We start from the raw sequence: 57,671 nt of genomic DNA, 5'->3' as shown, positions 1-57,671 counted from the left end.
GCGCCAGCCGCGCGAACGGCGCCCCGCCGTGCGCGGCTGGCGTGCGCGCAGGAGCGCAGGATAGGTCCATGAGCACCGTAGAAGTCCCGATGCAACAAGCCGCCTCGCCGGCGCCGCACAGCGATGCGCCACATGGCACGCGCGGAGCCGATCGAGCGTTCCGCGCCATCCTGACGATGTTCGGCCTCACGGTGCTCGCGGTGCCAGCGCTGATGGTGCTGGAGCTCATCCGATCGTCGCGGCTCGCCATCGACAAGTTCGGGCTGGGGTTCCTCGGCGGGAGCGTGTGGGACCCTGCGCGCGAGGAGTTCGGCGCGCTCCCGTTCGTCTACGGCACGGTCGTCACCTCGCTGATCGCCATCGTGCTCGCCGTCCCCGTCTCGCTCGGCCTCGCGATCTTCCTGTCGGATCTGGCCCCCCACCGGATCCGCAAGCCGCTCGGGTTCATGGTCGAGCTCCTCGCGGCGATCCCGAGCGTCGTGTACGGCTTCTGGGGCATCGCCGTGCTCCGCCCCTGGCTCCGGGACACCGTCGAGCCGGTCATCATCAAGTACTTCGGCTACATCCCCCTCTTCGAGGGGCCGCCGCTCGGATTCGGCATGTTCGCCGCGGGCGTCATCCTCGCCATCATGATCGTCCCGACGATCACGTCGGTGTCGCGGGAGGTGATGCAGGCGGTGCCCCAGCTGCACCGGGAGGCGGCGGTCGGCCTCGGCGCGTGCGCGTGGGACACGATCCGCTACGCGGTCCTCCCGTCGGCGCGCTCCGGCATCATCGGGGCCATCATCCTCGGGCTGAACCGGGCGCTCGGCGAGACGATGGCGGTCACGATGATGATCGGCAACGTCCCGAAGGTGAGCGCGTCGATCTTCCACCCCGGCTATTCGATGGCGAGCGTCATCGCCAACGAGTTCGTCGAGGCGACGAGCGACATGTACGTGTCGGCGCTGTCCAAGATCGCGCTGCTCCTCTTCGGGGTCGCCCTCCTCCTCAACCTCTTCGCCCGGTGGCTCGTGAGCTCGACCAAGAGCAAGCTGGAGAAGCGCGCATGAACAGCGACACCCCTGTCCCCGTGGCGAGCCCCACGAGCGCCCCCCGGCGCACGCTGCTCGAGCCCGCGCCCGGCGAGACGCTGCGCCGCGTACGCAGCTACTTCTTCGAAGGGCTCTGCGTGTCGAGCGCCGTCGTCGTCCTGGTCCCGCTGTTCCTGATCTTCATCTACGTCGTCAGCAAGGGCCTTGGCGGGCTGTCCCTCGACTTCTTCACCCAGCTGCCGAAGCCCGTGGGCGACGAGCGGAGCGGCATGGGCAACGCGGTCGTCGGCACGCTCATCCTCGTCGCCATCGGCTGCGGCATCGGGTTGCCGACGGGCATCCTCGCCGGCATCTACCTGGCCGAGATCGGGCGCGGCAAGCTCGCTGCCGCCATCCGGTTCATCGCCGACGTGCTCGGCGGCGTCCCCTCGATCACCATCGGCGTGTTCGTCTACGCCCTCGTGGTGGTCACGATGAAGCGCTTCTCGGCGCTCGCGGGCGGCATCGCGCTCGCGATCGTGATGCTCCCGACGGTGACCCGCACGACGGAGGAGCTGCTCAAGCTGGTGCCCGCCCACCTCCGCGAGGCGTCGCTCGCCCTCGGCGTGCCGGAGTGGCGCACGAGCCTCCTCGTCGTGCTCCGGACGGCCTCGCCCGGGATCGGCACCGGCGTGATGCTCGCCGTGGCCCGCATCGCCGGCGAGACCGCGCCGGTGCTCCTCACCGCGCTCGGCTCATCGTACTGGAGCTTCGCCATCGACCGCCCCATCGCCTCGCTGCCGGTGCAGATCTGGCGGAACGCCACTTCGCCCTACCCGAAGTGGCAGCAGGAGGCGTGGACAGGCGCCCTCGTGCTGATCGTCATCGTCTTCCTCCTCAACCTGCTCGCGCGCATCGTCACGTCGCGGAGCGTCAAGGCGCGCTAAAGGCACTCGATGAGCTCGTTTGACTCACTGCACCACAAAGTACGGTCCGGGGAACGCCGCAGCGGGCTCGACACCGATGGCATCGACAGCCGCTCCATGGAGCCTGAGGACGAGGCGCCGCCAGCCAAGATCAGCGTCACCCGGCTCAACGCCTATTTTCACAAGTTCCACGCCATCCACGACATCACGCTGAACATCCCCGACGGCCAGGTCACAGCGGTGATCGGCCCGTCCGGGTGCGGGAAGTCGACGTTCCTGCGCTGTCTCAACCGGATGCACGAGCAGGTGCCCGGGGCCTCGGCGAAGGGCTCCGTCATGATCGACGGCGTGAACATCTATGACAAAGCCGTCGACCCGGTAAGGCTGCGGCGCCGCGTCGGCATGGTGTTCCAGAAACCCAACCCGTTTCCAACCATGTCCATCCGCGAGAACGTCCTCGCCGGACACAAGCTGAACGGCATCTCCGTCAAGGATCCCACAGGCCTCGTCGAGAAGTGCCTGCGCCAGGTGGCGCTCTGGGACGAGGTGAAGGACAAGCTCGATCAGTCCGGGCTATCCCTCTCGGGCGGCCAGCAGCAGCGGCTCTGCATCGCCCGCGTCCTCGCGGTGGAGCCGGAGGTGATCCTGCTCGACGAGCCGTGCTCCGCGCTCGATCCCATCGCGACAGCGCGCGTCGAGGAGCTCATCGACGAGCTGAAAGAGCGATATACTTGCGTGCTCGTAACACACAACATGCAGCAGGCCGCGCGGTGCTCTGACTATACCGCCTTCTTCTACATGGGGGACTTGGTGGAGTTCGACAGGACCCAGACGATCTTCACCAACCCCAAGGAGAGCAAGACGGAAGACTACGTCACCGGGAAGTTCGGCTGATGGAAGCGGGGGATAGAGTCATGCCGACGTCGCACACGAGCAAGGTCTACGAGCACGAGCTACGCACGCTTCGCGAGAAGCTGCTGCTCATGGGCAGCCTCGTCGAGGAGATGATCCAGAAAGGCTCGACCGCGCTCGCGACGCGCGACACGGGCCTCGCCAAGGCGACGATCCGGCTCGATCGCCGGATCAACCGCCTCGAGTGCGAGGTCGACGAGCTCTGTATGAGGATCCTCGCGACGCGCCAGCCCGTCGCGTCCGACCTGCGCTTCGTCACCACGGCGCTCAAGATCGTCACCGATCTGGAGCGGGTCGGCGACCTCGTGGTGAACGTCTGCGAGCGCGTGCAGGAGCTCAACGAGGAGCCGCCGCTCGCGCCGGTGGCGGATCTGCAAGGCCTCGCGGACGAGGCGATCGAGGTGGTGCACGAGGCGCTGGACGCGCTGGTCGCCCGCGACTGCGAGCGAGCGAACCAGCTGCTCACGCGCGATGACGTGATCGACGAGCACTACGCCCGCATCTTCCAGGAGGTGCTCCTCGTCATGAGCCGCGACCCGAGCACGGTGTACAGGGCCACACGCATCCAGTCGATCGCCAAGTACCTGGAGCGCATCGCCGATCACGCGATGAACATCGCCGAGTCGGTCGTCTTCCTCGTCAAGGGGACGGACATCCGGCACCACAACCGCCTGAAGGAGAACGACCCGCTCTCCTCGCCTCCGCCCGCCGGGCTTCGCCTGCGCTAGGCGTCAGGGCCGCCCGGCCGGCGCCTGCGCTAGGCGCCAGCGCTGGCTGGAGGCGCCGTCCCACCGTGGCCGTGGGGCCCCTCGTCGCCGTGTGGGTGCCCGTGATGCGCCTCGTGCCCGTGCTCGCCGACGCAGCGGGCGTCCTCCCATCCGACCCAGTAGGGGCCGTCCGGCCCGTGCTCACGCTTCCAGATCGGCAGGCGCTCCTTGATGCGGTCGATGAGCAAGCGGCACCCGCGGAACGCCTCTCCCCGGTGCGGCGCGCTCGCGGCGCAGGCGACGGCGACATCGCCGACGTGGAGCGCGCCCACCCGGTGCGTCGCGGCGACGCGCACGCCAGGGATCTCTGCGGCGAGCTCCGACAGGATCCGCTCGAGCTCGGCCTCGGCCATCGTCCCGTAGGCCTCGTACTCCAGCAGCGTGACCGAACGGCCCTCGTTGACGTCGCGCACCACGCCCAGGAACGTGGCGATGCCGCCCGCGCCAGGGTGAGACACGGCGGCGATGAGCTCGTCGAGACCGAGCGGCTCGGCGCGGATCCGGCTCACGGCGCGCTCCGCTGGAAATGGCCGGAGCGGCCCCCGCTCTTCTCGAGGAGCTTGATGTCCGAGATGACCATCTCGCGATCGATTCCCTTGAGCATGTCGTAGATGGTCAAGCACGCGGCGCTCACCGCGACCATGGCTTCCATCTCGACCCCTGTGCGATCCACCGCCTCCGCGGCGGCGGTCACCCGGATCGTCGCGGAGGGCTCGTCCACGTCGAGCGAGACCGAGACGTGCGTGAGCGCGATGCCGTGGCAGAGCGGGATGAGCTCCGGCGTGCGCTTCGCCGCCATGATCCCGGCGATCCGCGCCGCGGCCAGCACGTCGCCCTTCGGGGCGTCGTCGCGCGCGACCCGGGCGATGGTCTCGGGGCGCATCATGACGGCGCCGGACGCGACAGCGCGTCGGTGCGTGACGGGCTTGCCTTCGACAGGCACCATGCGGGCCTCGCCGCTCGGAGAGAGGTGAGTCGAGAGCGCTTCGCCCTCGCCGGGTCGATCAGGGGTTCGCGGCATCGCCCCGGAATCTGACACGGCAGCCGTGAGGACCGGAAGCCGAACGTGATCCGGCCCCGCTCGGCTCCGCCCGCTCCGTCAGCCGCCGATCGCGCGGATCGACACCGTGGAGGCCGTCTCTTCGGTGCAGCCCTTCCAGACCTTGCCGTCCGGCTTGAGGCGCCACGCCTCGTCCAGGCGCAGGCGGATCGCCGCCCGATCGCCGCTCTTCGCCTCGCGCGAGGCGTCGACGCCATCGTCGGTGGCGAGGCACGGCCGGAGCACGCCCGTCGAGGAGACGCGCAGGCGATCACAGCTCTCGCAGAACGTGTCGCTGGTGCCCGTGATGAAGCCGACGCGGAGCGACGGGTCGCGGCGAGCGCGGACGTACCTGGCCGGGCCGAGGCCGGGCTCGCCGGCCGCCTCCTCCGGGAGGAGGTGATCGGCAAGGCGCGCCCTCATCTCGGCCGCGGTGACGAGGTGCTTGCCGACGAGCCGAGCGCCCTCGGCGATCGGCATCACCTCGAGGAAGCGCGGCACCATCCGGCGCTCCCAGGCCCACAGCGCGAGCCGCTCGATCTCGTCGTCGTTCACGCCGCGGAGGACCACCGTGTTCAGCTTGATCGGCGAGAAGCCCGCCGCGATCGCGGCGTCGATGCCGTCGAGCACCCGGGCGAGCTCGCCGCCCCGGGTCATCTCGCCGAAGCGCCCGGGATCGAGGGTGTCGATCGAGACGTTCAGCCGGTGCAGCCCGGCGGCGCGAAGCGCCCCGGCGAGCCGCGCGAGCTGCGACGCGTTCGTCGTGAGGGCCAGATCCTCGAAGCCGAGCGCGGCGAGGCACTCGATGATCGACACGATCTCGGGGTGGAGCAGCGGCTCGCCGCCGGTCAGGCGCACCCGCCGGACGCCGGCGTCGCGCAGCGCCTCGAACATGGTGCGCCAGGCGGCCGTCATGAGCTTGCCGTCGGCATAGCCGTCATGCCGCGACGGGCGGCAGTAGGTACACGCGAAGTCGCACCGATCCGTGACCGAGATGCGCACGCTCCGCGGCGCGGGCCCCGCGTGCTCGCCAGCTGCCTCGCCGGCGCCGTCGCGGTACGGGATCACGGCGGCGCGTCGGCCAGCGTCTCCGCCGCCGACGAGCGGCAGCGATCGCCGCCGCGGAGCCGATGCGTCGCCCGCGCTGCGCGCAGGATCGAGGCCGCCGATAGAAGAAGGCATGGCGCGTCCCTCTCGGGTCCTCTCGCTAGCCGCCCGCCACCGGCGGGATCAGCGCGACCTCGTCACCGAAACCTACAGGATCGCTCGGCGTCGCATAGACGCCGTTCACCGCCACCCGGATGGATCCCTTGTAGGGGCCGAGCCCGGGATAACGAGCACAGACGTGCTCCAGGAGCTCCGCTGCGGTGCAGGGGCCAGCCAGCGGCAGCGCCACTTCTCCGGTACCCAGCACATCCCTCGCGCCAGCGAATGCGAGCACGCGTACCGCTGCATCCATCACCGCAACCTAGCATCGCTCCGCGGACCCGACACGACGAACTGCCGCCAGGCGACCTCGGGCCGCCCTGGCGCCAGGCGCCTGGCGCCGCGCGCCTCGCGAGATTCGAGTCTACCGGGCCCGGCCGGCACGGCTATCATCGGGCGGCTCACCGTCATGTCGGAAGAAGGCTTTTTACCGGGCACGATCCTGGCCGGTCGCTATCAGGTCCGCCGAGAGCTGGGCCGCGGCGGCATGGGGGTCGTCTATCTCTGCCGCGATCTCGTGCTCGACGAGCGCGTGGCGGTGAAGCTGCTCGACCGGCCAGGCGCGGCAGCCCGCCCCGAGGACGCCTGGTGGTTCCAGGAAGAAGCCCGGGCGCTCGCCGGGCTCTCCCATCCGGCGCTCGTCAAGGCCCGCGACTTCGGGGCGCTCAGCAACGGGACGCCGTACCTCGTGATGGACGCCGTCCCGGGTCGATCGCTCCACGAGTGGCTCTACCTCGCGCGGCTCGAGGACCCCCTGCCCTGGCCGATCATCTGGAGCGTCATCGACCAGGTGCTCGGCGCGCTGGCGCACGCGCACGCGCGCGGCGTGATCCACGGGGACCTGAAGCCGTCCAACGTCCTCGTCGATCTGCAGCACGGGGGCGAGCCGCCGCTCGTGCACGTGCTCGACCTCGGGCTGGCCTGGCTCATCCAGGACCGGGTCGATCACCGGCTCGACGGCTCCAGGGAGAGCGAACCCACGGTGCGCTGGGGCGCGGGCACCCCGGGCTGGATGGCGCCCGAGCAGATCCGCTTCGCGGCGCCCCACGTCGGACCGCCGACGGACCTCTACGCGCTCGGCTGCATCCTCTACGCCCTGCTCGCCGGCGGCGAGGTCTACGACGGCAACAACGACGAGCTCCTCCAGCAGCACCGGAGCGCGTCGATCCCGGATCTGCCGCTCCCCCCGCCGGTGCCGGGCGACGTCGCGAAGTTCGCCAAGCGGCTGCTCGCGAAGCGGCCCTGGCACCGCTTCGACTTCGCGGGCGACGCGCGGCGGGTGTGGAAGCGGTTCGAGCCGCGCAACAACGCGAACGTGACCGCGACGCCGCTGCCGATCGCCCTCTTGACGAGCGGCCGTCTGCCCCCGAGCCGCAAGGAGCTGCTCACGCCCGAGCTCATCGAGCCCCCAGACGACGACCCGCCGCCGTCCGTGACGACCACCGGGCTGCTCGCGCTCCGGCCGAGCCCGTTCGTCGCGCGGACCGGGGAGCGGGCGCGGCTCATGGAGGTCGTGGCCGAGATGGTCGACGCGCCGAAGGCGATGCACCGGTTCGTCCTGCTCGCGGGCGAGGCCGGCGTCGGCAAGAGCCGGCTGGCCGAGTGGCTCTGCGAGGAGGTCCACGAGCGGGCGCTCATGGTGCCGCTCCGCGCGCGCTACCGGCGCATCGCGGCGCCGCTCGACGGCGTGCTCGGCGCGGTGACCCAGCACTACCGGCTGGAGCGGGCCGAGCGCGAGATCGTCGAGAAGGTGCTGATGAACCTCTGGGAGGTCCCGCCGGAGGACGAGGTCGGCAAGACGTGGGTCGCGGCGACCGCCGAGTGGATCAAGCCGTCGCCCCCGGGGAGCGAGGCGGTCGGCCCGACGGGGAAGCGCTTCCGCCTGGATCGCCCCGAGCTCCGCTGGCTGATCATCCGCAAGACGCTGGAGAGGATCGGCCGGGACAGGCCGGTGCTGCTCTGGCTCGACGACCTGCACTACGCCTCGTCGACGACGTTCGAGGGGCTCCTCACGCTCCACCGCGACGCGCCGAACCTGGGCCTGCTCGTCGTGGCGACCGTCAGGAGCGAGGCGGTCGAGTGCGATCCAGTGGCGGCGAGGCGCATCGAGGGGGCGCTCGCGGCCTACGTCGGGGAGCGGCTCGACGTCGCCCCGCTGAACCCCACGCAGACGCACGCGCTGCTCCGGGAGACGCTGCCGCTCGACGACGCGGCGGCCGAGGCGGCGACGGCCCGCAGCAAGGGGAACCCGCTCTTCGCGCTGCAGCTGCTGCACGCGTGGGCGGGCGGCGGGCACCTCCAGCTCCGCGCGGGCAAGTACTTCGTGCCGAGGGCGTCGATGGCCGTGCAGGCGGCCACGACCGCCGACCTCTGGGAAGAGCGCCTCGCGGCGCTGCCCGAGGAGCTCCGCACCGGCGCGCGCGCCGCCGCCGCGCTCGGCGGCGACATCCGGCGCGAGATCCTGCGCGCGCTGCTCACCTCGCTCGACATCTCGGCGGACAGGGCGATCGCGTCCATGCAGCGTGCCCAGATCCTCCTCGCCGTGGGCGATCGCCTGCGCTGGCCGCACGCGCTGCTCCAGGAGCACCTCCTCTCGCAGCTCTTCCTCGAGCCGGACGCGGCACGCGTGTTCCGCGCCGCCGCCGACGCGCTCGGGGCGCACCCGGCCGCGTCGAGCCGCCGCATCCTCCGGCACCGGGTCGTCAGCCTCCTGCGCGCCGGCGACACCGACGAGGCCGCGGCGCTCATGCACGCGCACGTGGCGGCGCACTGGCAGAGCTCGCGCGACATCGCGGCGACGCTCCGCGATCTCGCCGTGCTCGACGGCAAGCTGCCCGGGGGGAGCGACTCGCGCCCGGGCCTCCGGGGCGGCGTGGACGCGCGGCCCGTGCTGACGGGGACGCGCCTCGGGACGCAGCTGCGCTTCCGCGCCGAGGCGCTGCGGCTGGCGGGGAGGCTCGACGAGGCGCGGCGCGACGCGGAGGACGCGCGGCGCATCTTCGAGCAAGCCGGCGACCGCGAGAACCAGGCGCACTGCCTGCGCCTGCTCGGGCACATCGCGTCGGACCTCGGCGCGGAGGCGCAGGGCCGGCGGCTCGTGGCGCGGGCGCACGCGATCTTCGACGAGATCGGCCACGGCCACGGGCAGGCGCAGTGCGAGGTGCTGCTCGGCGAGATCGACTACCTGCTCGGCGAGCACGCGCGGGCGCGGGCGGTGCTCGCGTCCGGGGCGTCGCGGTTCATGGAGGTCGGCGATCGGCTCGGTCGGGCGCAGTGCCTGCTGCTGCAGAGCATGGTCGAGCAGGCCGGGGCGACCTCGGACGCGGCGCGCGCGCTGCTCACGACCGCGCACGCCGACTTCGACGCCATCGGCTACCGGCTCGGGCTGGCGCAGTGCGACCTCGCGCTGTCGCACGCGGACCACCGCGTCGGCAACTTCGAGGCGGCGCGCTCGGGCGCGCTCGCGGCGCGGCAGAGCTTCCGCGACGTCGCGAACCCGCGCGGCGAGGCCGGGTGCGAGCGCCTGCTCTCGATGGTGGCGCTCGACGCGGGCGCGCCGGAGCTCGCCGAGGAGCACGCGCTCGCCGCCGGCAGGCTCTTCGAGCGGCTCGGGGATCCGTGGGGCCTTGTGGAGGCGCGGCTGCTCTTCGCGCAGATCGCGCTCCACCGCGGGGAGGCGGAGCTCGCGCGCGAGCACCTGATGGCGTGCGAGGCGGTGGCGCTCGCGGAGGCGGAGCCCCGGCAGCACCGGCACCTGACGCTCGCCTGGCTCGCGTACCACGAGGGGCGCTTCCACGAGGCGGCGCGCGAGCTCGACGCGGCGCGCGCGGCCTTCAAGGACAGCCGCACCGGGGACCACACGCCGCAGCTCCTCGAGCGCTTCGCGCGGATGGGCTGGCCCAAGCCGGCGGGCGCGCGGATCAGCGGCTGGATGCGCACCCTCGAGAACACCTGAACCGGAGTCCGGAGACGGGGGGGCGCCCGCGCACGGCAACTCCCCTCCACGAGATCTCTCCAAGGGGATCAGAGGCCGTCGATAGCTGACGTTCTCACGAGCTGCGTCGCCGAGCGGGTCTCACCCGCACAGGAGACGGGTCCAGATCGGCGTTTTCGGCGCACAAGCGCACTCCCGTGCGCTGAGCACCGAAAACGCCGAGATGGGCCCGTATCCGAAGCGGGTGAGCCCCGCTCAAAGAGGGAGCCAGAAGTCCGGTCCGAAGAGGCGGCGCGCGTCCTCGATGGTGCGGAGGGCACGCGGCAGATCGAGCCTCGCCTGGTGCTCGGCCAGCTGCACGACGTAGGGGATCCAGAGCGGCCTGCAGACGACGAGCGCGGCGAGGTGGAACTCCGCCTCCTCGGTCTGGCCGAGATCCATCGCGACACGCGCAAGGAGGCTGTGCACCGGGACGGGCGACCCGAGCGGCGCGATGGCCGTGGCGCAGCGCCGCACGCTCTCCGCGGCCTCCTCGCTGGGGTGCCGCCGGAACTCCTGGAACGTCTCCTCGAGCTCGTGCTCGTCGCTCACCTGCTCCGGCAAGTGCTGCGCGACGAGCGCCTTCCAGTGATCGACGAACGGCAAACCGGCGAGGGCGCTCGAGCTGTCGGCGTGGGCAAGGAGCATATCGGCCTCCTTCCAGTCGCCAGCCTCTCGGGCGAACTCGAGCCCCGAGACGACCCGAGCCTCCTCGTGGAGCCCAGGCTCCTTCGTCAGGAGCCAGCGCTGCCAGTAGAGCGCGCCCCGGAAGGCCACGCGCGCGAGCGGCTCTTTGTCGTCCGCACGCATCTGCAGCGCCATGTCCAGGAGCGCCCCCTTGTGCCGCTGCACGTCGTCGACAACGAGGCTCGCTGGCCAAGCGCAGAGCCCGCACGCCTCCGAGATCATCGCACCCCCCTCGCACCGCGCGAGAGCTGCCTGCCGAAAGGCAGCGCAGAAGAAACCCCCCGCGATACAGGCCAACGCTACCACGGCGCCCGCAGCAGGCGAGAGGTCGTCGTCAGCGGGTGGCAGGCAGACAACATCGACGAAGGCGACAGCGCTCGAATGCCGCCGCGCGAGCGGCCTGCACCGGGACGGATCCCGGACCAGGGAGCGGACGAAGGGCGAAACCGACGAAACCGACGAAAGCGACGAAACCGACGAAAGCGAGCGGGACGACGAGGACGGCGAGGACGACGACGACAACCACCCGCGCCGAGCCGCGCGCGGGCTCATGGACCTCGATCTCCACCGAGGCTTCCTGCACAATGCGCCGCTGGCGGCAGCGGCAGAGAGGGGTGTCGGCGGCCGCTCGAGGTGCTGATTGGCGATCGAGATCGAGAGGACAACGCGGCGGCACGGCGCTCCTGACCCCCTGCGGCGCCCACGATGAGCCAGCCTGATCTCCACCGGGCCGCATTCGATGCGGCCGAAGACGCGATCCTCCTCCTGGAGAACGGCCGCGTGATCGACGCCAACCCGAGGGCGATCCAGCTGCTCGCCGGATCCGCGGACGGCCTCGTCGGACGGGAGCTCGCGGACCTCGCGCCGCTCCTGCAGCCCGACGGACAGGCCTCCGCCGAACGCCTCGCGCAGCGGCTCGACGCGGCGGGCCGGGGCGAGCCGCAGCGGTTTCGGTGGCTCTACCGGCGCCCGGGCGGGGACTTCGTCCAGGCCGACACGCAGATCGCGCGGCTCGCCCTCGCTGACCGCGCAGGGCCGATCCTCCGCGCGGTCTTGCGCGAGGAGGACAAGGAGCAGCGGCGGCTCTACGCGCTCGCCGTCGACATGCTCGGCGCCGCGACGCTCGACGGGCGGTTCAAGGAGCTGAGCCCCTCGTGGGAGCGCACGCTCGGGTTCAGCCGCCAGGAGCTGATGGCGCGGCCCTACCTCGAGTTCATCCACCCCGAGGACAAGGCGCGCACCCTCTCGGAGACAGACACGTTCTCGACCGGCGCGCAGACGATCACCTACGAGAACCGCTTCCTCTGCAACGACGGCTCGTACCGGTGGCTCGAGTGGAACGCGATGCTCGCGCTCGACGAGGGGCTCGTCTACTTCGTCGCCCGCGACGTCACCCGGCGCAAGACCGCCGAGATCTCGCTCCGTGAGTCCGAGGAGAAGCTGCGGGCGCTGTACGACGGCATCCCGCACTACCTGGTCGTCGTCGACAAAGACGCGCGCATCGTCTCGGTGAACCGGCCGTATCCCGGGGTCCGGGAGGAGAGCGTCGTCGGCCGGAGCCTCTACGATTTCACGTCGCCGGAGTACCACGCCACGGTGAGGGAGGCGCTCCAGACGGTGCTCCGGGAGGGAGGCCGCGCGAGCTACGAGGTGGTCGGCCTCGGGGCGAACGGCGGGCGGGCGTGGTACGCGAACCACGTCAGCGCGATCCGTGGGGCGGACGAGGTCACGAACGCGCTGATCGTGGGGGAGAACATCACCGAGCGCCGGCGCGCCGAGGAGGAGCGCCGGGAGAGCGAGGCGCGCTTCCACGCGGCCGTCGAGGCCAGCATGGACGCGTTCCTCACGCTGGCCTCCCGCCGCGACGACAGCGAGGAGATCGCCGACTTCGTGATCACGGGGCTCAACGCGCGCGCCGCGACGATGCTGTCGTCGATGCCGCGCGAGCAGCTCCTCGGTCGGCGCCTCTCGGAGCTCGTCCACTCGGTCGAGGCCGGCGTCCTCCTGGAGAGGTGCCTGCGCGGCCTCCGGAAGGGGGCGCCGATCGAGGAGGAGATCCTCCTGCCCGCGCCGAACGCCCAGGCGTCGCGCCCGAGCGTCTGGGTGCACCACCAGATCGTGCCGATCCAGGGCGGCGTCGCCGTGACGATGCGGGACACCACCGAGCGCAAGCGGCTCGAAGATCAGCTGCGCCAGTCGATCGAGCGCCTCGAGGTGTACGCCGAGGAGCTGGAAGGCAAGAACCGGATGCTCGCCGCGGAGAACGCCGAACGCGAGCGGACCGCGAGCGTCCTGCGCCAGCAGCAGGAGGCGATCCGCGCGCTGTCGACGCCGATCATCCAGGCGTGGGAGGGCGTCCTCGTGCTGCCGATCATCGGCGCGCTCGACCGCGCCCGGGCCACGGACGTCATGGAGAAGCTGCTCGGGGAGATCGTCCGCACGCAGGCCCACTTCGCCGTGCTCGATCTGACCGGCGTGGAGGACGTGGACACGCCGACGGTCGACCATCTGTTCCAGGTCGCCCGGGCCGCGAGCCTGCTCGGCAGCCGCTGCCTCGTCTCCGGGATCTCCCCCGGGGTCGCGCAGGCCATCGTGACGCTCGGCAGCGACGCGCGGACGCTCGAGACCTTCGGCGCGCTGGAGGACGCCCTGCGCCACGCGCTTGTCGTGTCCGGCGCCCGGCTGCCGAGCGCGCGCGGCAAGGCGCTGTAGCGGAGGCCTCCCTACGCGTCGTCGGCCGCGAGCTCGTCGTGGAGCTCCCGGGCGCGCGCCGCGTGGCGCAGCGCCGCGGCGCCCTCGCCGATCGCGGCGGCGTGCGCCGCGGCGCGGTCGTACGCCGCCGCGGCCGCCCGCAGATCGCCGCCCCGCTCGTAGTGGTGGGCGAGGAGGGCGGCCCCCTCGTCGCGCGCCTCCACGTTCGACGCGCGGTGCTCGATCCAGTCGGCGACGAGCAGGTGGATCCGCCGGCGGATCTTGAGGCTCAGCATCTCGTAGGCGACCTCGCACGTCGCCTGCTCCACGAACACGTACTCGCGCTCGCCGGGGAACGACGCGGGGGAGCGGAGCCGGATCAGCTGGCGCTCGCAGAGGCGCGCGAGCAGCTCGGCGGTGGACGCGCTGCCCCCGTGGCGCACCGAGAACGGCGGATCGAGATCCTGGAGCTCCGCGAGGATGCGCTCGCTCGACATCGGCGAGCGCGCCTGCGGGGCGTCGTTCCGGAGCCGCTCGACCGCGCCCTCCCAGAAGGTCCGGCCGACGACCGCGGCCTGCGCGAGGAGGCCGCGCGCGCCTTCGTCCAGGCGGTCGAGGCGCGCCTGGACCACGCCGTGCACCGCCGGCGGCAGGCTCAGCGCGCCGATCGCGTCGTCACGGACGTGCCACGCGCCGTCCTGGGCCTCGATGGCGCCGGCGTCCACGAGGAGGTGGAGCGTCTCCTCCACGGTTCGCGGGTTGCCTTCGGAGCGCTCGGCGATCGCGCGCACGAGCTCGTGGTCGAGCGCGGAGGCGCCGCGGAGCCGATCCCGGATCATCTCCTCCGCGTGCCGCCGCGCGAGCGGCGACGCGTCGACGCGGACGTACGCTTCCTTCCCGACGCCCCAGTCCGGGCGGCGCTCGTAGAGCTCGGGGCGCGCGGTGCACACCATGCAGAGCGGCAGCCCCTCGGCGTTCGCCACGAGCTCCTCGACGAGGTCGAGCGTCGCGTCGTCGGCCCACTGCAGGTCGTCGCACACGATCACCATCGGCGTCCGTTCGAGCGCGAAGGTGACGAGCAGCGCCAGCGCGGAGGCGATCCGGCGCCTCGCCAGCACGCTGCCGCGCGCCGCGGCCTCGAGGAGCCCGGCGGGCGCGGGCCGCGCGCCCAGGATGGCCGCCAGCCGGGCGAGGATCTCCTCGAGGTCGCTCCCCCCCGTCGGCCTCGACAGCGAGGGGGACGGATCGAGCTCGTCGTCGTCCTCGTACCGCGCCGCCCCGGCTCCCCTGCGCCCGCTGACGGTCGAGCTGATCGGCCCTCGGAGCGGGACGGACGAGGTGCGGGTCACGATGGGCGACGCGCCCCCGAGCGCGGCGGCCCTGGCCCCCGCGCCGGCGGCCTCCCGCTCGGCGCGGACGCGGGCGCGCGCGGCGCGCAGCCGGATCCAGCGCAGGCCGCGGCGCAGCTTGCGCAGGATGACCTGGGCCGGATCGGCCTCGTGGATCCCGAACCAGCGGCGGAGCAGCGCGCCGGCCAGGCCATAGCTCGAATCCTGCGCGAGCGCCGAGCACTGCGCCGACAGGACGAGCAGCCCCCCGGGCGGCGCCAGCGCGTACCCGCGCTCCGAGGAGGGCGCGCCGCCCCCGGCGCCGCCGTCGCGGAGGCCCGCGAAGAGCTCTGCGAGCATCCGCGTCCGTCCCACGCCGGGCGCGCCGACCAGCGTGATGAGGCGCGGCCGCCGCTCGTGGAAGGCGGTCTCGACGAGATCACACAGGCGCTGCATCTCCGCGCCGCGCCCGACGAGGCGCGTCGAGAGCCCATGGAAATCGGGCGGTACGAGCGCGTGGTGGAGCGGCGCCTCGCCGAGCACGCGGTAGATCGGCGGCGCCGCGCCGTGCGCGGTGGACGCCGGCGGCGCCGCCGGCGCCCGGACCGCGCCGGCGCTCGCGCCCGCGTCGAGCGCCTCGACAAGGAAGCGCCCGAGGACGAGGCGCCGGGTGTCGCGGCCGATCACGATCGCGCCGCGCGGCGCGAGCTGCTGCAGGTGCCCCGCGCCGTCGACCGCGTCGCCGATGACGGCGAGATCTTGCCGCGCCGAGCCCCCGACGCCGACGAAGGCCCGCCCCGTCGCGATCCCGAACCGCACCGAGAGGCGGACCGAGCGTGCGGCGCGCGGCAGCGTGAGGCGCGGGATCGCGGCCTGCGCGCCGAGCGCCGCGACGATCGCTCGCTCGGCGTCGCTGTCGGTCGAGCGAGGGACGCCGAAGACCGCCATGACGCGCCCGCCGATCGGTCGCTCCACGATCCCGTGCATCTGCTCGACGTGCTCCGCGAGCACCTGATAGCAGCGGTCGACGACGTCCTTGACGTCCTCGGGATCGAGCCGCGACGAGAGCGCGGTCGCCTCGGACAGATCCGCGAAAAGGACGGTGCAGACCCGGTGCTCACCGCCCTCGAACGGCAGCGCGGCCCGGGTCCGAGGCGAGCCGCGATCGGAGCTCACGCTCCCCCTCATCCCGCTGCTGTCCGGCGCCCGCCACGGCGTCGACGACGGCGGCAGCGACGGCGGAGGGACGGACAGCGCCGGCGGCGGCGGCAGCGGCGGCAGGTGGACGGCGGCGAGGTCGAGCAGCCCGTCATCCGCGTCGTCGTTCGCGTCGCCCTGGCCGAATGCGGGCGCGCGCAGGGTGTCGCGCGCCACGACGACGACGCTGGAGCGGTGGGCGGCCTCCAGGGCGGCCCACATCTCGCCGAGGTTGTGGAACCGCTGCGAGGGGTTGATCGCGAGCGCTCGGCCGAGGACCGCCTCGACGTCAGCGTTCGCGTTCACCCCGCGGGCGCGGAAGCTCGGCCGGATCGCCTCGTCGCTCGAGGCGACGAAGAGCTGGATGACGTCGCCGCCCGAGAGGGCGGGCTGACCGCTCGCGACCTCGATGAGGATGAGGGCCATCGCATAGACGTCGGTCCAGGGCCCCGTCGCGCCGAACCGCGGGCTGAACTGCTCGGGCGCGCCGTACTGCGGCGTGAAGGCGCGGAACGTTCGTCCCGTCTGGACGAGCGCCTCTGCGAACGTCGGCGTCTCGGAGAAGACCTTGGCGAGGCCGAAGTCGAGCACCTTCATGCGGTCGCCGAGCAGGAACAGGTTGGCCGGCTTGACGTCACGGTGAGACACGTTCTCGTCGTGGGCGACGGCGAGCGCGGAGGCGACCGGCGCGAGGAGCCGGATCGCCTCGCCGAGGCTCCTCGGCGGGAGCTTCTCGGCGCTGCGGCGCTTGAGATCCTGCTCGAGCGTCTCGCCCTCCAGCCACTCCATGACGATGTACGGCGTCCATGGCCCCTTCGGAGCGGCGGCGGCGCCGATGTCGAGCGCCTGGACGATGCCCATCGTCCGGCGGGAGAGCTGGTGGAGCAGGCGCGCCTCCTCGCGGAACTTGGCGAGGAAGCCGTCCTGCTGGTCAGGGCTTAGACCCGCGGGGATCTTGAGACATTTGACGGCGACCGGCGAATCGAAGCCGAGGTGCCGGGCCCTGTAGACGACGCCGAACGCTCCCTCGCCCGCCAGCGCCTCGACGGCGAACTGGCCGTCGATGATCGACCCCACCCAGCCGAACGGGTCGCTGGCCTGCATCGTTGCCTAGGCTACCTGTTGCGCCGAACCCCGAGCAAGAGAAGCAACGGCCGCGGGCGAGGGGATGTGCGAGGCGGGGCGCGCGTGGGGCCCCGCCGACCCGCGGCTCCAAGGAGGGAAAGGGGCCATGACGGCCGCAGCGGGCGACTGGCATGGATCCATCTCCGCTGGCCGGCTAACGGAGGCAGGAGATGCGAGCTCGACGGCGCCGATCTGCCTACATGAGCGCTGCGGCGCCGCGGCAGAACTCGGACCGCCGGACCACCGCAGATCCGGTTCATCGAGGCGCACTGCCGTCCTCGCGCTTCTCTCATCGCCACGCGCACCACGCGGCGCGTACCGGTGGATCGAGCACGAAGACGAGTCCCCTGGATCGGAGACAGGCAGCTCATGGGCGCTCCTGCCTGCCACGGTCGGCCTGCGCTGCATGCCCTCACGAGCCCGCAGCGTCGCCGAAGCAGCCGTATCCCTTGCCCCACAGCGGGAATTCAGAAGGGCGAGGGAGAGCGCGCCGCATCGCTTCGCCGTCGACCGCCGCGGACGGCGGCGCCATCCTGAACGCATGAACTTCCTGCTTCATCGCCACCTCGCCGCGCGCGACCTCGGCTCGGCCGCCGCGGGTGCGGCGGCGATGCTCCCGGACCTCTGGCGCATGGCCGACCGGCGCGTCAGGCCCTCGCGCGCGCCCGATCGTCCCGCCGCCCCGCCGGCCCGCCTCGCCGAGGTGCTGGCCGGCATCGACCACCACGTCGCCGCCGACCGCTGGTTCCACGCCGCCCCTGTCTTCGTGGAGGGCGAGCGCCGCCTCGCCGCCGCGTTGCGCGCCGCCTCGCTCGGCGCGCCCCGGCTCGCGCTCTTCGCCCACGTGCTCTGGGAGATGTGCCTCGACGGCGCGCTCGTCCGCAGGACCGGCCTCGCGCCCCTCCTCGACGACCTCCGCGCCGGCCTCGAGGCCATCGACGGCGCCCCGACCGAGGCCGCCGCCTCGATCCACCACTTCCAGCAGCGCGCCCCCTCCCCCGCCGGCGCCCTCGCCGATCGCGCCGCCTTCGAGTCGCGGCTCCGTCGCATCTGCGACGAGCTCGCCCGCGGCCCCTGGATCGCCGGCTACCAGGACGGCGCCGGCCTCGTCCTCCGCCTCTCAGGCGTGCGCGCGCGCTTCGGCATGCCCCCGTTCACCCCGGACCAGCACGCCCGCCTGGCCGCGCTCCTCGACACCCTCGCCGCCTCCGCAGACGAGGCGCTGATCGACCTCATCCACACCGCGCCGAAGCACTGAAGCGCCCCCTCTTCTCCCTCATCGATAACAGCGACCGCCTCACCTACTCGTGGACGATGATTGTGGTCCCTTCGCCCAGCTCTTCGCCTGTGTTGATCGCGTGCCATCCGGGCGGCACCGGGGGATCGGTCCACAGGAACAGCCGGTGGGCGTCGATGGGCGACAGGTTGATGCAGCCGTGGCTGCGCGGCGTGCCGAAGACGTCGTGCCAGTACGCTGCGTGGAGCGCGTAGCCGCTCGCGAAGTACTGGATGTACGGCACGTCCTTGAGGGCGTAGGTCCCCTCGCCGCGGCGCCGCGTCACGCCGTACTCCCCGTCGCCCTTCCGGGGGACCACCTTCTCGCCCGCCGCGGGCTTCGCCGCCGCGCTCGCGCCGGGCTTCTTCGAGGCGCGCTCCTTCGACGAGCCGCCCTTGTCCGGCTTCGCGCCGCGCGAGGCCGACGGCGCGTCGGCGGTCGTCTCCGCGCGGCCGCCGACGCTCGACGACTCGTTCGAGTCCATCGTCGCCGTGATGTGCTTGTTGCGGATGCGGAAGACGCCGCGCACCGTCGCGGTCGTGGTCTTGGGATCGGCCACCCCGGCCTGGCCGGTCGAGACCAGCGTGGCGTAGACCGGGCGCTTGCCCTCCCAGAGGACCAGCGTCTGGTGCGTGATCGACACCTCGATCCACTTCTCGCCCTTCTCGGCGACCTCCGGCCACGCGGACGGCGCGACCGCGAGCCCGACGTCCAGCTGGCTCACGTACCGCTGATCCCGGGTGCGGTAGTACTTCACGCCCTCGATCCGGCGCATCCTGCCGGTCAGCGGGACGATGTCCCGGAACGGCAGCTCCTTGCCCGGCGTCGCCTTGTCGCCCTGGATCTGGACGTCGCGAGCGCCGCGCGCGCGGACGAAGGCGAGCGGCAGCGTGAGCGCATCGGTCAGCTCGACCCCGTGCCAGGGAGAGCCGGTGTCGGGCTTGATCTTCGTGGCAGGCGCGAGCCGCAGATCGGTCGTGATCGCGAACCGCCGGCTCAGCGACTCCGGTCCGGTCGCGAACGATCCGATCAGCGACAGCCCGGTGAAGCGCCGCGCACGATCGGCGAAGACCGCGTAGTCCGGGACCTTGAAGTCGCTGATGTTGCGGATGAGGCGCTTGCCGCCCTCGAGCCAGAACGGGATCGGGTCGCCGTCCCCTTCCCCGCCGAGCAGGGCGCCCTCGCCGAGCTCGAGCGAGTTCTTCCCCAGGCCGAGCTCACCGAGCTGCTTGCCCGGAAGCGGCACGCCGCGCGCGTCGATCGCCACGTCGTTCGCGCCGAGGATGACCCGCTGCACGGTCGCCTTGTTCTCCTCGAACCACGACAGGTGCTCGTCGAGCTTGAACTCCGATTTGCGCTGCTCCTCGGCGGTGGGGACGCGCAGGTAGAGCGGCAGCACAGCGCGGACGAAGGCGTACCGGTACGGGAGCGCGGTCCTCAGGTTCGGCCCGGGGCCGGCGGCCTTGAGGATCGGGTCGTTCAGGTCGAGCGTCGCGTCCTCGCCCACGCAGAGGTAGCCGTGGGGCTCGATCGCGTACCAGCCGCCCGGACAGCCCGCGGTGCCGGCGGGCTCGGCGGCGCGGGGCACCCTGGAGCCGACGCGCAGGTACCCGAGCTTCTTCGACGTGTCGCGCGGCTCCTTGTAGACGGTCGCCACGAAGGCCGTCACGCCGAGCAGCGGCTTGTCGCTCGGCGGCCACGCGGGCGCCGCGAGCTCCGCGGGCGCGGCCTGCCCGTCGGTCGCCGTGAGCGCCGCGGGGGCCGCGCCTTCGCCCGCGGCGCCGGTGGGGGCCGCGGCCCCCGCGTCCGCCGGGACGTCCGCGGGCTTGCGACAGCCGCACGCCGCCGCCGTGAGCGCCGCGAGGTGAGCGAGACAGAGAGCGAGGCGCGCCGCGCGCCGCGCGCCGTGAGGCTTCCCGGAGGACAGCAGGGCGCCCATGCGGGCGTACTTGCCAAAATCGGCGCGCGACGAAAAGCCCAAAACACGCCGCGGCGCGCGCCGGCGCTGGTTCCTCGAGGCTCCGCCCCGAACCCCGGCGTCCGCTTCGCGGCCGCTCTGGTTGCGCGCTTCAGCGAGCCCTGGCGGGATTTCCGGCGCGCGCACCTAGGCCAAGAGGCCCGGCAACACCCCCGTGCAGTAGGCGGGGTTGCCGAACGTCGACACGTCCACGCCCATCGCGTTGCACAGCGCGACGAGCAGGTTGTTGTGGGGATCGCCGGTATAGCGCAAAAATCTTCCAGTCCTGAGCGCACCGCCGGCGCCCCCCGCGATCACGTACGGCATGTCGCTCCGCGAGTGGCTCTGCCCCTCCGAGATGTCCGTGCACCAGAGCACGAGCGTGTTGTCGAGGAGCGTGCCCGTGCCCTCCTGGACGGCGTCGAGCCTCTCGAGCAGGTACGCGAGCTGCTCCGCCTGCCAGCGCCCGATGTCGACGAGCTGCTGCTGCTTGTCCGCGTCGCCGATGTTCGAGTGCGAGAGCGCGTGGTGCGTCTCCGACTGGCCGAGCCACGTGAACACCTTGCCCGCCTGGGTCGCGCTCCACTGGATGGACGCGACCCGCGTGAGATCGCAGGCGAGCGCCATCGCGAGCAGATCGGTCTGCAGCCTCCCGATCGCGGGGAAGTTGTCGTTCGCGTAGACGTCGAGCGGCTCGCCCAGCGCCGGCAAGGCGCACGCGCCGCCGAGGAGCGCCGGCACGTCGAGCCGCTGCTCGATGTCGTTCAGCGCGTGGAGGTGCTGCTCCAGCTTCCGCCGGTCCTCGCCCCCCAGCTCGCGCGCGAGGGCGCCGTAGTCCTCCATGACGCCGCCGAGCACCCGGCGGCGCAGGACGCGCCGCCGCGCGAGCTCCGCCGGGTCGGCGGTGAGGTCCAGGAACAGCCGGTCGAACGCCGCGCGCGGATCGTCCTCGGGCGGGACCGGCTGGCCCGGGCCGAGGTAGGAGAGTCGCGACGAGACGTTGGCGTACTGGACCTGGACGCCGAGCTCGAGCGACGAGAGCTTCGTGCGATCCCCGAGCCTCGCGGCGAGGAACTGGTCGACCGAGATGCCCCCGCCCCAGCCGACCCGCGCGGCCGGGTTGCAGGCGTACGGGAAGAGGGTCCCCTCCTGGAGCTCCGTGCCCGTGAGCGCCTGGCCGATGCCCTGCTGGTGAGAGTCGCCCGGCCCGTGGTAGGCGGACTCCATGTCGATGCCCTCGACGACGAGGAGCTTGTCCCGGTAGGGAGAGAGCGGCGCGAGGATCTCTCCGAGCTCGAACGACGTCTCGGTCCCGGTCGGCTGCCAGGCCTCCTTCACCGTGCCGAGGCCGGTGAAGAAGACGACGAAGCGCTTCGGGAAATCGACGGCGCTCGCCGAGCCCGCCATGGCGTCGAGGAAGGGGAGCGCGAGGGCGAGCCCGCCGGCCCCGCGCAGGAAGGCGCGGCGATCGAGGCGCCCCCTCGACGCCCGGCGCTGTGCGGCGCCGCTCACGGCGCGCCCCCTGCGTCCGGCGCCGCGCGGCGGTAGCGGAACGCGTCCGTCTGGGTCAGCGCCACGAGCAGCGCCTTGATGTTGTACCCGCTCTCGGCGAACGCCGCCTCGATCTGGCGCATGCTGCACTCGTCCTCCGCCTGCTCGGCGCGGCCGTAGCCGAAGCGGAACCACTGCGTCGCGACGCACTGGCGCACCTCGTCGCTCTCCGCCAGGCGGTGCGCCAGCTCCACCGCCCCGTCGAAGGGCCCATCGACACTCCGGCTCGCCACGATCTCGCCGCTCGCGTCGACCGGGACGCCCTGGTCGACCTCGCGGTAGAGGCCGATCCCGTCGTAGCGCTCGAACCCGAAGCCGATCGGATCCATGAGCCGGTGGCAGCCAGCGCAGGCCGGGTCCTGCGCGTGCTGCTCGAACTGCCGGCGGGTCGGGATCCCTTCCCGCACCGGCGGCGGCTGGATGTCCACGTCGGGCGGCGGCGGCGGCAGGCTCTGGCAGAGCAGCCGCTCCCGGACGAACTTGCCGCGGTGGACGGGCGAGGACTGATCCGGCTTCGCGAGCACCGCGAGCACGCTGGCGTGGGTGAGGAAGCCGGCGCGCTGCGCTGGGTCGAGCGGCACGACCGAGAGCTCGCCGGGCGCCTCCGCGCCGCCCGCGGCGCCCAGGCCGTAGAACGCGCGGAGCTCGGCGTTCATCAGCGAGTAGGGCGCCGTCAGCAGCGTCGCCACGTCGCCGGCGCCGTCCTCGAACACGACGTGATCGAGGAACGCCTCGGTCTCCGCCCGGAGGAGCGCCGGGAGCCCGGCGTGGAAGCCGGGGTAGACCGCCGGGTCCTTGGTGAGGGTGTCGATGTTCGAGAGCTGCAGCCATTGCGCGTGGAAGTTCGCGACGGCGGCGCGGGCGCGCGGATCCTCGAGCATGCGGAGGGCCTGCGCGGCGATCTGCGCCGCGGAGCGGAGCTCCCCCGCGTCGGCTGCCGCGAACAGCGCGTCGTCGGGCATCGAGCTCCAGAGCAGGTACGAGAGCCGCGAGGCGATCTCGTGGTCCGAGAGCGCCACCACGCCCTCGCCGGCCGGATCCGGCATGCCGTGCTCGACGCGGTAAAGGAAGTGCGGCGACTGGAGCAGCGCCTGGATCACGAGCTCGACCCCGGTCGAGAAGCCGTGCTCGTCGCTCCCGAAGGCGAAGAGCCGCGCGAGCCGCTCGCTCTCCGCGGGCGCGAGGGGCCTGCGGAACGCGCGCTTCCCGAGGCGCTCGATGAGCTCGGCGGCGCACGCGTCGGGCCCCTGCACCGCCGGGTCGCACCCCGGAAGGAGCTTCCCGAGATCCTTCGCGGCCCGCGCCGCGATCGCCTCGGAGGCCTTCATGAGCTGCTCGGCGAGGAGCTGCGTGACCCCGAGCGCCGCCGCCTGGTTGTTGAACCCGAGCGCCTCCTCCTCGACCACGAAGGCGTCGGCCGGCGCGCTGTCGTCGCCGAGGAGATCGCGGATCGTGTTGTTGTACTCGAAGCGCGTCATCCGCCGGAGCGGCGACGCGCCCGGCCGGATCTCCGCGCAGCGCGGCGCCTCGCCTTCCGGTCCCCCCGCGGCCCCGCCGCCGCGCCCGCCGGAGCAGGCGGCGGCCGCCGCCACGACGATCGCAAGCCCGAGAGAGCCGCCGGGGCCGCGCGCCGCGCGGCGGTGCCGTCCTCTTGACCGATCCATCTGCCCTCTCCCCTGGGGGACGCGCTGGCCTGCGATGCGATGCGGCGCTGCGCATCGGGCGACGACATTTCTCACGTCGCAGAGGCCCGTCAAGGCGCCAAGAAGACGAGGCTCGGCGCGCCCCGCGAGTTCGATTGTAGCGGAGTCTCGTAGCGACACTGCGCGTCACCCGAAATGTCGCTGAGCCCCTCGAAAGACGCTGGATCCAGCCGGGACATCGCCTGTAGGCTCGCCGCGTGCAAGCTTCGTTTGACGCCGCTGCCGGCAAAAGGCCCGCGCGGAAGCCGACCAGGTTCACAACGCTGTCCCTCTCTTTGAGCCTCTGCGGGAGGATCCTCCTCGGGCTCTCCGCCGCGACGGTCACGACGTTCGCGCTCTCGCCCATCGCGCTCGCCGCCCCCAAGGGGTCGAAGTCGATCGCGATCTACATCGAGGGGCCGAACGCGGACGACATCCGCGAAGACATCGTGTCCCTCGTCCCGGACACGCTGAAGGTCGTGGACGACGACGCGTTCTCGAAGTCGCTGCGCAGCGCCGGCCAGACCAAGCCGGTGGGCGACGCGCTGGTGATGAAGGCCCAGCGGAAGAAGGCGCTCGACCGCATCCGCAAGGCGGGCAAGGCCGCGAAGGTCGAGGGTGTGATCTACGGCGTCTCGCGGACGAACAAGAAGAAGAAGAAAGAGGTCTACCTCGTCTACGTCGACGAGAACGCCGGCGACCTCGCGGTGGACAGCGCTGTGCCGCTGGGCGGCTCGCGGGACGACCGCAAGAAGGCGCTGGAAGAGCTGCTCGGCCCGACGCTCTCGCAGATCGCGCCCGCGGCCGCCGCGGCCGACGACGACCAGCCGAAGGACGGCGGCGACGACGGCGACGGCGAGAAGGACGGCGACGAGAAGGACGGCGACGGCGACGAGAAGAGCAGCGACGACGGCGACAAGGGCGGCGACGACGGCGACAAGGGCGGGAAGCGCAAGCCCCACGACCCCCGCTCGGCGCTCTTCTCGATCGAGGCCGGCGTCGAGTTTGCCGGCCGCTGGTTCGACTACTCCGATCCGGTCACGCAGAACCTCCGGCCCTACGACGTCTTCGGTCAGCCCGCGCTGTCGATCTCCGGCGAGGTGAACCCGCTCGCGTCGACGGACATCCCGGTGCTCAAGGGCCTCGGCATCACCGCGGGGTTCATGATGGCGCCCGGCCTCAACTCGGCGGTGGGCGAGGGCGATCCGCTCGCCACGACCTACCAGCGCATCAACCTGGGGCTGCGGGAGCGGCTGTCGATCGGCGAGTCGTCCGTGCTCGGCATCTCCGCCGGGCTCCGGCTCCTGACCTTCGAGGTCGAAGCGGCTGAGGCCCTCGCCAGTACGGTGCCGAACGTCTCCTACACGCTGGTCCGGGCCGGCCTCGACGCGCGGGTGCCGGTCGGCCCGGTCGCGCTGGCGCTCGGCGCCGAATACCTGTTCCCGCTCTCGTCGGGCGAGGTCTACGATCGGTTCGAGGGCGCGAGCGTGCAGGGCATCGGCGCGATGGCCGGGGTGCTCGTGCCCGTCACGACCGGCGTCGAGGCGCGGCTCCTCGTCGAGTACGCGCGGTTCTTCTCGTCGTTCGAGCCCGCAATCGGCGACCGGTACGTCGCCGGCGGGGCGATCGACCAGTACCTTGGGGTGCGGCTCGCCGGAGCCTATATTTACTGAGCGAGAGAGAGAGGTAGCACGTGACGTACATCGCTTTCCTTGGCGGGCGCACCGCGCTCGCCGCCGCCGTGATGAGCGGCGCCGCGTTCATCATCAGCTGCGCGGGGACCCTCGAGGACAAGGACCAGTACCTCGCCGGCGGCGACGGGCCTGGCGGCGGAAACGGCCAGGGCACCGGCGCGGCGACCGGCGGCGGCGGCGACCCTACAACCACCACCGGCGGTGACGCCGCGACCACCACCGGCGGCGACGCCGCGACCACCGGCGGCGACGCCGCGACCACCAGCGCGAGCAGCGGCGGTGGCGCCGGATGCGCTGAAGCGCAGGCGCTGGTGATGGCGAAGTGCGCCACCGAGTGCCATGATGCAGCCACGCATCTGGCGGAGCTCGATCTGTCGTCGGGGTGGGAGACCAGGGTCGCGGGCGAGGCGGTCGACTGCGGCGGCAACGCCATGGTGCTCGTGCCGGGCGACCCGGACGCCAGCTTGCTCTATCTGAAGGTCACGGAGAACCCCCCGTGCGACAACCGGATGCCGCTCGGCGCCGGGGCGCTCATGGAATCCGAGATAAAGTGTCTCTACGACTACATCGCGGCGCTCCCGCCGTGAGGTAGCGAAGGAGCGTCTGGCCGCGGCAGCGGCGCGGGCGGCGCGGTCGTCCCCTCGATGAGACCGCCTCGTTGGCGCCCCCGTGGCCAAACGCTACGCTCGCCGCGATGCTGCGCCGGCGCTCGTTCTGGATCGCCGCGGCCGCCGTCGCCTACACCGCCTTCGCCGCGCTCCGGGCGTCCGGCGGCCACGGGCCCGCGTGGCTCGCCCTGCTCGGGCTGCCGGTGTTGCTCGCGCTTGGCCTCCGCTGGGTAGAGCGGCCGCCGCGGGGAGAGGACCGGATCGAGCCGGCGGCCCGCCGCGCGGCCGCCGTGTGCCTCACCGGCGCCGCGATGCTCGCCGCCGCGCGGAGCGGCCCCTCCGGGCTCGCGCTGATCGCCCTCGGCAACCTCGGCGCCGCGGCCGCGTCGATGGCCGCCCTGGTCGGGCTCGCGCGCATCGCGGGCCTCGGCGGCCTGCTCGAGCCTCCGCCGAGCACGCGGCGCCTCGACGCGGCGGCGTTCGCGTCGCTCTTCTGGACCGTCGCGGTCGCCCTGCCGGCCGTCTCCGCCGTGGCGCCCGAGCGCGCGGCGGATCTCGATCCGCTGCTCGTCCACTACGCCACCTCCGCAGCGTCGCTCGGCTCGCTCACGGTGACGCTCGTGGCGATCGCGCGCGTCCGCATCGCGCGGCGGCTCGAGCTCGGCGTGGCCGACCGGGTCGAGGCAGCGCTGCTGCTCACGGCGACCGCGCTGGCGGTCGGCCTCGCGGCGGCCTTCGTCGGCGTCGCGCCCCCCGAGTCGATCCTGCCGGTCACGAGCGCCGTCGCGGCGGTCTGCGTCGCGTTCTGCACCGTGGCCGCGGACGCGGCGCAGGTCTCGCGCGCGCTCCGCGGCACGCTCGCCGTCGCGACGCTCGCGACCCCGCCGGCGCTGCTCGCGGTCTACGCCGTGCACCAGGCGCCGCGCGGTGATCTCGGGCTCCGCGGCGCGCCGCAGTCCTCCGTCGGCGTCGCCGTGTTCGGCGCGTGCGCGCTCTGCGCGCTCGCGGGGCTCGCGGCGCCGGCGCTCGCGCGCCGGTTCGCGCCGGAGGGGGCGCGCTGGCTCGGGGCGTTCGACGCCGCGACGCGCGCGGCGATGAACCCGGAGCCGGAGGCGGCGCTCGAGGCGGCGCTCTCCGCGCTTCGCGAGGCGTCGGACGCCGGCGTCGCCGGGCAGGCCCCGCCCGCGCTCTACCTGCTCTCGCCGCCGGAGCAGGTGACCGTCGATCGCGCCGGTTACAAGCACACCGAGCCGGCGGAGGTGCCGGCGCGCCTCATCGAGCTCGCCCAGCTCGAGCCGGAGCGCGTCCTGCGCGTCGAGGCCGCCGAGGCCGTCGAGGTCCGGCGGCCGGAGGTGCGCCCGCTGCTCGCCTGGCTCGCGGAGCGCGACGTCGGCGTGGTCGCCCTTGTGAACGACGCGGAGGGCCCGATCGGGGCCCTCGCCATCCCCCGGGCCCGGCGCGCGTCGCCGATGACGCTGGAGGAGGTGAGCGGCCTGCGCGCGGTCGCCGACCGGCTCGGGGCGGTGATCGCGGTGTCGGCGATGCTGTCGGGGTCGCGCGGCCGCGAGGTCGCCGCCCGCCGCGAGGCCGAGGAGCGGGCGCGCGAGGTGAGCCGGCTCGAGCGCGCCGTGGCGCAGGGCGCGGGGCGGTTCCGCGCGATCGCGGCGCTGCTCGCGCGGCCGGCGCGGGCGGCCGCCTACAGCCCCGCCGCCCGCGCGGCGCTCGAGCAGCTGGAGCGGCTCGGCGTTGCCGGCGGCCCGGTCACGCTGCTGACGGCGCCCGGGATCGACGCGGTGGCGTGGGGCGCGGTCGTCCACTTGACCTCACCGCGCGCGGGCGGCCCGCTGGCGATCGTCGACGGCGCGGCGCCCGTCCCCGAGGGGTTCGCGCAGGCGTTCGCGCAGGCGCGGGGCGCTGCGCCGGCGCGCGACGAGGCGGCTGCGATCGAGGGCTCCGCGGGGACGCCGAGCGCGCTCGCGCTGTGGCGCGATCCGGACAGCTCGCCCATCGAGGCGGCGCGCGGAGGCACGCTGCTCGTGCTCGACGCCCAGGCCTTGCCGTCCGAAGTGCAGAGCTACCTCGGCGCGGCGCTGCCGGACGACGTGGGGCTCGTCGTGGCGGTGCCTCAGACCGTGGACGCGCTCGCGGCGACCGGTCAGCTGAGCGAGCGGCTCGCGGACCGGCTCGGCGACCGGGCCGTCGCGCTGCCCTCGCTGTCGTCGCGCGCCGAGGATCTCCGTGCGCTCGCGCTGGATCACCTCGCGCGCATCGGCGTCCGCCTGCGGGGCCGGCCGTTCGGCCTGGATCTGCGCGCGCTGCAGGCGGTGCTCGACCACCCGTGGCCCGGCAACGACGCCGAGATGGGCGCGGTCCTGCTCCGCGCGGCGCTCGTGGCCAAGGGCGACGTCATCGGCGAGAAGGATCTCGCGGCGATCGGCTTCGCCCCGCCGCCCGAGCCCGCCAGCGGGGCGGACAGCGCCCGCGGCGAGGCGCGCCGCGCCCGGCGGCGGCGCGCGGACCCGAGGGGCTAGGCTACGCCTCGGGCGGGGCCCGCCGCGCTGCCCTGGGTGGCACGCCGGGGCGGAGCTGCGCGGGCTGCAGCATGTTCTTCCGGAGGAGGTGATCGAACATGTGCTGGCAGCTGGGACAGGGCTCGTCGGGCACCGAAGCTCCCGGTGCCCTCACCCGGGCGCCCGGCAAGAGAGCGCGATGGGTCGCGAGGCCGCTCAGTAGAAGCGGTAACCGAGGCTCGCCGGCGCCGCGAACACCCAGCCGTCGAGGCCCTTCATGATCGTCGGCGAGACGCTCAGCAGGAGCGCGCCCGACGTCCAGCCCGCGCTCGGAAGGTCCGCGAGCACCAGGGACACGTCGACGCTCCCGCCGAACGCGAGCGTCTGAACGAGCGCGCTCTCAGGGAGGCTGCCCTCGCGCGCGTTCACCGCGACCTCGCTCCGACCGTAGTTGAGATGGACCACCTCGGAGGGGATCTCCCCCTTGATCCCGGTGACCTTCGCCTGCTGCGCCACCGGGCCCACGAGCCCCGAAAGGCCGAGCCAGAGACGCCCGAGGCGCATCGAGACGGAGGGGCCGCCGACAGCGAGATAGCCGCCGCCGAACCGGTAGCCGCCCAGCACACGCGCGCCAAGGTGCAGATCCTCGGAGAGCGCAACCCCGATGAACGCCTCCCCGCCGGCAAACGGCCCGATCGCCGGATCGAAGCTCGCATGGCAGACCTCATCGTCGCAGGGCGCGATGAGCTCCCCCTCCGGGATGTTGTAGCTATACGAGTACGCGCTCAGATCGCCGAAGCTGCCGGAGTCCATCAGGCCGATCAACGCGCCGCCGGCCACCCCGGCCTGGATCACGAAGCTCCCTGTGTGCCTCGGCGAGGATCCGGAGCTCGGCTCCTGCTCCTCGGCTGCAGGAGGTGCCGCAGGCGGCGCATCGGGCTCCGGCCCCGCAGCAGCCTTCCCCGGCCCCGCAGCGCCCTTCCCTGGCCCAGCAGCGCCCTTCCCTGGCGCCGCAGCAACCGCGCCCTTCTCAGGCGCCGCAGGCGCCGCGGCGCCCCTCCCGGCCCCTGCAGCGCCCTTCCCCGGCTCCGCTGCGCCGTCCCCGGCCCCCGCGCTCCCCTTCTCCGGCGCCGCCGACGCGGGCGCTTCCGCCGCGGGCGCAGGCTGCGCAGCGGCCGATGCGTCCTTGGCGAGCGCCGGCACCGCGACGGTCTTCCGCTCGCCCCGCTTGATCGTGACCGACTTCTCCCACGGCTTTCTGCCAGGGGCGCTCGCGCTCACCTTGTGCTGGCCAGGATCGATCGGCCTCGCCTGACCCCAGAGCGCGCCGTCGACCGGCGCCCCGTCCAGCGTCACCTCGAGCCCCTCGATCGCGGCCGCCCGCGGCACGCTCAGCGTCAGCCGCGGGAGAGACAGCTCCAGCTTCGCTCCCCTCGCCTTCGCGTCGGCCTCCAGGCGCTTGTTGCCCTCCTTGCGGGCCGCCGCGCCGAGATCGATGTACTCGGACCACGCCGTCGCGACCTTGCCCTGCTTCTCGTGGCACATCGCCAGCGCGAGGAGCGTCGCCGACCTCGGGCTCAGCCTGTAGCTCTCCTCGAGCTTCGGGCAGGCCTCCGCGACCTTGCCCTTCTTCATCAGGCTCTTGCCCTCGTCGAGCAGCGCCTCCGCCTGCGCGAACGCGAGGCCCGGGCTCACCGCGAGCGCGAGCGCGAACGCGACGCCCGCAAGACGCGCGCAGCAGCGCCCGGCGCGCGGCAACGCCTCGAGACAGGAGCCGCGGCGCCGCGCGCGCCAGGGAGAAGCAAGCAACTTGTCGGAAGTCTCAGCGTCTTGCCGGTTCAAACGGTTCGTCGCTCCCAGGGCCATGCCCGTGAGGTGATGTCGAAGGCGCGGGCGCGATGACAGCGCGCCTCTCCAAGGAGGACGGAGCGTACCACGCCCCGTTTGAACCGAGCAAAGCCGCGCGCGGTGCGTGGAGATGACAGGACGGGCGCGTGGCGAGGCGCGGGTCAGCCGGCCGCAGAGCGCTCGTCGAGCAGCTTGATGCCGGCGGCGACCTCGCTGGCGAACGACTCGGCGAGCGCCCGGGCCTGGCCGAACCGCGGCGGGACTTCCCGGGCGGCGCGGGCGAGCGCCGCGACGGCGAGGTCGTGGGGCTGGCGCACGAGGACGCGGTACGCGAGGCTCCGGCCAGGAGGCGTGGCGACGACCGCGAGCGTCGAGGCCGACCACGCGAACGGTGGGTCCTTCCGCGCGGCGGTCGCGAGATCCGTGAGCGGCGTGCGCGTCATCCAGAGGGAGAGCGCCTCGGCGAAGTCCGGCGGGGCGAGCCCCGGCACGCCGTGGCCCATGTCCGCGAGGCCGACGCGCCGGGTCTCGACCTGGACGCCGCGCAGCTGCCGCCACCGGAGCAGCCGCGGGGGCGGGCGCTGGCCGCGGAAGCTCGCGCGGCCCGTCCACCAGGCGACGAGCGCGTCCGTGCGAAAGCAGTCGAGCACCCGCGCGAACGTCGCGTGCCGCGAGAGCGCGGACCCGACGTCCGCCGGCGCGGGCACGAGCTCGCAGAGGTCGCGCACGCTCGCGAGCAGGCGGGGATAGCGGCTGCGCGTGAGCACGCCGGCGAGCTCGTGGTTCGTGAGCTGGAGCAGGTCGTTCAGCGCGGCCAGGAGCGCCCACTCGGCCGCGCCGAGCTCGGGGAGCACGTCGATCGGGGCGATGAGGCGGGCGACGCGGACGCGGACCAGATCGATGCGCGAGCCGAGGTCGCGATCGATCGCCGGCGCGCCGTCGCCGAGGAGGAGCGCGAGCCGGACGCCGAAGGGGCGCACAAGGCGCAGCGGACCGCCGAGGACGAGCGGCGCGAGCACGTCCGCCTGGAGCTCGGAGAGGCGCTCGGCGATCGCTTCAGGCTGGGTCATTGGGGCGTCCGGCCAGGGCCCGGCGGCAGCGCCCTCGGCTCGGCCAGCGGCTCGGACGGAGCCAGGTCGCGCAGCGGCCGGATGCCGACGCCGCCGAGCACGACCTCGGGCAGCTCGGTGGCCAGCGCCGCCGTGAGGCCCGCGGACGACACGGCCACCGCCGACCATTGCTGGGCCTCGAGCAGCGCCGTCTCGAGGGGGACGAACGCCTCCTCCGGCACGCCGATCGCCCCACCGTCGCGCCCGATGAACAGCGCCTGCCCGGCGGGGGCGCCCAGCGCGCGGAACAGCACGCCGGGCGCGACCGCAGGGACCGCGTCGTACCCGGCAGGGATGTAGAGGCCCGGATGGACCTCCCGGAAGAACTCGCCGACCGGGATCCCCTCGATGCCCGTCGGGTGCCGGAGGAACGCGCCTGCCGCGGTGAAGGCGATGCGGGCGCGGCGCAGGGTCTCGGGGCCGAGCGCATAGGCGACGTGCCGCAGGAGCGGCATCTCCTGCGGCCGGATCCACGACGCCGTGACCGACCGCCACGGCTCGGAGCTCGGGACGAGGCGGAGCGAGAGCACGACCGACGCCGGGCGCTGCGCGTCGCCCTCCGCCGCCACCTTCGCCGCGACAGGCTCGCGGCCGAGCTCCACCCGGGCGAACGCCGCGACGTCGCCCATCGCCGGAAGCTTCGCGATCTCCAGCGCCTCGCGGCCCCCGCCCCGGAAGAGCACGAGGCCCGCCTCGCCGAACACCGGGCAGGCGCGGAGGTTGACCGGGTGCCGGAACCCCACCTCCACCGCCGCGCCCGGCGCGACCGGGACGAAATAGCCGAGCCCCGGCGTGCTCGTGAGCAGCGGGACCATCCGGGCAGGGATGGCCGGCACGCGGAAGAGGTACCGGAGCACCGGGGCGTCATCGAAGCTCGACTCCGGCGGCCACTCGCACAGGCCGACCTCGGCCTCGACGCTGCTCCGGGAGAAGTAGCGGATCAGCGCCGGGCCGAGCCCCGACTCCGCGAGCAGCCAGCGCGGGCCCGGGTCCTGCCCGGCGGACGGATCGAGGTGCGGCTCGAGCCGGAGCAGCAGCGTGCGCACGTCGACGCGCCGCTCGACCTCGTACGTCTGCGAGAAGGCGTTGTGATAGAGCGAGAGCGCCGCGTCGCTGGGCAGGATCTGCGGGACGTCGTACCCGAACGGCGCGGCCGCGTCGCGGTACTGGACGAAGTGCCGGCTCGTGCCGGTGAAGCTGTAGCCGCCCGCGAGCCGCGCGATCTCGGCGACACGGTCGAGCCGATCGCTGCTCTCGGCCGCGAACAGGAGGGTGACCTCCCGCGCCCCCAGCTTCGAGCGCACGATCTCGACGACGAGCGAGCGGAGGATGTCCGCGAGCGAGCCCTGCCGCGTGTAGAGCGCCAGGAAGGCGACGAGCCGATCGATCGACGGCAGGAGGACGAGCCCCTTGGCGCCGAGCGCGACCCCCTTGGCGTCGAGCCCGAGGCCGGGCGTGCGCAGCCGGGTCTGGTGAACGGCGACGCGATCGAGCATCGAAATGGCTCCCGCCGCTCGAACGTAACGTGACGGTGAACGTAACGTTGAAGGAGCAGCGGAGCCGACGACCGTAGGAGGAGCCGCCGGATCCGTCAAGGGAGGCCCGCCGCGCGCGCTGCGCGGTCGACGACGTCTCCGGCCGGCTCGCCGCGTCCGCGACGCTGCCGGGTTCCCGTGACCGCGACACTGGAACTGCCATGAGCGACGGCGTAGTCTCTTTCGCGAATGCGCCCTGTCGGAACACCGCAGGCCCACGCGGCCCGGCGCCATGAGATCGCTTCTCCGCTGCGCCGGAGCCCCCCCGGCGCCCCTATCCTACGGACCACGTCGGCCAGCGCATGAGCTCCGCGCGCATCGAGTCCGCACGGCCGCTCGTCGCAGGCCGGTTCCACATCGAGCACGAGGTCGGCCGCGGCGGGATCGGCACCGTGCACCGCGCCTTCGACGTGCAGACAGAGCGGTACGTCGCGCTGAAGATCATCACGGCGGTCGGCGTCGACGCCGAGGGCCAGGCCCGGCTCTCCCGCGAGGGGCAGGTCCTCTCCGAGCTCGATCACCCGGGGATCGTGAGGGTCGTTGCGTTCGGGACGCTCGAAGCGAGCGCTGTCGACGCGGAGGGCCGGCGGATCGAGGAGGGCGCGACCTTCATCGCGATGGAGTGGCTCGACGGCGAGGACCTGGCGGCGCGCCAGAAGCGCTCCCCGCTCTCGCTGCGCGAGGGGATCGAGGTCGGGCGGCAGGTCGCGAGCGCGCTCGCGGCCGCGCACGCCGCGGGCGTCGTCCACCGCGACATCAAGCCTTCGAACATCATCCTCCTGCGCGGCTCGCCGGACGCCCCGCTCCGCACGAAGCTCGTGGACTTCGGCGTCGCGGCGTCGAAGGAGCTCGTGCTCACGACGGACGCAGGCGGCCTCGTCGGCACGCCGGCGTACATCTCGCCGGAGCAGGCGCGCGGCGACGCGACCGTGGACGCGCGCAGCGACCTCTACTCGCTCGGCGCGACGCTGTTCGAGCTGGTCGCCGGCCGGCCCCCGCACATGGGGCCGACCTCGATCGCGACCCTCGTCCGCCTGGCGACGACGCCCGCGCCGCGCCTCTCGGAGTTCCTGCTCGACGTGCCGCCGGCGCTCGACGACCTGATCCACGCGCTCCTGCTCGCCGACCGGAAGCTCCGGCCGAGCTCGGCGCACGAGGTGGCGGACAGGCTCGCGGCGCTCGCCGAGGAGCCCTACCTGCCCACCCCGTCGCCGCTGCGCGTGAGCGACAACCCGCCGGGCGCGATGGGCACGCGGCTCGTGACCACGATCGTGGCGCTGCACGTGGCGACCGGCGAGGAGCGCCAGCGGGAGCTCGAGGCGCTGCGCCGCCGCGGGGCCGACGCGCTGCCGCTCGGCACGGACTCCATCGCCGCCCACCTCGGCGTGCGGCAGGCCCACGGCGACGAGGCGTCGCGCGCCCTCGAGCTCGGGCTCGCGCTCGGCGGCCGCGGCGGCCGCGTCGGCGTCGCCTCCGGCCGCATGCGCGTCGACAGGACGCGCGCGGCCGGCGAGGTCGTCGACCGCGCGGTCGCGCTCGCGCGCGAGGCGGGCCTCGGCAGGGTCCTCGCCGACGCCACCACGGTGGAGCTGTCCCGCGGGCGCTTCATGGGCGAGCCCCTGGAGAGCGGCGCCGTGCGGGTGCTCTCGCGCGCGCCGAAGCGGCCCGACGCGCAGACGCCGTTCGTGGGGCGGGACGCCGAGCTCATCACGACCGTCGCGGCGTTCGAGCGCTGCGTGGAGGACGGGACGCCGGTCGTGATGAGCATCTCGGGGCCGCCGGGGATCGGCAAGAGCCGGCTCGCGCGCGAGTTCGTCGCCCGCATCGTGGATCGACCGGATCCGCCGCGGCTCATCCAGCTGCGCTGCGAGTCGTTCGGCCGCGCGCAGGCGCTCGGCGTCGCCACGGACGCGCTGCGGGTCCTCATGGGCCTGCCGAAGGGCGCGTCGCTGGAGCAGGCCGAGGACGCGGTGCGCGCGCGGCGGCCGCTCCACGGCGACGGCGGGCTCCTCGCCCGCCTGCTGGCGAACCAGCCGTTCCCCGACGGCGTCGACCTGCGCGGCGCGCGCGACGCGCTCTACCTCTCGATGACCGACATCGCCGTCGACGCGGCGTCGAGCGAGCCGTGCGCGCTGCTCGTCGAGGACGCGCAGTGGGCCGACCCGGAGAGCGTCGCGTGGCTCGATCACCTCCTCGGGCGGGCGACCGGGAGGGCGCTGTTCATCCTGCTCATGGTGCGCCCCGCGTTCTGGCGCGACCAGGGCCAGCGCTTCGCCGGCCGCGACCACGTGCGCGTGGAGCTGCGCCCCATCGCGCGCCGGGCCACGCGCGAGATCGCGCGGGCCGTCTTCAGCGCTGCCGCGGCCGCGCGGCCGTTCGAGGACGCGACGCTCGACCGCGTCGCGCAGCAGGCGGCCGGCTCGCCGCTCTTCGCCGAGGAGCTCGCGCGGGTCATCGCCTCAGGCAAGGACGCCGCCACGGCGCCGACCATCGAGGCGGCCATCCAGGTGAGCCTCGACGCGCTCGACGAGCCCACCCGGGAGGCGGTGGTGCGCATGAGCGTCTTCGGCCTGTCGGTGTGGGACGTGGGCCTCGCCGAGGTCGGGGTGGCGGAGCCCGCGACGGCGCTGAAGAAGCTCATCGCCGCGGAGCTCCTCGTCGCGCAGCCCGCGTCGCGCTTCCCTGCCGCGCGCGAGTACCTGTTCAAGCACGCGCTCGTCCGCGACGTCGCCTACGCCTCCGTCGGCGACGAGCTCCGCCAGAGGCTGCACGCCGCGGCGGCGCGCTGGCTCGATCGGCTCGGCGAGGACAGCGCGACGGTGGCGCAGCACTTCGACCTCGGCGGCGAGCACGAGGAGGCCGCGATCCGCTGGGAGGCCGCGGCGCGCCGCGCCCTGGCGACGAACTCGCTCCGCGACGCGGTCACGATGGCCGATCGCGCGCTCGTGTTCTCCCCCGACAAGCCGACGGGGTTCGCGCGCGCGGTCCTCCTCGAGGAGGCGTACTCGCGGCTCGACGCGCGCTCGCCCGAGCGCGACTCGGCGATCCGGGCGATGTGGGAGAACGTCTTCGACGAGGCGAGCGAGCTGCGCACGCTGACGGCCCGCGCGCGCTACGACCACGCGTGCGGCTCGGGGATCGACCTGGAGGAGCGGCTGACGGCGCTGCGCGACCGCGCCCGGTCGATCGATCTCGTCGAGGAGGAGGCGCAGTGCTCGGCGACGCTGGCGCAGGTCCACGCGTTCGCCGGGCAGCTGGCGATGGCCGAGCAGGAGGCCGCGCACCTGCTCGACCTCGCGGCGCGGCGGAACCTCGTCTGGGCGGCGGTCGACGCCTGGCAGACGCGCGCGGTCGCCCACCAGACCCGCGGCGAGCCGGCCGCCGCGCTGGGGGCGCGCCGGAACGCCGCGCGGGCCGCGCGCCGCGCCGGGCTGCAGGAGCGCGAGGCGATGCTGACGATGAACGTCGGCTTCGCGCTGACGACCATCGGCGCCCGGGAAGAGGCGCTCCAGGAGATCGAGGGGGGCATCGCCAGGGCGCAGGCGATCGGCAGCTCCGGGGCGGCGCGGCACGGGCAGATGATCCTGCTCTGCTGGGCGGCGACGTTCGGCCCCGAGCCCCGGCTCGACGCCGTGCTCGCGGAGCCGCGCGCGAGCGCGGACGAGGCCGCGGGGAGCATGTGGGTCGTGCGCGACCGCGTGACGCTCGGCATCCTGTTCTACCGGGGCTGCGAGCTCTTGCGCCTCGAGTCGTCGGGCCTGGCGCGGGCGCGCTCGCTGCTGAAGAAGGCCACCGACGCGTACCGCGTCACGGACAACCGCGACGTCCTGCCCGTGGCGCTCGGGTTCTGCGCCGAGGCGGAGCGCCGCTTCGGCGACGCCGAGCAGGCCCGCGAGATCGCGCGGGAGGCGGCGGCCCTCGTCGAGGCGGGCGCGCCGAGCCTGCTCAACGAGGCGCCGATCTACCTCGCGCTCCACGACGCCTGCGTGGACATGGGCGATCTGGAGGGCGCGCGGGCCGCGATGGAGCGCGCGATGCCCCCGCTCCTGCGCCGGCTGAAGGGCCTCGAGGGGACGCCCTACGCCAGCTCGTTCCTGCTCAACCTGCCGCAGAACTCGGCGCTGCTCGCGGCCGCCGAGGCCTACGGCTGCGTGCCGCCGGAGCTCGAGGTGATGCTGAGCGGCCGGCCGTAACGCCCGGCGCGGCGCTCCCGGCGCCCTCTCGCGCGGCCTCCGGCGGTCACGCCGAGCCCGCGGCCCTGCCGGTCACTTCCGAGGCGCGGTTCCGCCGCCTGCCTTGGGGGACGTCGACGGCACCGGGCGGAGGTTGATGGTCAGCACCTCGTCGCGCGTGAACACCACGAAGCGCGCCTCCGGGGTGTACCCGTCGGCGGTGACCCGGATGCGGTGCCCGGTGCCATCCCGGCTGAACCTCGCGAAGAACGGGTTGCTGGGGAGCTCCACGTCGTCGAGGTAGATCTTCGCGTCCAGCGGCGTGGCGATGATCCGGAGCTCGACGAGGTTGGCGACCGGGGGCGCGTAGGTCGGAGGAGAAGGGGGCGTGGCCTCGCCCCCCCTGGTCTCCGCGGGAACATCGCCCTCCGGCGGGGTCGCCGTGGGGCGGAGCGCGAGGACCGCCCACGCGCCGCCGATCAGCAGCACCGAGAGCACGGCGATCCCCGCGCTCCAGAGCGCCTTTCGCCTGGTGGACTTGGTGTTGGCGACCATGATCGTGGGGATCGTCTGGCGGTTCGAGATGCTGTCCTCGCGCGACGGGTCGTCGCCCAGCATCTGGTCCCCCACCGGCGCGGAGAACTGCTGCGACATCTGCGAGAGCGGCATGCGCTGAGACCACGGCACGGCGCCGCGCTCCTCGAGCACGGGCAGGATCTCGAACTCCTCCCCGCCCTCGGCCGCGCCGGCGTGGAGCCTCCCCAGCTGGTCGCTGATCGCGGACCTCACCTCGGCGCGGCGGTGCGCGAAGGTCTCACCGATGAGGCGGCCGATCTCGGCCGACGAGGGGCGGCGGCCCATCGTCGCCAGGTACGCCTCGACGTCGTCACGCATCTGGGCCGCCGTCGCGTACCGCTCCTCGGGCGCCATCGCGAGCGCGCGCGAGCAGATCCGATCGAGGGCGTCAGGCGCCGCGGGCCACCGCTCGCGCAGCTTCGGGATCTCGCCGAAGGTGAGCCGCTGGAGGATCTGCACGTCGGAGAGATCTCCCCAGAAGCGCTCGCCCACGACGAGCTCCCAGAAGATGAGGCCCATCGAGAAGATGTCCGCGCGGCGGTCGACCATCGTCGCGAGGGCCTGCTCCGGCGCCATGTACCGGATCTTCCCCTTCACGACGCCGGTGCTGGTGTCCGCGTCGCGCGTCGCCCACTTCGCGATCCCGAAATCGACGACCTTCGCCTGCCCGTCGTAGGTGACGAAGATGTTGTGCGGGCTGATGTCGCGGTGGACCACATGGAGCGGCTGGCCGTTGAAATCCATGAGGTCGTGCGCGTAGTGAAGCCCGGCGAGCGCGTCGGCGAGGATCGCCAGGTAGACCGCGCGGTGACGCGACGGGTCGATCTTCCTGCAGATCCGATCGAGGGAGTGCCCTTCCAGGTACTCCATCACGATGTAGTACTGGTCGTCGATCTGGCCGCACTCGTACGTCTGCACGACGTTCGGGTGGTTCAGCCGCGCCGCGAGCCTCGCCTCGTCGAGGAACATCGCGTTGACCTCGGGCTCGGTCGCGATCCCCGGCTTGAGCCGCTTGATCACGACCAGCTTCTCGAACCCGAGCGGGCCGCGATGCGCAGCGAGGAAGACCTCGGCCATCCCTCCCTGCCCAAGCTTTGCGATCAGCCTGTATCTCCCGAAGCCTCTGGCGGACTGCACGGGGAGCCGGACGATCATCGATGACGAGGTCACAGCACCTGATCGTTCGTAAGGATTGCTGACTCGTCAAGCAGACTCATGGAGATGTGCATCCCTCCGGCACAGCGGAGCCCCGGGGCGAGGAGCGCACGCGCGCTCCCCCGAGTGCCCCGGGTGCTCCGGTTAATGAGGTGAATTCCGCTACTTAGGCCCTGCTGCCGCGCGGGATCACCCCTCGCCGATGGCGATCCCGAGCGCCTGACGCAGCGCGAAATACTGATCGCTTGTCGAGAAGACGATCAGCTCCTTGAGCCTGTCCTGGGGCGGGAGATCCCCGGGCTGCTGCGGCTCGGCGGCGATGATCTTCTTCGCGATCTCGAGATCGCCCGAGAGGAGCAGGCCGGTGCGCGCCGCGGTGATGTCGACGCACTGGACCCACCGCTTGATGTTGGCCTTCGCGCCCTCCGCAAGGAACTTCTTGACCACCATGCGGAGCCCCTCGAGCTGCATCGGCTGCATGAACCCGCGGAGCGTCTGCGCGGTCGCCGTGATCTGCTTCTCGATGTCCGGCGGGACCGACGTGTCGGGCGCGACGAGCTTGATCCCGGCGAAGAGGAGCACCGTCAGCTCGGTGACCGTCGGGAACAGCGTCTTGATGTAGTGCTCGCCGCGGTACATCGCGAGGTGCTTGCCGACGATGAACGTGAGCTCCTGCGGCGAGAACCCGGTCAGCACGGTCTGCCCTGCGACGGACGCCGGCTGCTCGTTCGCCACAGCGACGAGCGCGCCGGGCACGTCGCTCCGCACGTAGAGCCGCGGCGCCGGCAGGCCGAGGACGTTGGCCGCCCACCCGAAGGTCCGGGCGAACGTCACCGTCGAGGTCGCCGGATCCTGCAGGAAGCGCTGATCGAGGACCGGCAGCTCACGGCGCTGCTTGAGCGTCTCGATCTTCGCCCTGAGCGCGGCCCCCGCGATCATCTCGAAGATCTTGCCGACGTAGAGGTTCTCCTCCTCGTGGAACAGGTTCCTGATCCACTGCTCGTTGTCGAGCCGGCTCTTCGCCTGGATGAGCCCCTGCGGGCGGTAGTCCTCGAAGTACTGCTGCTCGTCGGGATCGGCCTTGCGGAGGAACGACAGCGCCGCCGCGACGCACCAGGCCTGGTCGTAGCGCTTGCTGTCCACGTACAGGCGGTAGAGCCGCTTGTACGGGTCGATCTTCATCGGATCGATCTTGACCATCGCCTGGAACTCGCCAGTCGCCAGATCGAACTGCTCCGACTGCTCGTAGAGCTCCGCGAGGATCAGGTGCTCCGTCGCGTCCTCGGGCTTGAGCCGCGACGCCATGCGGAACGTCTCGAGGGCGGCCGTCCTGTCGCCGAGCCGATCACGGTAGATGAGCCCGAGCGCGTGCCAGAGGCTGTACTCGAGGTCCGTGTTCCCCTTGCCGGCGACCCTGTGCAGCATCTTGCGGTACGCCCGCTCGAGCTGCTTCCACTCCTTCTGCGCCGTGAGGATCTTGTTGATGCGCTCGAAGGCCTCGAGGGAGTGCGGGTTCAGATCGAGCGTGTCGTTGAACAGCTCCACCGCGCGCGCCGGGTCGTCCAGCTTGTCGCGGTAGATCTGCGCCATCGTGTAGAGGTAACGGCTCTTCCGATCCGGCTGCGGCTCCAGCTCCGCGATGCGCTGGAGGCAGTCCACCATCCGCTCCCACTGCCCCGTGCGCTGGTAGAGCTGGAGCAGCTTGTGGAGCAGCACGTGGTTCTGCGGCTCCAGCTCGAGCGCCTCCTCCAGGGCCTCCACGCCCTTCGGGATGTTGTTCTCCTTGTCGACCCAGATGTCGCCGATGTCGTTCAACATCCTGAACCGCTCGGGGCCGTCCATGATGTTGTCGAGGATCAGCCGCTTGTAGTGGCAGACCTGCTTCCAGTCCTTGAGCGCGTCGTAGACGGCGACCATCGCCTCGAGCGTCGGCCGGTGCGCGGGATCGGCCCCGAGCGCCTTCTCGAAGTTGTTGACCGCCTGCTTCGACTGCCCCTGCGCCTGCTTGATGCAGCCGAGCTTGTAGTAGACGGTCGCGCGCTCCTCGGTCTCGGCCTCGTCGAGGCTCGTGAGCACCTTCTGGTAGTTCGTCAGCGCGCTCGCCCAGTCGCCGAGCTTGAAGCTGACGTCCGCCAGGCCCCGGATCGTCTCCTGATCGGCCAGATCGAGGTTGTGCGCGGCCGTGTACGCCTTGAGCGAGGCGTCGTCCTTGCCGAGCCGCTCGAGGACCCGCCCGAAGGTCCGCTGCAGCCGGTGCTGCTCTGACCTGTCGCGCTTGCCGCTCTTCCTGACGAGCATCTCCGCGAGCGGCTCGGCCTGGGCCCACCGCTCCGTGGAGACGTACTCACCCAGGAGCGGCATCGCGGCGTCCTCGTTGTCGGGATCGCTCTGGAGCGCCATCTCGTACGCCTGCACCGCGAGCGCGTGCTCGCCGAGCATGTCGTCCCGGAGCTTGCCGAGCTCGACGAGCAACCGCGCCTTGGCGCGGGGCGCGTCGGTGTTCATCTGCTCCTGATCGAGGTAACGCGCCGCCCGGTCCCAGTCGGCCGCGTCGATCGCGATCACCCGCAGCGCCGCCAGCGTCGGCACGTGCGACGGCTCGAGATCGAGCGCCATCTCGAAGCGCTCCTGGGCCAGGACCCGCTCGCCGAGCTTCTCGTCGAGCTGCCTGCCGATCCGGAAGTACATCTCGACGCGCTGCTTGCCGTCGGCCGTCAGGTCGGCGACGCGCGTCATGTACTCGATGGCCTTCGACGAGTTGTCCTGCTTCTCGTAGAGCTTCGCCAGCGCCTCCAGGGCCGGGATGTGCGTGTCCTGGATCTCGACGATGTTCAGGTACGCGTCGATCGCGCGGTCGAGGTCCTCGATCTCCTCTGCGTAGACCTTGGCCGTGTGGGACCAGAGCTCGATCTTCTTCTGCCGATCCTCCGCCGCGTTGATGTGGCGATCGTAGGTGTTGATGAGATCGTGCCACTGGCGGAGCCGGCGATAGCAGCGCTCCAGGGCCTCGAGCGCGGGCTCGTGGCTCGGGTCGATCTCGACCACCTGCTCGAGGCGCGCGGCCGACAGATCGGGCTTCAGGAACTGCTCCTCCTGGAGGGTCGCGATCTTCATCAGCACGTCGATGCGCTCGCGCTCCGTGGTGACCACGTCGAGCTGCATCTCGAGGACGCGCACGAGATCGGGCCACTGGTGCGTCGCCGTGTAGACGCGCTCGAGCCCCCGCATCGCGAGGAGGTTCGAGGCGTCGATGTCCAGCACCTCGCGGTAGACCGCGCCGGCCTTCTCGATCAGCCCGAGCTTGGACTCGTAGAGGCCGGCGGTGCGCAGCTTCACGGCCGCGACGACGTCGGACTCGTTCACGGCCCGCGCCTTGCGGAGCAGGACGTCGACGAGATCGTTCGACTGATCGCGATCCGTGTAGATCCGCTCCAGCGCCTCGAGGGCCGGGAGGTGCAGCGGATCCACGTCGAGGGCGCGCCGGTAGAAGCTGAGCCCCTGCTCGACCTCGCCCATGTGCCGCTCGAGGACCTCGCCGAGCTCGGTCAGGACCTCTTTCCGATCGACGTCGGTCACCGCGACGTTGAGGGCGCTCGTCAGCATCTGCCCCTGCTGCTGCCACTGGCCGGTCTTCTTGAAGAAGTTCGCCATCTGGCGCAGCACGGCGACGTTGTTCGGGTCGTGCGCGAGGATCTGCTGGTAGTACGGCTGGGCGTACTCGGGGTGGCCGAGGTCCTCCGCGTACCACTTGGCGAGGCGCAGGCAGAGCGTGATCTTCTGGAGCGGGGCCGTCTGCTGCTGCAGCCACCCGTTCACCGTCTGCACGAGCTCCGGCCAGCGGTTCGTCGCCTGCGCCATGCGCTCGAGGTAGCGGACCGTGTCCATGTCGGAGAAGTCCATCTCGAACGCCGTGAGCAGCGCGTCGAAGGCCTGCGGCTTGTCCTCGAGCTGCTCCTCGAAGACCCGGGCCACCTTGCGGAGGATGTCGGTCTTGTCGGAGACCTCCTCGCGCGAGTCGAGCCGCGCGAGGTAGAGCTCGATGAGCGGCTCGCTCCGCCGGGCCGCGTCGTGGAGCTGCTCGAGGGCCGCGAAGGCCTGGTCGTGCGTCGGCTCGAGCTCCAGGACCTTCTCGTACGCGAGCGTGCCCCGGTCCCTCTCCTCGACCTGGTGCTCCCAGATCTGCGCCACCTCGAGGTACTCGCGCACCTTGTCCGCCGGCGACTCGTAGGCCGCGGCCCGGCCCATCTTCACGTCGATGACCTCGACCCAGCGCCCCTCGGCCCGGAGCAGGTTCTCCAGGGCGGCCATCGCCTCGAAGTCCTTCGGGTCGACCTCGAGCAGCTTCCTCCAGGCGTCGATGGCGTCGTACGCCTGCCCGAGGACGTGCTGGTAGGTCGTCCCGAGCTCGCGGTACAGCGCGATCACGTTCTCGGCCGGCAGCACGTCCCGCGCCCGATCCACCGTCTGGTGGAGCGAGCTCACGATCTGCTCGGGCTCGTTGCGCAGCCGCCAGATCGCCGCGATGGCGTAGAGCGCCTCGAGGTTCGCGTAGTCGATGTCGAGGACGCGCTGGTAGTCGTCGAGCGACGAGTCGTCGCGGCCGAGCTGCTCGTGGAACAGCTTGGCGCGGCGGAGCAGCACCGCGACGCGCGACTCGTCGTCGATCGCGATGTCGTAATGCCGCTCGAGGACGTCGCAGAGCTCGGACCACTGCCCCACCCGCTCATAGAGGTTGGACAGCGCCCCGAGCGCCTCCGGGTCCTCGCCCCGGAGGTCGAGGACGCGCTTCCAGGTCTCGACCGCGCCCTGGACGTCGTTCAGCCGATCGGCGAGCAGGTGCGCCATCTTGGCGCGGATGTCGGCCTCCTGGCTGTCGCCCATCGCGTTCTCGAGCTCCCGCTCCAGCACGACCTTGAGCTGGGTCCAGGCGCCCTTGGCCGTGTAGATGCGCTCGAGGGCGCTGATCGCCTGCTCGTTCGTCGTCTCGAGCTCGTCGAAGATGCGCCGGAACGCGCGGATGGCGTCGTCGAGCTGACCGAGCCGCTCCTCGTACGTCTGCCCGAGCCGGAGGTACAGGTCGACGAGCTCCGGGCGATCCTCGGTCGCGCGCACCCGCTGCTCGAGCACGCTCGCGAGCTCCGGGTACTGCTCGAGCTGCGTGTAGATCCGATCGAGGTTCGAGAGCGCCTCGGCCTCGAGCGGCTCGATGCCGAGCACGTACCGGTACGTCTCCTCGGCCTTGGCGACGTCGCTGAGGTCGGTCTCGAAGACCCGCGCGAGCCGCTTGCCGATGCCGGTCTGGACGTCCTTGTCGCTGTGGATGCCCAGCACATCGGCGTACGCGTTGGCGAGCATCTCCCAGCCGCCGTCGACCGAGCCGGCGAGCCGCTCGACCTCCTCGAGCGTCTTCTCGTCGCCCGGGTACTCCTTCAACGCCCGCATGAAGACGGCGAGGGCCCCGTCCGGCGAGATGAGGCGCTCCTCCTGGAGCTCCCCCAGCCGGTAGTACATCGCCTGCCGCTCCTGCGCCTCGGTGAGGTGGGTGAGCTCCGCCTCGAGCACCCCGCCGAGCTTCTCCCACTCCGCCGCCGCCTGGTAGAGCGGCTCCAGGATGGCGCCGATCTCGATCTGCTTGATCCCGGCCGCGAAGAGCCCCTCGAGGGCCTCGAGCGTCGGCGAGTGCTCGGGCGCCGCCGTGAGCACCTCGCGGTACGCCCCGATGGCCGCGGGCAGGTCGTTGAGGCGCGTTTGATAGACCACGCCGAGCCGGTACTTGAACTCGAGGATCTCGTCCGGCGACTGCGCGATCTCCGACTCGCGCGACAGGATGGTGACGAGATCGCCCCACCGCTCGGTCGCGGTGAACAGGCGATCGAGCGACGCGATCGCGGTCTGGTTCTCCGGCTCGACCTCGAGCACGCGCCGGTAGCGCGCGACGGCGCTGTCGATGTCGTCGAGCTGCGTCTCGAAGATCTGCGCGAGCCGCAGCCCGAGCTCCACGAAGCGCGCCGGCTCCTCGCCGAGCCGGCCGAGCTCCGCGTCGTACAGCGCGGCGACCTGCGGCCAGCGGTTCACCATCATCGCGAGCCGCTCCAGGTTCGAGAGCGACTCCTCGTTGCCGATGTCGCACGTCACCGCCCGCGCGTACGTCTCGAACGCGGTGACGTGGTCGCTCAGCATCTCCTCCGACAGGCGCGCGATGCGGTGGAGCAGATCCACCTTCTCGTACGGGTCCTCGGCCACCTTGACCCGGACCTCGAGCACGCTGATCAGCTTCTGCCACTCGCCGGACGCGTCGTAGATCGGCTCGAGCACCAGCGCGGCGCCGAGCGGCTCGCGGCTGCCGTCCTTGATCTGCTCGAGCGCCCGCAGCGTCGGCTCGTGATCGGGCATCTGCTGCAGGAGATCGCGGTAGAGCTCGATCGCCCGGGACACGTCGTCGAGGTGCTTCTCGTAGAGCTCCGCGATCCGGTACTGGTAGCTGATGCCCTCCGCCGGGTCCGCGGTGATCTCCGCCTCGTGCTGGAGCACGCTGAGCAGCTCGAGCCAGTTCTGCGACGTCTGGTAGAGCACGTCGAGCCGCCCGAGCGCCTGGAGATCGTCCGGATCGATCTCGAGCACGCGCTGGTACGTGTCGATCGCGCTCGCGACGTTGCCGAGCTCGCGCTCGTACACCGCGCCGATCTGGTAGTAGATGCGCTTCTTCTCGTTCGAGTCGAGGACGAGATCGGCCTTCTTCGCGTAGACCGAGAGGAGCTCCTGCCAGCGTGAGAGGCTGAGGTAGAGCTTCGTCAGCGCGTCGATCGCCCGCAGATCCTCGGCGTCGAGCTCGAGCACCTTGCCGTAGACGGCGATGGCCTGATCGTGCCGCTCGAGCACCTCCTCCTCGAGGCTCGCGGCCTGGAAGAGGGCGAGCTTCTTCTCGGTCAGGTCGTCGAGGATGTCCGCCTTCTGCTGGAGGATCTGCGACAGCTCGTTGTAGCGCTCCGAGGTCCTGAACAGCCGCTCGAGCGACTCGGCGGCGTGCAGGTTGCGCGGATCGATCTCGAGCACGCGCCGGTAGTGCCCGACGGCGCTGTCCATGTCGCCGAGGTCTCCCTCGTAGATCCGCGCGCTCATCGTGTAGAGCGAGCTCGCGAGCTCCGCGTCCGTCTGCTGCGCAGCCAGCGTCTCGAACACGCGCGCCAGGTCGGCGAAGCGACCGGTCGCGCGCGCGAGCCGGTCGAGCCCCTCCTGCGTCGACTCCGAGGCCGGATCCTGGCTCAGCGCCCGCGCGTAGGTGTCGAAGGCCGAGCTGAGGTCGCTGCCCGCGTCCTCGTAGAGCACGGCGATCTGGTGGAGCAGCTCGACGCGACGGGTCACGTCGTCGCTGCGCCGCACCTGCACCTCGTGCACCCCGATGAGCTTCTGGAAGTCGCCCGACTGGCGGTACAGCGGCTCGAGGATCTCCGCGATCGCGAGCTCGTGCTCGGCAACCTTCCCGAGGCGCTCGAGCGCCCCGAGCGCCTCGACGTTGGTCGGCTCGCGCTCGAGCACCTGCCGGTAGATGTCGATCGCCGAGTCGACGAGCCGCATCCGCGACTCCCGCAGCGCGGCGAGCCGGAGCATCAGCCGGATCTGCGCCTCCTCCTCGACCGCGATGCCGAGCTGCGCCTCGAGGTTGTCCGCCAGCTCTTCCCACATGCCCTGGCGGCTGAAGAGCCCGTCGAGCGCCGTCAGCGCCACCAGGCTCGTGTTGTCGATGGAGAGGACCTCGCGGTACGCGGCGATCGCCTCCTCCGGCTGCCCGAGCCGCTGCTCGTAGACCTCGGCCATCTGGGCATAGAGGCCCTCGCGCTCGGTCGGCTGGTGCACGAGCTCGATGCGGCGCCGGTAGACGCCGATGAGGTCGCCCCAGCGCTCGGTGCGCCGGTAGAGCTCGTCCATCGCCTCGAGCGCCTCCGAGTCGGCGGGGTCGATCGAGAGCACGCGGAGGTAGCCGTTCGCCGCCTCCTCGACCTTGCCGAGCCGCTCGTGGATGCTCGCGAGGCGCATCCAGTACTCGCGGCTCAGCCGCGCGTCGCTCAGCGAATCGGCGATCTCGCTGAAGATGACGTCGAGCTTGTCCCAGGCGCCCGCCTGCGCGGCGAGCGACTCGAGCTCCGCCCGCGTCTCGGCGTGCGACGGGTCGTCCTTGAGCGCCCGCGACTGCGCGTCGAACGCGCGGCCCAGGTCGCTCAGGCTCTCGGCCGCCGTCCGCGCCACCTTCCGGAGCAGCGCCACGCGCGTCGCGGTGTCGCCCTCGGCCGCGGCGAGGATCTCGAGCGCCTGGATCAGCTTCTCCCAGTCGCCGCGCCCCTCGTAGATCTCCTGCAGGATGGCCGCCGCCTCGGCCCGCAGGGACTCGTTCGAGAGCAGCGCCTCGAGCGCGAGGCGCGCGGCGTCGTTGCCCGGATCGAGGATCAGGATTTCCTTGTAGTTCTCGAGCGCTCCAGCCGCATCGTTCAGGTGCTTCTCGAGGGTGCTCCCGAGCCGGAACTTGAGGTCGATGAGCGCCTGCTCGTCGAGCGGAGAGTCGATCCGCTTGCGGAGCACGTCGACGTAGGACTCCCAGTCCTGCTGCTCGCGGTAGAGCTTGTCGAGCGCCGCGAGCGCCTGCGGGTCCGTCGGCTCGTCGTCGAGCACCTGGCGGTACGTCCCGATCGCCTGCGCCGCGTCGCGCAGCTCCCCTTCGTAGAGCTCCGCGATCGCATAGAGGATCTGCTTGCGCTCCTCCGGCTCGGTGACGATGCCGAGCTTCTTCTCGTAGATGCCGAGCAGCTCGCCGAACCGGCCCGTCTCGCGGTAGAGCCGCTCCAGCGCGCCGATCGCGGCCTGGTTCTCGCCGTCCGCCTCGTACACCGCGCGGAACTGCGAGAGCGCCTCGTCGATGCGCTTCACCTCGTCGAGCAGCACCCGCCCGAGCCGGAGCCGGAGATCGACCCCGAGCGCGATGTCCCCCTCGCTCTCCGCGCGCGAGATAGCCGACGAGTAGGCCTGGATCAGGGCGTCCCACCCCTCGGTCGAGCGCGCGGCGCGCTCGACGTCATCGATGCACTGCTCGTCCTGCGGGGCGATCTGGAAGGCCGAGAGGTAACGCTCGAACGCCCGCTGCGGCTCCTTGAGGCGCGTCTCGTAGAGCGCCGCGACCTGCCGGTAGAGGTCGAGCCGGGAGACGTCGTCCTGGTCGTGCGAGAGCTTCACCTCGATGGCGCCGGCGAGCCCCTTCGGGTTGTTCGCCTGCGTGTAGATCGGGATGAGCGCCTCGGCCGCGGCGAGGTGCGAGCCGTCGATCGAGAGCACCTTCTCGTAGGCGCGCGCCGCGCGATCCGCCTTCTGCTTCTGGACCATCCAGAGCTCGGCGATCTTGACCAGCAGGCTGATCTTGGCCGCGTCGTCGGTCTCCTTGGCCTCCTGCGACTCGAGGACGCGGATGAACTCGTCCCACTTGCCGCTCTCGGCGTAGAACACCTCGAGGTCGTCCCAGCGCTGCAGCTGGAGGTACGCCTTCTTGAGCGCCTCCTGGGCCTTGCGGTCCTGGGGGTTCAGCGCGATCACCTCTTGCCAGGCCTTGACGGCCGCCTCGTCGTCCTTGAGGCGCTCGCCGTAGAGCTGCGCGAGCTTGCTGAGGAGCGCGAGCTTCTGGGTGCTGTCGAAGGTCGTGTCGACCTGCTTCTGCAGCACCCTCGCGAACGCCTGGTAGTCCTTGTTCTTCTCGTAGAGCCCGGCCAGCGCGTTCAGCGCCTCGGGGTTCTCCGGGTCGTTCGCGAGGACCTCGTCCCAGAGCTCGATGCAGAAGTCGACCTTCTTCACCCGCTCCGACGCGAGCTTCGCGATCTCGAGGTACTTCGCGGCGCGCTCGCCGCCCTCCGGGAGCGCCGCGGCCTCGCGGCGGAGCAGCCCGATGAGCTTCTCCCAGTCGCGCCGCTTCTCGTAGCTCTGGCGGAGGAAGTCGATCGCCTGAGCGTGCTCGCCGTCGATCGCGAGGATCGACTCGTAGCACTTCACCGCCTCGGCCGCGTTCGAGAACTTGCCCGAGTAGAGCTCCGCCGCCTTCGCGTAGTTGTCGATCTTCTCGGCGGGATCCGAGACCGCCTCGGCGATCTCGATCAGCGTCTTGACGTACTCGTTGTACCGCTTGGCCTGCTCCTGCTTCTGGGCCTTGGCCTTGAGCTCTTCGACGCGGCCCGCGGCCTCCGCGGCCGGAGGCGGCGGCGCTGTCGGCCGCCGGCCGACCTCCGAATCCGCAGGCCTGCTCTCGGCGGGAGCCCGCGCAGGGGGCGGCGGCTCGATGTCGGCCACCGAGGACCTCGCGTCGCGCTCGTCCACCGACGAGGTCGACACAGGAGCGCTCGCGGGCGCGCTCGCCCTGCCGCTCACCGGGGCCGGCGCGCTGAGCGGGGCCGGCGTGCTCACCGGGGCTGGCGCGCTGACGGGCGCAGGCGCGCTCGCGGGAAGCGGCGTGGCGTCCGCAGGCGCGGCCGGCGCGACCACAACAGGCGCGGGCGCGACGACAACGGGCGCGGGCGCGACGACGACGGGCGCGGGCGCGACGACGACGGGCGCGGCAGCAGCCGGCGGAGGCGCGGACGGCGCGACAGGCGCGGCCGTGAGGCGCTCGCCGATCTGCGCCTCGAACGCGCTCACGCTCGGGTGCGTCGGGGCGACCGCAGAGAGCTTCTCGAACCAGCTCCTGGCCCGGATGAGGTTGCCGAGCTGGCGCCATGCGACGCCGCCCGCCTGCGCGATCATGTACGGGGAGCTGCCGTTCTGGTTGGCAGCGCTCTCCGCCAGCGACGCGACGCGCTCCCAGTTGCCCTCCTTCGTCCCCCAGAGCTCGCGCAGGTAGGCGAACGCAGCCTCGTTCGAGGGATCGAGCCGGAGCGACTCCTCGAGGAACTTCGAGCCGATCTCGACGTCCTGGTGCCGCGTGGCCCAGCGGACGCCGAACTTGAACGCCGCCTCGCCGCGGGCCACGCCGGCGCGCGCATCGAGGATGCGGCGCTGCGTCTCCACGATCGCCTGCTTCCGCTCCGCCTCGACGAGGAGCCCCTCGAACATCGCCGCGGCCTGCTTGTCGGAAGGCGCCGCTTCGTACGCCCTCCGGAGCAGGTCCTCGAGCTGACCGCGATCGAAGCGCTTCGCGAGCCGCGCCGCGCGGAGCAGCAGCCGCTTGCGCTCGTCGGTGCTCGCGGCCGCGTCGGCCGCATCCACCAGCTCCGCCATGCGCGCCGACCACGACGACTGATCGACCTGCATGTCGAAGAGGCAGGCCCGCGCCTCCTCGCTCGTCCCGCCGGACGCGGCGAGGCCCTTCGCGTACATCTCCGTCGCGCGCTCGAAATCGCCCGCGTCGCAGAGCACGTCGCCGAGCTCCACGCGGAGCTCGGCGGCCGCGGTCCCCTCGGGGGCGTTCCTCAGCTCGAGCTCCAGGAGCTTCTGGACCATGTTGGTCTTGCCGAGGTCCCAGTAGATGGAACGAGCCGACTCCAGCGCCTCTAACAGCGCTGGATTCAGCTTGTAGGCGTCCTGGAAGTGCTTCAGCGCCTTGACGGCCTGAAGGAACTTCTCCTCGAGCAGCCGCCCGAGCTTCAGGTGATATGCCGCCTTCCGGGTCGCGTCCCCTTCGGCCGCAATCCCCTTCTCGAGCTCCTCGACGAGCCCTTGCCAGTCATGAACCGACTCGAGATGATTGAGACGCTGCGCAAGATCCATTGATTATCGACCCTCGGCCCCGACCTTCGAACGAATTGAAACGCTTAGGTGCCCCGTGCCGCGCGCGGCATCACGGCTATTGACCGCCGAGCCGCGCGACGAGCGTGTTCGCCGTCTCGCACTCGGTCTTGAAGCTCGCCGCCTTCGAACCTTTGCAGGCGCGCGTGGTGAACCCCTTGAGCATCTGGATTGCCTCCTGCTTGCGCGGCGGATCCAGGGTCGCGTAGGTGCTCCCGAGACTCCAGAGAATCTGCACCGACTCGGGACCATCCGTGGGCGCCACCGCCTTGGCGGCCTCGAGCTCGGACACCATCTCCGCCGTGGACCCGCGGTCCTGGTAGACCGACGCGAGCAAGCTGTGGACGCCGAAGAGGTACTTGTCCCCCGGCTTCGCGAACGACTTCGCCTCCTTGAGCACCTGCTCGGCCTCCTTCGTGTACCCGAGACGGGTGTACAGGTCGGCGAGCGCCGCGTAGTAGCGGATTTCGTTCGGATTGTGCTCGATCGCCTTGGTGAGGTTCTCGAGCGCCTTCTGCTCGTCGTCCGTCCAGAGGTAGACGTTCCCGAGCTGGGAGTAGCAATCCGCGAAATTGGGGTCGTTCTCGATACACTTCTGGTAGGGCTCTTTGGCCTCTTCGTACGAGATCGTCTTCTTCTTCGCTTGCTGCTCGAGCGCCCAGCCTCGTTCGAACCAGTAGTTCGCGAACTTCGGGGCGATCTGCGTGGCGCGCGCCAGCGTCGATGCGACCTTGTCCCACGACTCCGACTTCTTGTGTGCCATCGCCAGCTTGAAGAAGATGCGGTGGTTGTTCGGGTCGAGCTTGGTCGCCTGCTCGTACTTGTTGGCCGCACCGTCGGGGTTGACGGCGACCTCCTTGTCGGCCTGATTCGCCAGGATGACGGCCTCCTGGCGATGGCGGCTGCAGCCCAGGCCCGCCGCGCTCGCCGCGACCAGGCCAACCATCAAGAATGCCCCAAGCTTCATCTCGCTCACCTTTCGAATGGCCCCGGCATCGCCGGCCTCTGAGTGACCTGGGCGTCGCGTCGCCCCTCTTCAACGTCCCGGAGTCGGCTGCGCCGCTCCTTCACAGCGTCCCGGAGTCGGCTGCGCCGCTCCTTCACACACAGCGTCCCGGAGACGGCTGCGCCGCTCCTTCCAGCGTCCCGGAGTCGGCTGCCCCGCTCCGTCCCCAATCCCGGAGCCGGCTGCGCCGCTCCTTCAGCAATCCAGGAGACGGGCTGCCCCGCTCCGTGTGGCACCGTCACAAGCGTCCCGAGGTGGCGCGCGTTGAACCTCGCGCGGCGACGCGAGAATAGGCGGAGGCAACCGCGGAAGTCCAGGGCTTCAGACCCCGCGCATGCGCCTCGCTGCAGCGCCTCACGCAGGGCCCCGCCCTCCCCGCGCGGCGGACGCCGAGCTGGCCACCCCACGGCGCTCGCCGCAGACCGCTGGCCGCGCCCGGCGCCGGCCGCGTCCAGCGCTGAAATGGAAAACGCCCCGCACTTCGCGTGCGGGGCGTTCGCTCGAACCGAGCGGCGAGGCGGGCTCAGCCGCCGGGGCTGAGCATGATCGGGTAGACGACGGTGACGATACCGCCCTCGGGCTGCGGGAACGACAGGCCGTAGAACGCCCGAACGACGCAGGAAACCACGCCGTTATCGGGCAGATCCGAACCGCCGTTACCCACGTTGGAGACCGCACCGTCACGCCCGATGACGAAGCGCACCGCGACACGGCCCTGCAGATTCGGGTTGTTCCTGAGCCCGTTCTCGTAGCAGAGCCGGAATCGACCGAAGTTCTGGCGGACGATACGCTGGATGACCTCGGGGGGCAGACGGCCGCTCACGCTGGTCGCACCCATGCGCACCTGCGGCGGCTTGGTGCGATGCGACCCGCCGAGTCGGCCATGGCCGGAGCCGAAGCCCTGGCCGGTGCCGGTGCCGGCGCCGTGACCGATGGTGCCGATCGAGCCGAGGCCGATGCCCTCGCCGCGCCCGCCACCGCCCTCGCCGATGCCGGAGAGGCCGAGGCCGCCGGCGCCGAACGAGTCGCCGATCTGATCGCCCCACATGTTGCCGCGGGCGCTCAGCGGATCGTTCCCGAGCGAATCGTCGCGTCCCCACGGCGCGGTCGGCGCGTTCGGATCGCCGCCAGCGCCGGCGTTCAGCAGCCCGATCATGCCGAACTCCGCGGCGTCGCGGAGCGCGGCCTGGCGCGCGATGTGCGGGTCCGGGTTGTCGGCGGGCCCCTGGACGCCGTAGCGGTTGCCGGTGGCCTTGGTGTTCGGGTTACCCATCGAACCCTCTTCACCCTTGGCGCGGGTACCGGTGCCCCCCTCCTTGTTGTCCGCCGCGTTGTCGGCGACCTGCTCGGTCTCCTTCTCCTCCATCTCCTTCTCGGCGGCCGCCGCGAGGTACTGCTGGATGAGGAACTGCTGATCAGCGGAGATCCCGTCCTCGCCGGTATCGCCGAGGGGCGGCATGAAGAAGGCCATCGCCGCGAGCAGCCCGAGATGAACCGCCATCGAGAGGCCCGTGTACAGCAGGCTCTGCGTGTCCAGCTGGAGGTGGCCGGCCACGACCTTGCCTGCGTTCACGGCGGACACCTGGAAGACGATGCCGTCGAGCTCGACCTTCGCCTTCCCGCCCGACGGAAGCGCCATCTGGTAGGCGCCAGAGAGCTCGGAACACGGCTGCGTGAGGCCCTGATCGATCGCCTGCTGCACCGTCATCTTCGGCCTGCCCGGGATCTCGATGGTGCCGGTCGCGCGGGGCAGGAGCACCACGGAGACCGAGCCTGAGCGATCCGCGAGGATGATGGGCGCCCGCGTCGTGCCGAGCTTCTCCGAGGGGATGAAGTAGTCGCACTTGAAGTTCTTCCCCGCCTCCTCACCCACGTAGAAGGAGCGCGGCGGCGTGAGGTGCTCGACGTGGAGCACCGCGGCATCCCACAGAATCATGACCTCGACCGAGGCCGCCGGGACCTCGGTTTCGTCGCTCGGCACGTCCGGCCCGTTCTTCACGAGCGTGTACGTGTAGGAGCCCTCGGGCGCGTCCGGGGGCACCTCGTCGACGGCCGGCGCCGACTGCGCGAACGGGTTGTTGTAGGAGAACGGGTCCGCGCCGCCCGCGGAGGCCGCGGCGAACGGGTTCCCAGGCGGCGCGGCCGCGAACGGATTCCCGGGCGCCGCAGCGCCGAACGGGCTCCCACCAGGCGCCGCCGCAAACGGGTTGGCGGGGACCGGCTTCGCAGGGCCCGCGGCCGCGGCGACCGCCACCGGCTCCGCGCGCTCCAGCATGATCTTCGTGCCGCCGATCTGGAGCTGATCGCCTGGGCTGATCTTGCACTTGTTGACGCGCGCCCCGTTCACCATCGTGCCCGGCTCGTTGCCGAGATCGATGAGCGTGATGTCCTGCGGGGAGGCGACCTCGATGACCGCGTGCATGCGCGAGGCAAGCTCGTCATCGACACGCAGATGGCTCTTCGCGTCCTTGCCTACCTTGACGATATCCTGGGTGATCGTCTCCCGGCGGACGAGCGCCTCGTTTTGGTAGAGCGCAAATGTGAGAGCGACCCTTTGCTTGCCTTCCATCTCCGCCAGCCTTCCCTATGCGCCGCGCGGCGCACGCCCCCAGCACCGGGGGGTAAATCGATAGGGCAGGTGCCAAACCTGCCCGTCACATCAGAGGTTCTCGACCGACTTGAGCATCTCCGGAACGAACGAGGTGCGGGGCCTGATCAGCGTCGTCCGGACAGGGCCGGGCCGCACGCGGATGGTGGCGTCGTTGGGGCCGAACCCGCCGGCATTCAGCGGATCGTCCGAGAACTCGTACCCGTACCCCTCGTCCTTCTTCCCACCGCCAGGAGCCGCTCCCTGCGCGAACGCCGATGAGGCGACCACGCTCGCAAGAACGGCAGCCACGACTCCCGCACCCAATCGGGTCAACCCTCTCATTCCAGCCTCCTCACAATGTTCCGACGCGGTTACAGTGCCATTGTACCGCCTTACGCGGCGGCCGGTCAACCAGCTTCGCATGCTATCGAGGCGTCGGAGAGCACGACCCACACACGCCTCGACAACCGATTCCACCCAAGGTTCCCAGAGAGCTGCGACGACGACGAAAAAAGGAAGCCCCCTTCTCCTTGATGCAGCTTCGTGCAGCGAGAGAAGAGGGCTCCAGGTGCCGTTGTCTGTCGCACCGCCACGCGGTCCGACCCGCCCGTCGAGCTCGCCCGGAATACTACCGTATCCCTTGCTCACTGCGCGCCGGACGAGGCTCCGCTACTGGGCAGGAGCCGGGGCCGGGGTCGTCGCTTCGCCCCCTTCGCCCTCGCTCCCGGCAGCTGCCTCCTGCTCGGCTTCCTTCGTCTTCATGTCGGCCTCGGCCGCCTTCCGCTCGGCCTCGGTCTGCTTGTTGAAGGCGATGATCTGGTCGATCTCGCTCATACGCTCCTTCGACCGCTTCACCGCGTCGGCGAACTCGGCGCTCGCGCCCGCCTTCTGGATGAACTGACCGAACAGCCCCTTCGCCGACATGAGGGCGCCCTCGGCCCCCTTGCCGCCCGACTTCGCCTTGTACTCCTGGGTCAGGATCGCCTCGTTGTAGTAGGTCTCGGCGCGCTCGGGGGCGACCTTCTTGGCGGCTTCGAGCTCAGCGCTGGCGGCGGCCACCATGCTGTCGAAGTTCGCGTCATCGATCTGACCGCGTAGGGCGAGCGCGAGGCCCAGATGAGCGTCGTAGTCGTTCGGACGCATCTTCAGGGCCGCGCGGTACGCCTCGTCCGCCTGCTGGAACCCGCGGAACTGGAGGTTCACCGCCGCGTAGTTCATCTGCGCCTCGTAGAAGGTCGGATCGAGCCTCCTCGCGAGGTTGAACTCCTGCACGGCGCCGTTCAGGTTCGCGAGCTCGACCTGGATCATCCCCGCGGTGTTGTGGATCGGCGCGTAGTTGGGGTTCTTGCGGATGGCCTGGGAGCAGACAAGCGCCGCGAGCTCCAGCGCCTGGGTGTCGACCTTCTTCTGCTTGCTGACGTTGGTCGCGACCGCCTTGCCGGTCTTCCTGCCCGCCTTCTGCTTCGCCGTCTCCAGGTAGTAGATCGCGAGCTGGTTGAACGCGGGCATGAAGGCATCATCGACGGCCAGCGCGCTCTGGATGTACCGCTTCGCGCGCTGGAAGTCGTTGGGGCCATCGTTGTCCGCGACCTGGTTGCCGCGCTTCATGTACAGGAGCGCGAGGTGCACGAGCGCCTCGACGTTCTTGTACTGAGCATCCACGACGGCGGCCTGGCGCATCTCGCTGATCGCCGCGTCGAGGTTCCTCTCGCCCGACTCCGCCAGGTTGTAGAGCGCCACCTGGACCCGCGCGGGGTGGAACTTCGGGTTCTTCTGAAGCGCTTGCGTGAAGTACTTCTTCGCCTCCGAGTCCTTCTTGCAACGCTGGTACGCGAGCCCCGCGTTGTAGATGGCCTCGGCGAACGTCGTGTCCCCTTGCTCGTCCGCCGCGTCCAGGAACAGCTGGGCCGTCGAGCTGCAAGTCGCCTCAGACCAGTCCCCAGCCTTGTCGTGCTGGACCATCGTGTCCATGGCGGTCTTGAACTTGTTGGCCGCCTCGACCGACACGGCCTGACCCTTGCTGTCCGTGATCGCCTTGCCCGTCGTCGGGTCCTTCGCCCCGTGAGCCGTGCCGCCGGTGGTGCCGCCGCCACAACCCGTCGCAGCCAGAAGGAGCACCGCAACCGCTGCCAATGAGGTGATGCTTCTCATGTTTCGCTCCATCACTTCCTGGGTCGGGTCGTGGCCCGATCGAGCGCCGAGCCTTCCTTGGACGCGCCAGCCGCCGCCGGCGCCGCCTTCTTGTCCTCGCCCGCCTTCTTGTCCTCGCCCTCTTCCTTGTCCTTGCTCGCAGCCGGCTTGTCGGTCGCGGTCAGCGCTTCTCGGAAGGCGGTCCCGTCGAGGTTCAGCGGCGCAGGGCGTTCGCTCATGCCGGAGTTGACCCGCGACGGGGAGCCACGGAATTCGTCGATGAGATGGTACTCGGCGCCGTAGTTCTTCGACAGCCACACCTCGCAGGTACGCGAGTAGTCGTCGAAGTACTGGTACTTCACGGACAGGTCGAGGCAGGTCTTGAACGCGCCCTTCGCCATCTGCTTCTGCGGCTCGCTCGCCTCGTCGAGGCGCGAGTAGTACTCACCCCGGATCTCGTCGTACGAGACGTCGGTGCCCGGGACCATGCCGTGCCCCTTCCATTCCTTCGGGATGGGCGCGGCCCGGAACTCGGCGACGAACTTGCCCCACATCTGACCGACGCGCGCGCCGGCCGCGATGACCCACTTCGGCGGAGGCGTCGGCTCCAGCTTGAGGATCTTCTGGTACTCGACGTCGGCCGCCTCGATCGCCGGGCGCTTCTTCTTCACCCAGTCGGCGACCTTGGTGTTGATGTGCTTGAGGACGTCCTCGCGGTTCCCGGAGCCCTTGTACTCGGGGAACTTGATCTTATCGACGTCCTTCCGCTTCTGCTCGGCGAAGTGGAAGTAGGCCTCGCCGACCGCGGTCAGCACCTTGCCGAGCCGACGCAGCTTCTCCGGCTCCTCGCCGCCGATCGCGTCGAGCTTCTTGAGCGCGGCCGCAGGGTCCTTCCAGTAGCCGCGGACCTTGTTGTACTCGCCGTTCGCCGGGGTCACGCTCTTCGTCTGCAGCAGGACGCGCGCGTACATCGCGTGCGCCTGCACCTGGACGTCGAACGTCGCGTTGCGATCGATCTGCGGCATCGCCGTCGACAGCCGCCGGCGCGCCTGATCCCAGTCCTCACGGTCGATGTAGTGCGCGCCGATCGCGAACGCGATCTGCGCGGTCTGCGCCGGCTTCGCCTTGCCGTAGTTCTTGTTGAAGAGGTCGGCGTCCTTGATCGCCTGGTCCTCCTGACCGAGGCCGAGCCGCAGCACGACCGCGTCCTGGAGCGCCTCCGCGGCCTTCTCCCCCTTCGGGTTCTCGCGGGCGTAGCGCTCGTACCAGTTCGCCGCCTCGTCATAGACCGCGATCGCCTGGTAGTTGCCGCCGATCTCGTAGATCGACGTCTTCGCCAGCTCGGTGTTGTGGAGGTTGTACCGCGGGTCGAGCAGGATCTTGCGGGCCGAGATCGACTTGGCGATGAGGCGGGCGGCCTGGAACGCCTTCGCGGCGTTGTAGAGGACCTCCTCGCTCTTCTCGCACGCGGGCTGCTTCGCCTCGCAAGCGGCCTCGCCGTACTTCTTCCACATGTCCATGTAAGCGACGGCGGCCTTCTCATAGTTCTTGAGGGCCTCGACGCCACCGGCCGCGTCAGCAGCCTCGACGAGCTTCTGCGCGCGCAGGCGCTCGATGTCGCGCTGGATGCGGATCAGGATGCCGCACTGCTCGGCGT

At 71.7% G+C, this 57,671-nt stretch carries 31 protein-coding genes (1 of these 31 only partly in view); 11 read left to right on the top strand and 20 right to left on the bottom strand.

Annotation, left to right across the window (positions count from 1 at the left end; genetic code table 11):
* Positions 1 to 68 precede the first annotated feature (68 nt).
* Genes pstC through phoU form a run of 4 tightly spaced genes read left to right on the top strand, consistent with a single transcriptional unit; the run spans position 69 to position 3,579 of the window.
* On the top strand, positions 69 to 1,052 hold the full coding sequence (pstC, locus tag WME95_RS16505) for a phosphate ABC transporter permease subunit PstC (protein ID WP_437909307.1): 984 nt from the start codon (positions 69 to 71) through the stop codon (positions 1,050 to 1,052).
* The gene (gene pstA / locus WME95_RS16500) at positions 1,049 to 1,960 is read left to right on the top strand and encodes a phosphate ABC transporter permease PstA (protein ID WP_437552804.1); all 912 of its coding nucleotides are present in this window, start codon (positions 1,049 to 1,051) and stop codon (positions 1,958 to 1,960) included. The genes pstC and pstA overlap by 4 nt, the downstream gene beginning before the upstream one ends.
* Positions 1,961 to 1,969: 9 nt before the next feature.
* Positions 1,970 to 2,833, top strand: a complete 864-nt coding sequence (pstB, locus tag WME95_RS16495; protein ID WP_437909305.1) for a phosphate ABC transporter ATP-binding protein PstB — start codon at positions 1,970 to 1,972, stop codon at positions 2,831 to 2,833.
* A gap of 20 nt (positions 2,834 to 2,853) precedes the next feature.
* A complete protein-coding gene (phoU, locus tag WME95_RS16490) occupies positions 2,854 to 3,579 on the top strand; it encodes a phosphate signaling complex protein PhoU (protein ID WP_437552802.1) in 726 nt (241 codons plus the stop codon).
* 29 nt (positions 3,580 to 3,608) lie between these two features.
* On the opposite strand, the gene WME95_RS16485 is transcribed toward phoU, so the two are convergent.
* The 4 genes from WME95_RS16485 to WME95_RS16470 all read right to left on the bottom strand — a co-directional run bounded on the left by WME95_RS16485 (position 3,609) and on the right by WME95_RS16470 (position 6,116).
* A complete protein-coding gene (locus WME95_RS16485) occupies positions 3,609 to 4,127 on the bottom strand; it encodes a molybdenum cofactor biosynthesis protein MoaE (RefSeq protein WP_437909304.1) in 519 nt (172 codons plus the stop codon).
* The gene (moaC, locus tag WME95_RS16480) at positions 4,124 to 4,639 is read right to left on the bottom strand and encodes a cyclic pyranopterin monophosphate synthase MoaC (RefSeq protein ID WP_044964956.1); all 516 of its coding nucleotides are present in this window, start codon (positions 4,637 to 4,639) and stop codon (positions 4,124 to 4,126) included. Before moaC ends, WME95_RS16485 begins: the two co-directional genes overlap by 4 nt.
* Positions 4,640 to 4,717: 78 nt before the next feature.
* Positions 4,718 to 5,839: a GTP 3',8-cyclase MoaA gene (gene moaA, locus WME95_RS16475; protein ID WP_437909303.1), complete on the bottom strand. Its 1,122-nt coding sequence runs from the start codon at positions 5,837 to 5,839 to the stop codon at positions 4,718 to 4,720.
* 25 nt (positions 5,840 to 5,864) lie between these two features.
* A complete protein-coding gene (locus WME95_RS16470) occupies positions 5,865 to 6,116 on the bottom strand; it encodes a MoaD/ThiS family protein (RefSeq protein WP_276597196.1) in 252 nt (83 codons plus the stop codon).
* Positions 6,117 to 6,272: 156 nt separating this feature from the next.
* Here WME95_RS16470 and WME95_RS16465 point away from each other — a divergent pair, with 156 nt between their 5' ends.
* Entirely contained in the window at positions 6,273 to 9,818 is a 3,546-nt protein-coding gene (locus WME95_RS16465) for a protein kinase domain-containing protein (protein ID WP_437909302.1), read from the top strand.
* Positions 9,819 to 10,052: 234 nt separating this feature from the next.
* Here the strand turns inward: WME95_RS16465 and WME95_RS16460 are convergent, their stop codons facing one another.
* Positions 10,053 to 10,745, bottom strand: a complete 693-nt coding sequence (locus WME95_RS16460) for a hypothetical protein (protein ID WP_437552798.1) — start codon at positions 10,743 to 10,745, stop codon at positions 10,053 to 10,055.
* Between the two features lie 112 nt (positions 10,746 to 10,857).
* Positions 10,858 to 11,091, bottom strand: a complete 234-nt coding sequence (locus WME95_RS16455) for a hypothetical protein (protein WP_437909300.1) — start codon at positions 11,089 to 11,091, stop codon at positions 10,858 to 10,860.
* Between the two features lie 137 nt (positions 11,092 to 11,228).
* Here WME95_RS16455 and WME95_RS16450 point away from each other — a divergent pair, with 137 nt between their 5' ends.
* Positions 11,229 to 13,235: a PAS domain S-box protein gene (locus WME95_RS16450; protein ID WP_437909298.1), complete on the top strand. Its 2,007-nt coding sequence runs from the start codon at positions 11,229 to 11,231 to the stop codon at positions 13,233 to 13,235.
* A gap of 11 nt (positions 13,236 to 13,246) precedes the next feature.
* Here WME95_RS16450 and WME95_RS16445 read toward each other — a convergent pair whose 3' ends face one another.
* Positions 13,247 to 16,843 (bottom strand): protein kinase domain-containing protein, encoded by a 3,597-nt coding sequence (locus tag WME95_RS16445; RefSeq protein ID WP_437909296.1) that lies wholly within the window; start codon positions 16,841 to 16,843, stop codon positions 13,247 to 13,249.
* Positions 16,844 to 17,405: 562 nt separating this feature from the next.
* Between WME95_RS16445 and WME95_RS16440 the strand changes: the two genes are divergently transcribed.
* Entirely contained in the window at positions 17,406 to 18,122 is a 717-nt protein-coding gene (locus WME95_RS16440; protein ID WP_437909294.1) for a hypothetical protein, read from the top strand.
* A 43-nt stretch (positions 18,123 to 18,165) separates the two neighbouring features.
* Here the strand turns inward: WME95_RS16440 and WME95_RS16435 are convergent, their stop codons facing one another.
* The 3 genes from WME95_RS16435 to WME95_RS16425 all read right to left on the bottom strand — a co-directional run bounded on the left by WME95_RS16435 (position 18,166) and on the right by WME95_RS16425 (position 23,312).
* On the bottom strand, positions 18,166 to 20,079 hold the full coding sequence (locus WME95_RS16435) for a L,D-transpeptidase (RefSeq protein WP_437909292.1): 1,914 nt from the start codon (positions 20,077 to 20,079) through the stop codon (positions 18,166 to 18,168).
* Positions 20,080 to 20,244: 165 nt separating this feature from the next.
* A complete protein-coding gene (locus WME95_RS16430; protein WP_437909291.1) occupies positions 20,245 to 21,609 on the bottom strand; it encodes a DUF1552 domain-containing protein in 1,365 nt (454 codons plus the stop codon).
* Positions 21,606 to 23,312, bottom strand: coding sequence for a DUF1592 domain-containing protein (locus tag WME95_RS16425; RefSeq protein WP_437909289.1), 1,707 nt, complete (start codon positions 23,310 to 23,312; stop codon positions 21,606 to 21,608). The genes WME95_RS16430 and WME95_RS16425 overlap by 4 nt, the downstream gene beginning before the upstream one ends.
* 236 nt (positions 23,313 to 23,548) lie before the next feature.
* Between WME95_RS16425 and WME95_RS16420 the strand changes: the two genes are divergently transcribed.
* From WME95_RS16420 to WME95_RS16410, 3 genes are all read left to right on the top strand, one after another.
* Positions 23,549 to 25,003, top strand: a complete 1,455-nt coding sequence (locus WME95_RS16420) for a hypothetical protein (protein WP_437909288.1) — start codon at positions 23,549 to 23,551, stop codon at positions 25,001 to 25,003.
* A 20-nt stretch (positions 25,004 to 25,023) separates the two neighbouring features.
* The gene (locus WME95_RS16415) at positions 25,024 to 25,611 is read left to right on the top strand and encodes a hypothetical protein (RefSeq protein WP_437909286.1); all 588 of its coding nucleotides are present in this window, start codon (positions 25,024 to 25,026) and stop codon (positions 25,609 to 25,611) included.
* 107 nt (positions 25,612 to 25,718) lie between these two features.
* Positions 25,719 to 28,163: a hypothetical protein gene (locus tag WME95_RS16410; RefSeq protein WP_437717902.1), complete on the top strand. Its 2,445-nt coding sequence runs from the start codon at positions 25,719 to 25,721 to the stop codon at positions 28,161 to 28,163.
* A gap of 195 nt (positions 28,164 to 28,358) precedes the next feature.
* Here WME95_RS16410 and WME95_RS16405 read toward each other — a convergent pair whose 3' ends face one another.
* The 3 genes from WME95_RS16405 to WME95_RS16395 all read right to left on the bottom strand — a co-directional run bounded on the left by WME95_RS16405 (position 28,359) and on the right by WME95_RS16395 (position 32,595).
* Positions 28,359 to 29,951, bottom strand: coding sequence for a tetratricopeptide repeat protein (locus WME95_RS16405; RefSeq protein WP_437909285.1), 1,593 nt, complete (start codon positions 29,949 to 29,951; stop codon positions 28,359 to 28,361).
* 200 nt (positions 29,952 to 30,151) lie between these two features.
* Positions 30,152 to 31,060 carry a hypothetical protein gene (locus WME95_RS16400; RefSeq protein ID WP_437909283.1) on the bottom strand — a complete coding sequence of 303 codons (909 nt, stop codon included), beginning with the start codon at positions 31,058 to 31,060 and terminating at the stop codon, positions 30,152 to 30,154.
* The gene (locus WME95_RS16395; RefSeq protein WP_437909282.1) at positions 31,057 to 32,595 is read right to left on the bottom strand and encodes a hypothetical protein; all 1,539 of its coding nucleotides are present in this window, start codon (positions 32,593 to 32,595) and stop codon (positions 31,057 to 31,059) included. Before WME95_RS16395 ends, WME95_RS16400 begins: the two co-directional genes overlap by 4 nt.
* Positions 32,596 to 32,936: 341 nt before the next feature.
* On the opposite strand from WME95_RS16395, the gene WME95_RS16390 reads away from it, so the two are divergent.
* Complete coding sequence (locus WME95_RS16390; protein ID WP_437909281.1) at positions 32,937 to 36,827, top strand: serine/threonine-protein kinase; 3,891 nt, start codon at positions 32,937 to 32,939, stop codon at positions 36,825 to 36,827.
* Positions 36,828 to 36,899: 72 nt separating this feature from the next.
* Here the strand turns inward: WME95_RS16390 and WME95_RS16385 are convergent, their stop codons facing one another.
* The 7 genes from WME95_RS16385 to WME95_RS16355 all read right to left on the bottom strand — a co-directional run.
* Positions 36,900 to 38,537 (bottom strand): protein kinase domain-containing protein, encoded by a 1,638-nt coding sequence (locus WME95_RS16385; protein ID WP_437910992.1) that lies wholly within the window; start codon positions 38,535 to 38,537, stop codon positions 36,900 to 36,902.
* Between the two features lie 189 nt (positions 38,538 to 38,726).
* Entirely contained in the window at positions 38,727 to 50,003 is an 11,277-nt protein-coding gene (locus WME95_RS16380) for a tetratricopeptide repeat protein (protein ID WP_437909279.1), read from the bottom strand.
* A gap of 343 nt (positions 50,004 to 50,346) precedes the next feature.
* Entirely contained in the window at positions 50,347 to 51,255 is a 909-nt protein-coding gene (locus WME95_RS16375; RefSeq protein WP_437552778.1) for a tetratricopeptide repeat protein, read from the bottom strand.
* Positions 51,256 to 51,817: 562 nt separating this feature from the next.
* Entirely contained in the window at positions 51,818 to 53,863 is a 2,046-nt protein-coding gene (locus WME95_RS16370; protein WP_437552777.1) for an AgmX/PglI C-terminal domain-containing protein, read from the bottom strand.
* A gap of 90 nt (positions 53,864 to 53,953) precedes the next feature.
* Positions 53,954 to 54,193 carry a hypothetical protein gene (locus WME95_RS16365; protein ID WP_437909278.1) on the bottom strand — a complete coding sequence of 80 codons (240 nt, stop codon included), beginning with the start codon at positions 54,191 to 54,193 and terminating at the stop codon, positions 53,954 to 53,956.
* Between the two features lie 360 nt (positions 54,194 to 54,553).
* Positions 54,554 to 56,035, bottom strand: a complete 1,482-nt coding sequence (locus tag WME95_RS16360; RefSeq protein WP_437552776.1) for a tetratricopeptide repeat protein — start codon at positions 56,033 to 56,035, stop codon at positions 54,554 to 54,556.
* A gap of 11 nt (positions 56,036 to 56,046) precedes the next feature.
* Positions 56,047 to 57,671: the end of a tetratricopeptide repeat protein gene (locus tag WME95_RS16355; RefSeq protein WP_437552775.1), read on the bottom strand. 2,239 nt of this gene lie beyond the right edge of the window; the window shows 1,625 of its 3,864 coding nt (coding positions 2,240–3,864); its start codon lies off the right edge, out of view; its stop codon occupies positions 56,047 to 56,049.

Source organism: Sorangium sp. So ce327 (genome assembly GCF_051530205.1).
GTDB classification, from domain to species: Bacteria; Myxococcota_A; Polyangia; order Polyangiales; family Polyangiaceae; genus Sorangium; species Sorangium cellulosum_B.
The sequence above is the reverse complement of the archived record's forward strand: the minus strand, read 5'-3'. Positions and strand labels throughout refer to the sequence as shown.

What these genes read in the sequence shown, in the direction of transcription:
- WME95_RS16400 (WP_437909283.1), bottom strand. Translation starts at nt 31,060, where the DNA reads ATGACCCAGCCTGAAGCGATCGCCGAGCGCCTCTCCGAGCTCCAGGCG.
- WME95_RS16360 (WP_437552776.1), bottom strand. Translation starts at nt 56,035, where the DNA reads ATGAGAAGCATCACCTCATTGGCAGCGGTTGCGGTGCTCCTTCTGGCT.
- WME95_RS16410 (WP_437717902.1), top strand. Translation starts at nt 25,719, where the DNA reads ATGCTGCGCCGGCGCTCGTTCTGGATCGCCGCGGCCGCCGTCGCCTAC.
- pstB (WP_437909305.1), top strand. Translation starts at nt 1,970, where the DNA reads ATGAGCTCGTTTGACTCACTGCACCACAAAGTACGGTCCGGGGAACGC.
- phoU (WP_437552802.1), top strand. Translation starts at nt 2,854, where the DNA reads ATGCCGACGTCGCACACGAGCAAGGTCTACGAGCACGAGCTACGCACG.
- moaC (WP_044964956.1), bottom strand. Translation starts at nt 4,639, where the DNA reads ATGCCGCGAACCCCTGATCGACCCGGCGAGGGCGAAGCGCTCTCGACT.
- WME95_RS16460 (WP_437552798.1), bottom strand. Translation starts at nt 10,745, where the DNA reads ATGATCTCGGAGGCGTGCGGGCTCTGCGCTTGGCCAGCGAGCCTCGTT.
- WME95_RS16385 (WP_437910992.1), bottom strand. Translation starts at nt 38,537, where the DNA reads ATGATCGTCCGGCTCCCCGTGCAGTCCGCCAGAGGCTTCGGGAGATAC.
- moaA (WP_437909303.1), bottom strand. Translation starts at nt 5,839, where the DNA reads ATGCCTTCTTCTATCGGCGGCCTCGATCCTGCGCGCAGCGCGGGCGAC.
- WME95_RS16375 (WP_437552778.1), bottom strand. Translation starts at nt 51,255, where the DNA reads ATGAAGCTTGGGGCATTCTTGATGGTTGGCCTGGTCGCGGCGAGCGCG.
- WME95_RS16425 (WP_437909289.1), bottom strand. Translation starts at nt 23,312, where the DNA reads ATGGATCGGTCAAGAGGACGGCACCGCCGCGCGGCGCGCGGCCCCGGC.
- WME95_RS16445 (WP_437909296.1), bottom strand. Translation starts at nt 16,843, where the DNA reads ATGCAGGCCAGCGACCCGTTCGGCTGGGTGGGGTCGATCATCGACGGC.
- WME95_RS16470 (WP_276597196.1), bottom strand. Translation starts at nt 6,116, where the DNA reads ATGGATGCAGCGGTACGCGTGCTCGCATTCGCTGGCGCGAGGGATGTG.
- pstA (WP_437552804.1), top strand. Translation starts at nt 1,049, where the DNA reads ATGAACAGCGACACCCCTGTCCCCGTGGCGAGCCCCACGAGCGCCCCC.
- WME95_RS16390 (WP_437909281.1), top strand. Translation starts at nt 32,937, where the DNA reads ATGAGCTCCGCGCGCATCGAGTCCGCACGGCCGCTCGTCGCAGGCCGG.
- WME95_RS16450 (WP_437909298.1), top strand. Translation starts at nt 11,229, where the DNA reads ATGAGCCAGCCTGATCTCCACCGGGCCGCATTCGATGCGGCCGAAGAC.
- pstC (WP_437909307.1), top strand. Translation starts at nt 69, where the DNA reads ATGAGCACCGTAGAAGTCCCGATGCAACAAGCCGCCTCGCCGGCGCCG.
- WME95_RS16380 (WP_437909279.1), bottom strand. Translation starts at nt 50,003, where the DNA reads ATGGTCCAGAAGCTCCTGGAGCTCGAGCTGAGGAACGCCCCCGAGGGG.
- WME95_RS16435 (WP_437909292.1), bottom strand. Translation starts at nt 20,079, where the DNA reads ATGGGCGCCCTGCTGTCCTCCGGGAAGCCTCACGGCGCGCGGCGCGCG.
- WME95_RS16370 (WP_437552777.1), bottom strand. Translation starts at nt 53,863, where the DNA reads ATGGAAGGCAAGCAAAGGGTCGCTCTCACATTTGCGCTCTACCAAAAC.
- WME95_RS16440 (WP_437909294.1), top strand. Translation starts at nt 17,406, where the DNA reads ATGAACTTCCTGCTTCATCGCCACCTCGCCGCGCGCGACCTCGGCTCG.
- WME95_RS16395 (WP_437909282.1), bottom strand. Translation starts at nt 32,595, where the DNA reads ATGCTCGATCGCGTCGCCGTTCACCAGACCCGGCTGCGCACGCCCGGC.
- WME95_RS16465 (WP_437909302.1), top strand. Translation starts at nt 6,273, where the DNA reads ATGTCGGAAGAAGGCTTTTTACCGGGCACGATCCTGGCCGGTCGCTAT.